Source organism: Seonamhaeicola sediminis, assembly GCF_004358095.2.
Taxonomy (GTDB): domain Bacteria; phylum Bacteroidota; class Bacteroidia; order Flavobacteriales; family Flavobacteriaceae; genus Seonamhaeicola; species Seonamhaeicola sediminis.
Map to the genome: position 1 here is coordinate 1 of NZ_SMZJ02000009.1, position 57,671 is coordinate 57,671.

Here is a 57,671-nt window from a genome sequence, read left to right on the forward strand (position 1 = left end):
TATTTTACTAAGCACTAATGCCTTATGACTTTTTACTATATATTTTAAAATCAACAGCTAAAGAGAACAAACTATTCTTTCCCTAAATATCTAAACCTATTAGTCGTCTTTCTCTAGAAAGGAGGTGTTCCAGCCGCACCTTCCGGTACGGCTACCTTGTTACGACTTAGCCCTAGTTACCGATTTTACCCTAGGCCGCTCCTTGCGGTGACGGACTTCAGGCACTCCCAGCTTCCATGGCTTGACGGGCGGTGTGTACAAGGCCCGGGAACGTATTCACCGGATCATGGCTGATATCCGATTACTAGCGATTCCAGCTTCACGGAGTCGAGTTGCAGACTCCGATCCGAACTGAGACCGGTTTTAAGGATTCGCTCCACCTCACGGTGTGGCTGCCCTCTGTACCGGCCATTGTAGCACGTGTGTAGCCCAGGACGTAAGGGCCGTGATGATTTGACGTCATCCCCACCTTCCTCACGGTTTGCACCGGCAGTCTTGTTAGAGTTCCCATCTTTACATGCTGGCAACTAACAACAGGGGTTGCGCTCGTTATAGGACTTAACCTGACACCTCACGGCACGAGCTGACGACAACCATGCAGCACCTTGTAAGCAGTCCGAAGAAAAGTCTATCTCTAAACTATGCAGCCTACATTTAAGCCCTGGTAAGGTTCCTCGCGTATCATCGAATTAAACCACATGCTCCACCGCTTGTGCGGGCCCCCGTCAATTCCTTTGAGTTTCATTCTTGCGAACGTACTCCCCAGGTGGGATACTTATCACTTTCGCTTAGCCACTCAGCCGAAGCCGAACAGCTAGTATCCATCGTTTACGGCGTGGACTACCGGGGTATCTAATCCCGTTCGCTCCCCACGCTTTCGTCCATCAGTGTCAGTACATTATTAGTGATCTGCCTTCGCAATTGGTATTCTATGTAATATCTATGCATTTCACCGCTACACTACATATTCTAACCACTTCATAATGACTCAAGACTAGCAGTATCAAAGGCAGTTCTACAGTTAAGCTGCAGGATTTCACCTCTGACTGACCAGTCCACCTACGGACCCTTTAAACCCAATGATTCCGGATAACGCTTGCATCCTCCGTATTACCGCGGCTGCTGGCACGGAGTTAGCCGATGCTTATTCTTACGGTACCGTCAAGCTCCTACACGTAGGAGTGTTTCTTCCCGTACAAAAGCAGTTTACAACCCATAGGGCAGTCTTCCTGCACGCGGCATGGCTGGATCAGGCTTCCGCCCATTGTCCAATATTCCTCACTGCTGCCTCCCGTAGGAGTCTGGTCCGTGTCTCAGTACCAGTGTGGGGGATCCCCCTCTCAGGGCCCCTACCTATCGTTGCCTTGGTATGCCGTTACCATACCAACTAGCTAATAGGACGCATGCCCATCTCTTACCGTAACCTTTAATCTAAAACTGATGCCAGTTCTAAATACTATGGGGTATTAATCTCCGTTTCCAGAGGCTATCCCCCAGTAAGAGGTAGGTTGCATACGCGTTACGCACCCGTGCGCCACTCGTCAGCAGAAAAGCAAGCTTTTCCCTGTTACCGTTCGACTTGCATGTGTTAGGCCTGCCGCTAGCGTTCATCCTGAGCCAGGATCAAACTCTTCATTGTTAAATTTTTAAGTCTCTTAAGACTTGTCTTTATTAACAACTAATAGAATATCAAGTTCTCAAAATGGTCTATTCTCTTGTCTGTAACAACCGTTTCCAATTGTTACTTACGCTGTCGATTTCAATATGTCTATGAACTTATTTTTTTCGCTCCTAAACGCGTTTCCTTGTTTAGCGGGTGCAAATATAAAACCCTTTTTTTTTACCCACAATACTTTTTAAATATTTTTTTTAGAAAATCTTTTTAACCGCATTTTCCTTAAACCAATACCTAATTGTGAACATCGCATAACTGAAAATTACTCCCCCGTTTTGCGGGTGCAAACATAATACCTATTTCCCATTATACAAGAACTTTTTTAACCTTTTTTTTGACGCTTTTCTCTCAAAATCCCTAAAACCTTATTATCAATTACTTACACCAATAAAAAAATTATATAATACAAAATACAACGCCTAAAAGTAAATAGTTTTGACAATGAAAATGATTAAAAATACACTCCTTCTTATTAATACTACACAAAATGCTTAAGGTTTAAGACTATTGATAAATGACTGTTGACCGATGTTTAAATAGTTTTACAAACCTGTATATTCAGATAACTATCAACTATCATAAATTAGAACCTACCCAAGTTATTGATCACAACGCTTCTACTTGGCTCAGAATAAACTTATTTTTTTGATATGCAAAAAGACTTTAAAAATTGGAAAAAATATCAACCCTATAAGATAGTGCAGTATGCGCGCTAAATTATCTATAAACCAACGTCATATTAAACTTTACATAAAGAAATTCCAAACGACCCCGAAACGAACCACAAAATCTCTATACGGGTAATTAGGAGCAGAATAATAATTGTAACCTGTAAATGCAGAATTGAAATGCTCTGCTTTCAAAAACAGACGAGTTTGCCTAATTTTAGCATTAATAAAAAAATCTAAGCGCGGGAAACCACCAAATTCTTCATCGTTCTGCACATAGAATTCTGCCAATAGAGGGTTATAGGCATTCATGTAATATTCTGTAAAATAATTAAGGGTAATACCTGTTTGCAAATACATGGCTTTTTTGAACAGGTGACTTGAAAAGTAAAATGTGTTTCTGGTAATGAGCTCTGGTACATTAATACTGTTGTTATCATCTTGTACATTTTGGTACATGATTGTGTTGTTTAGTGCAAATTTACCAACTCTAATTTCATTTTCTAACTTCGCCCTAAGGTATGTTATAGTTCCATTATTTTGAAAAGGTCTTATTTGATAAGGTTCAACGGTAGTTTGGTCTTCTGCGAAATACACATAATCGCTTATTGTATTTAGATCTACAGTAATATTAGCCAACTGCTTGTACCTTAACTGAAATGCGAGTTGCTGTGTTTCTGTATTATTAAAGTTATTCTGCCAGTTATAAAGCTTATAATTACTTTGATATAGTAAGGTATTATAATTTGGTGCTTTAGAACTGTGGTTTAAGGATGCCGAAGCTTCAATATCTTCGTTTAAATTAAAAGTAGCCTTAGCCTTAATAAAGTTTCCTTCAAAGTCGCCCGAAATATTTAAACCAAACTCACCGTCTAATTCAAAGCCTTTATATTGTTTTCGATATTTACCCCCTACCGAAAAAATATTTCCTTTTAACCTATTTGTTATAGTGGTATTATCTTCAAGAATAACCACTTGATTATAACCATAATTGTAATTGTTACTAATTACGTTAAATTGCAAGTCGCCTAAAATATTATTGCTATAATTTACATACACCTTATTATAAAAATTCTCTAAGGTGGCTCTGTCTTTTATTCTAGAGGTCACAAAAGCATCACCAAAGTAACTAGTTAAGCTTGAGGTTTGATCAAACTGGAAATATTTATCTTCAAAAGACAAAATATGTCCTAGTTTAATAGCATTTTTAGAAAGTGAGTCTTTTTTAATAAGCTGATAATCATGCTCTATATGAAATCGCTTTCCTAAGAGGATACTTTCTGCATTCTCAAAAGCTGGATTAAAAATAGACCTATCAATATATTCTGGTGCACCAGATTCAAAAAAATCTATTTCGGCATCTCTTAAACCTCCGTTTTCTTGATTCATCAAATCTTGAGTAACTATGTGCCCCTTGACATTATATTTGTTATTCTTTGTATGGTAATTTGATGTAAATCTAAAGTTACCTGTGCTTGTTAAAATATGTTGATATTTTCCTAAAGATCGCAACCCTTTATAAGCAATAGAAAAATTAAATTCTGGAGATGTATTAATGGTAATAAATGAATCTACTAATTGTCCCTGCTCAAAAGCCGTTTTAAAAAACAACTCTGTTAAGGGCGTTGGAACTCTATAGTAGTTAATATCTTCAATTTCGAAGTAATTAAAATGTCTAGCCCTAGCTCCAAAATTTGGCATTAAACCAGTATTTTGAAAATTAAAGGTTTGTTTATTGTAGGTTTGACCTAAGTTAGAAAATGGCATTAGTCCAAAATTATCCCTTCTTAGGTAATTGAATTTATACTCTTTTTGAATGGTTAAAGTGGTATCTACGTATGTGGTATCACTTTGATGAGAAAAAATCAAGTAATCTTTAATACTGGCTTTCTCTTCATTTTCACTTTCTTGAATTTGCTGTGACCTATTTGGGGTTGCCGTTTTATTTATTGGAGCCCCCACCCCTCCAGGAGTAACAAAACCACCCGGTTTTTTTTTTTGTGCGTTTGTAAAAGTAAATATACATATGAATAAACACGCCAAGACTCCTTTTATAATTTTGAGCCTTCTACTTTGTTGAAAAATTTTTGGCATGTTGCTCATATGGGATAATAAAGATTATTCTTTAAGTATTTGTTCTTTTTTCAAGTAGCAAAAGTAATTATTTGAACGTAAAGTGTCTCTAAATATTTTAAATAAAGAAAGCCAGCTTTGTAAGCTGGCTTTCTTTGTAAATATAAACAAGAATATTTACTTTGAGTTAGTCATGTACAAACATGATAATATTATTAATAAAATCCAAAAATTCTGATAAAAAACATAGAGAAAACTGATAACTAGCAGGTTTAAAATTTAAATAAATAATAAAAAAACACGCGATTTTAAACAAACACTTTGTGTTTTATCAAAAAAACCACAAGAGACTTAAATTAATCACAGAATTTAGATAAAAAAACAAAATTACTATGCTCACATAAAAAAACAAAAATTAAAAAATTATAGCTTTGTCCAATTAAGAATATAAATGTTACTTAATAATCATACAGATTTCCTATTGGAATGCGGCACCGATGAGGCTGGACGTGGGTGTCTTGCGGGTCCGGTTACAGCAGCTGCTGTTATTCTGCCAAAAGATTTTAAAAACACCCTTTTGAACGATTCCAAGCAATTAACTGAAAAGAAACGCCATTTACTTAAATCTGTTGTTGAATCTGACTGTATAACTTTTGGAGTTGCCCATGTTTTTCAAGAAAAAATTGACAGTATCAATATTTTAAATGCTTCAATTTTGGCTATGCATAAATCTATTGAAACATTGCAGATACAACCCGAATATATAATAGTGGATGGAAATAAATTTAAACCTTATAAAAAAATCCCTTTTCAAACTATAATCAAAGGTGATGGTAAATACTTGAGCATTGCCGCAGCTTCTGTATTAGCGAAGACCTATAGAGATGAATATATGAATAAAATTCATAAAGAATTCCCAATGTATAATTGGAAAAAAAATAAAGGCTACCCAACAAAAGAGCATAGAGAAGCCATTAAAAAATTTGGAATCACAAAATATCACCGGAAATCTTTCAAATTATTGCCCGAACAGCTAAAGCTGGATTTATAAGTTACCTTTAAATAAGTTATTTATCTTTACGGAAAATTAATCTATTAATGAAACCCTGTCTATTAACCCTCTTATTTTCACTTATCCTTTTTAGTTGCTCTAACCCCAAAACCAAACGCACCGAACTCATTGACTTTGCCCCCGAAAATGCATCGGTAATTGTAACAACTTCAAATTTTGAAAGTTTTAAAAATACCATAACCAATAACGATTTTTTAAAAAGACTTTCTAAGAGTTCAAATTACCAAAAATTGGAGCATATTTTAGAAAATACTTCGCTTATAAAACCACTAGATAATATTTTAATATGCTTTTCAAAAGACACAAAAGACAGTCTTCAATTTACCGTTATTACAAAATATTATTCTGAATTATTAAAAACAGATTCCTTAAAAAATTACAGTGAAGAGAGTTTAAATTACAAAAACCAAACCGTTTTAAAATCCACATTAAATAATCAACCGTTTTACAGTACGATTATTGACAGCACCTTTTTCGCTTCATCTTCAAAAGACATTTTAGATAACGTTTTTAATAAGAGTGAAATTAACACCGATTTAAAAAAAGCATACAGTACGTTTAACAAAAATAAAACGTGTTCTGTTATTATAAAATCAAATTCTCCTTTTATAAATAACATTACCAACCAGAAAAGCCTCAAACTAAACAATTTCACTGAATACATTGCCTTTGATGTTGAGGCTAACCAAAATGAAATTATATTAAATGGTATAACCAAAGCTACTGATTCACTTAGAAATGTTATTGATCTTTTTAAAAACACCATTCCACAAGAAAACAAAACACAATATATTACCCCTTCAAACAGCGATGGTTTTATAAGTTTTACTTTTGATAATTTTAAAACTTTAGCTAGTAACTTATTACCTTTTAATAAAAAAGACTCCACGTATATAAGCCCCAGTTTGTTTAATGATATCATTGAAATTGGAATTATATATCAAGACAGAGAACAGGCTATTGTTTTGAATTCTATTGACAACATTGCCACAAAAGACGCTCTAACAGGGAACGAAAACATTATGAGCTCTTATCGAGAAGTTGATATTTTTAATTTTGATGACCCCCTGATATTCTCTAAAACCTTTACACCTCTTGTATCATTCAACAATGCCAATTTGTACTGTGTTATTGACAGTTTTTTTGTGTTTGCAGATTCTATTGAATTACTTCAAAGCATAATTGCAAACTATCAAAATAAAACTACCCTGAGCGAGCGTTACTATTTTAAAAACATTAAAGAACATTTGAGTGATGAATCTTCAATGTTGTGTGTTTATAACCCTTCTTATTTGAATAAAATTATAAATGAAAACTTAGAAGATGATTTAGATTTTAAATTAGACAAGTACCACACTTCTGCGCTTCAATTTATTTACGACCATAATTTTGCCCATGTAAATGGTGTTATTAAAAAGAGTAAATCAAACGCCGTATCTAATTCAATTTCCGAAGAGTTCAGCATTAAACTAGATACCGATATTTTAAATCAACCTCAGTTTGTAACTAATCACATTACCAAACAAAAGGAAATAGTAGTACAAGACATAAATAACAACCTATATTTAATTTCCAACCAAGGAAAAATTATTTGGAAAAAGAAGCTTCAAGGGCCTGTTTTAGGTAATATTAATCAAATAGATATCTATAAAAACGGTAGGCTGCAATTATGCTTTGCAACATCAAACAGACTTTATGTAATTGATAGAAATGGAAAAGATGTAGCTCCTTTTCCAGGTAAATTTAATGATAAAATCACCCAACCTCTATCTGTTTTTGACTATGACAAAAAGAAGAATTACAGGCTATTAGTTACTCAAGGAAAAAACCTACTAATGTATGATGTAAGAGCAAAACTTGTTAACGGTTTTGTATTTAAATCTGCCAATGATTATATTATTTCACAACCAAAACATTTTAGAATAGGTAGTAAAGACTATTTAACTTTTAAGACTAAAAACAAGCTTTACATACTAGACAGAACAGGGCGATCTCGAGTAACACCTAGAACAAATGGAAACTTTTCAAGTCAGTCCGTTTTCCTTTATAATAACCAGTTTACAACCACAACAGCAGATGGTAATTTATATTCAGTTAAAACAAATGGCGATGTGTCATTAAAAAACATAGGGCTTACTGAAAACCATTATTTAACTACTACCAGTAAAACATTAGTAGCCTTAAACGAAAATAAACTTACTATTAAAACAAAGACTTCAGAACTTGATTTTGGTGATTACACAGAACCCTTAATTTTCTACATAAATGACAAAATCTATGTAACGGTAACTGATAAGCAATCTCATAAAGTTTATTTGTTTGATAGTTTATCTAAAATGATTCCTAATTTCCCAGTTTATGGAAATTCATTGATAGCATTAGATAACATTGACCAAGACCAAAACCTTGAGTTTGTAACCAAAGGCGAGAATAACTCTGTAATTTTATATCAGATTAACTAATCTTTTAAAGATATTTGTTTAAAAATAGTTGCGTTAAGAAAACTAATTTTTATCTTTAACCCAGCTATTAACCAGATATTTACAACTATTCATACCAAAAATTTTAATTTTTGGCTGCTTCATCTTTTTAGTAGCTTTTAAATATAAGTCATTTTAAAAATATATATAATCCCAAGTCCTCAAATCTCGAGCGTCAAAGCATTCTGCTTTGGCGCTTTTTTTATGGTTTTATTTATTGAAATTATTACTATTGTATAACCAAAACACACATTATGATATCAAAGAAAAATGCCTCAATCTCAAAATTTATCATCCATAAGGTTGGTAACAAATTTAACGATACAAAAAATGCGTTTTCTGAAAAAATAGTTGATTTTGATGAGGCCACTTATGACTTAATACTCTCCTTTTTACTAAGGCCTTTTAGTAGCGTGGTTCAAAGTTACAGGTTTAATCATCATGCCAACATAAACCTAAATGAAATAAATAGTTATAGTTCACAAATTTTTGATGATGATGAAGCTTTTGTTCAAGTTTCAAAACACATTGTTACTCATTTGTTTGAACAATCAACGTCTGCAAACATTAAAACTGGCGATGTTTTAGTGGTTCTTTTTGAAGGCATCGCGTTTAATGATATTACCACCAACGCTCTAGGCATTTTTAAAATTGAAAATAAGGTTAATTTCTTTCAAACATATCTAGAGAATAACAGTTACGATGTATTGGTTCAAAAAGGTATTAACTCTAAAAAGGTTGATAAAGGCTGTTTAATTTTAAACCAAACCGATACAGAGGGTAATATTATTTTTAGTGTAGACAATAATAATTACGATGCCCAATACTGGATAAGCCAATTTTTAAACATTAAATATGCCAATGATTCCAATAGCCACACTCAACAATATATTGAACTTTGTAAAGATTTTTCTTCAGACATTTTAAAAACCAGTTATGGCATTCAAAAACAAAATACGTTTTTAGCAAAAACCATAGACTTTTTTAAAGAAAACGAAGTAGTTAATATTGAACGGTTTAAAGACGAACTTTTTGAGGAAGACAAGCATAAAACAGAATTTGAACAATACAAGAAAAGTTTTGAAGCTGAACACAACCTTGTTATTAGAAATCAGTTTGATGTTGTAGAACGTGTATTAAACAAGGAGAAGAAAAAAATAAAAACCGACATTACGTTAGACACCAACATTCAAATAAAACTGGATATTGATGCCCCAGATGCTTCCGCTGAATATTTGGAGAGAGGTTATGATGAAACAAAGAAAATGCATTATTACAAAGTGTTTTTTAATGCAGAAAACTAAGTGTTTAGCAATTAAATAGTACATTTGAGTACATTAAACCTGTAAAATATGTCAAAAACCATCTCCACCAGAAAATACAATACCGCATTAAAAAAACTTCATACAGAGTTAGTTCATCTACAAGAATGGGTAAAAAAAGAAGGGTTAAAAGTTGTAATTGTTTTTGAAGGAAGAGATGCATCAGGTAAAGGAGGAACCATTAAACGTTTCACAGAACCTTTAAATCCTCGTATTTGTAAAGTGGTAGCCTTGGGAGTTCCTACAGAAAAAGAAAAAACTCAATGGTATTTTCAACGTTATATCTATCACTTGCCTCATGCCGGACAAATTGTTTTGTTTGACAGAAGCTGGTATAATAGAGCTGGTGTTGAAAAGGTGATGGGATTCTGCACCCAGGATGAATATGAAGAGTTTTTACGTTCATGTCCAGAGTTTGAACGTATGTTAGTACGCTCTGGAATTATTCTTTTAAAATATTGGTTTTCTGTAAGTGATGAAGAACAAGAAAAACGTTTTAAAAACCGCATAAATAACCCATTAAAACGTTGGAAGTTTAGCCCCATGGACTTAGAATCTCGCTCTAGATGGCTGGAATACTCCAAAGCTAAGGATGAAATGTTTGCCCATACTGACACCAAACAAGTGCCATGGTATGTTGTTAACTCTGACAATAAAAAGCGAGCACGTTTAAATTGTATCAGCCATGTTTTAAGTATGATTCCTTATAAAAAGATGGATATTGAACCTATTGAGCTACCTGAACTTTCTGACAAAGATGCTTATATACGCCCGCCCTTAGATTATCAAACGTTTATTCCTGAAAAGTATTAAGTTAATCCCTAATTAATGGCATAGTTGTACACCGAAGTAAGCCTTCTTGCTTACCTATTTCAGCATACGGAACCTCTTCAACGGTAAAACCTTGCTTACGCAACCAATTATTTAACCTAGTAAAGTTCTGCTCAGAAATAATAACATCCTCTGAAATTGAAAAAATATTACTATACATATCATACATTTCATCCTGAGTGATTTCAAACATATTTTCTTTACCAAAAAAGTTAACCAACCATTCATAATCACTTTCAATTAAAAAACCGTTTTTATGAATAATAGCTTTACCCTTTCCAATAGGTTGAAAGCAACAATCTAAATGCAATGCATTTTCTTTAGGATTCGTGTTAGATTTCCGTAATTCAAAGGCTTTTATCTTTTTATGAGGAAATAACTCTTGAATAGCATTAACTGCCTGTATATTGGTTCTTGCAGTAATTATGTTTGGGTAATCTTTACCTGTGTAGGTGCCTATAAAAATATAATCGTTCCATGGCATTACATCACCCCCTTCAACATGGCACTCCTTTGGCAAAATAATTCTGTTCTTTTTTTCTATCTTATTCCATACATATCTAATAGCTTCAATTTCTTTATCTCTATTAGGCAGTATGTTAGCTTTAATGACCTTATCCTCAATCACAAAAGCAATATCTCTAGAAAAAATCTGGTTACAATCTTTCAAAACATCAGGTCTGTAAACGGTAACATCGTATTTTTTAAAAACTTCAGCAACTGCTTCCATTTCTAAAATCATGTCTTCTTCTTTCGGATACGTTCCAGCTATTACATGTTGAATACTTTTAGGGTCATAACATTCTTCAACTTTAGGGGTTGGCCCACAACTTTTAGCTGTTCCTAAAACCACAGCTCTTAACCTAGATGTTTCATTTTGAATGTTAAGTTGCATATAAAGCTCAAAAAAAAAAAATTAGATTCTAAAGTTTCAAAACTAATGATAAAAAAGTTGACTTTTGGAATTTACATAAAAATAACTCGGTAAAAAGAAAAGCTTCATAGAAAAACTATGAAGCTTAATATTTATAAAAAAAATTAAATTTTATCTTTCCTCTATTGGCACAAAAGATCTTTTGGTTGCTCCTATATAAAGTTGTCTTGGTCTACCAATAGGCTCTTTACGTAAACGCATTTCTCGCCATTGAGCAATCCAACCAGGTAAACGCCCTATAGCAAACATTACCGTAAACATTTCAACAGGTATTTCCATAGCTCTGTAAATGATACCTGAATAAAAATCTACATTAGGATATAATTTTCTATCAACAAAATATTGATCTTCTAAGGCTTCTTTTTCTAAACCTTTAGCAATTTCTAAAATAGGATCTTCAATTCCTAAGTCATGTAATACTTGATCTGCTGCCTTTTTAATGATTCTAGCTCTGGGGTCGAAATTTTTATAAACTCGATGTCCAAATCCCATTAAACGGAATGGATCTGATTTATCTTTGGCTTTAGCCATGTATTTTTTTGTATCTCCGCCATCAGCTTCAATAGCCTTAAGCATTTCCAAAACTGCTTGGTTAGCTCCTCCATGTAGTGGTCCCCATAATGCAGAAATTCCAGCTGATATTGAAGCAAACAAACCTGCATGAGAGGATCCAACTATCCTAACAGTAGATGTTGAACAGTTTTGCTCATGGTCTGCGTGTAAAATTAATAACTTATCCATTGCATTCACTAGAACAGGGTTTTGAACGTAGCAGCTATTTGGTCTTGAAAACATCATTTTTAAAAGGTTTTCAACATACCCTAGGGAATTATCACCATAATCTAAGGGTAATCCTTGCTTTTTGCGCATAGTCCATGCTACTAATACAGGCATTTTCCCTAAAATGCGCACCACAGATTTATACATGTCTTCCTCTGAATTTACGTTAACCGAGGAGGGATTAAATGCTGTTAGTGCACTTGTTAAAGAAGAGATAACACCCATTGGATGCGCTGCCTTTGGGAAAGCATCTAGTATTTTCTTTACATCTTCATCTACTGCAGACTCTTTCTTGATATCATTATGAAACTTATCACTCTGTTCTTTGGTAGGCAACTCACCAAAAATCAATAAATATGCTACCTCTAAGAAATCTGCTTTTTCCGCTAATTCTTCAATTGCATAACCTCTGTATCTTAATATTCCCTTTTCACCATCCAGAAAAGTAATAGCACTTTCGCAAGATCCTGTATTTTTATACCCAGAATCTAAAGTGATATAACCATTTGTTGAAGTTCTAAGGTTTTTAATATCTATTGCAACTTCATTTTCCGTCCCTTCAACTAAAGGAAATTCATATTTTTTACCTTCTATTTCTAAGGTTGCAGTTTTTGCCATAAGTTCAAGTAAATTTATTTTGTTTAAGCGGAGCGCTAAATTACAAAAAAAGGCCTTATTATTAAAGTTTATCAATAATGATATTAGATAAATTAGGCATATTCAAAATTGATAGCAAATAAATAAAGTGATTATTAAAAAAATAATCACTTTATTGTTTATTCAAAAAAAACGGTAAATGTTAATTTGTACTTACAAACTCTTTAGTAGACCCAACCATTTTTTCTAACATATCTGTAGTTACAGATTTAGGCCTTTCTAAAGGGTAACCTAGTGCTCTATCCCAAATAATATTTGATAAAACACCAATTGATCTGCCAATGGCAAACAAAACTGTATAAAAGTCGTATTCTGTAATTCCATAATGCCATTGTACAACCCCTGATTGAGCATCAACATTTGGCCATGGGTTTTTTGCTTTACCTTGTTCTCGTAAAATATCTGGAACAACTTTGTATAAGGCATCCACGTACTTAAACAATTCATCATCAGGCATGTGTTTTAAACAAAATTCTCTTTGAACTGTATATCTGGGATCTGTTTTTCTTAAAACTGCATGGCCGTAACCTGGAATGACTTGCCCTCTGTTTAAGGTGTCCCATACGTATTGTTTCATTTCATCCTCATTAGGTAATTTACCATCCATTTGATTTCTCAACCCTTGCAACCATCTTAAAACTTCTTGGTTTGCCAATCCATGTAAAGGTCCGGCTAGACCATTAATCATTGCTGATATTGAATAGTACACATCAGATAAAGTACTAGCCACTAAATGCCCCGTATGAGCACTAACATTACCACTTTCATGATCTGCATGAATAATGAAATACATCCTAGATACATCATCATATGGTTTATCCTTACCCATCATATAAGCAAAATTTGCCCCTAAATCCATAGATGGATCAGGGTAACGATGGCCTTTTCCTTTTTGATATAATTTATTATAAATATAAGCACCTATTAAAGGCATTTTGGCTATTAAGTTAGTAGCATCTTCAAATGTACTATCCCAGTAATCCATTTTATTGAGTCCTTGCTTGTATTTTACATTAAAATGAGACTCCCTTTCCAAACTCATAACTGCCGCAGAAAGAATTGCCATAGGGTGACTTTCACTAGGAAAAGAGTCTATAACATCCCATACATAACGTGGTACAATTCGGCGATTCCTGAAGGTTACCATAAGCTCTTCAACTTCTTCTTTTGAAGGCATTTCTCCTGTCAACAACAAATAATAAAGTCCTTCTACATATGGCATTTCTGCGCCTTCAGCCTTTGGTAATTTACTCAATACTTCCTGAAGCGTATACCCCCTGTAACGAATACCTTCATAAGGATCTAAATATGATATATCAGTAACAAGGCTCTTTATACCTCTCATACCACCAATTATTTGAGATACTTTAACCTCATCTATAACTGTATCTCCACTTTCCTTTAAAAGTTTAGTTGTTCGTTTTCTATGATCGAGAATCTTTTGATATAGGGTATCTTTCAACTTACTCATGACATGTTATGATATTAGATTATTAAAAAGGGAGCTTTATAAAATTATCATACTTTTAACAATTAAAATATGATATTTATCACAAAATGAATTAGTTATTATTAATTATAAAAATTAAAACTCAAGTATCAAGAAAACAAAAAGGCCAAATTCAAATTTTGAATTTGGCCTTTCATTATTATTAAAACTAAGTTACTTCACTTTAAAAGCTTTTTCTTGTGGGAAATAAGCAACATCTCCTAACTCTTCTTCAATACGTAATAACTGATTGTATTTAGCCATACGATCTGAACGTGATGCAGACCCTGTTTTTATTTGTCCACAGTTAAGTGCAACAGCTAAATCTGCAATAGTGTTATCTTCAGTCTCTCCAGATCTGTGAGACATCACAGAGGTATATCCAGCATTTTTAGCCATATTGACCGCTGCAATGGTTTCTGTTAAGGAACCTATTTGGTTTACTTTAATTAAAATTGAATTTGCAATTCCGTTTTCAATTCCACGAGATAAACGCTCAACATTGGTTACATATAAATCATCACCTACTAATTGAACTTTGTCTCCGACTTTCTCGGTTAATGATTTCCAGCCATCCCAATCGTTTTCATCCATACCATCTTCAATAGAAATAATTGGGTATTTAGCACATAATTCTGCTAAGTATTCAGCTTGTTCCTCTGATGTTCTCACCATACCTTTTTCTCCTTCAAACAGGGTGTAATCGTATTTACCATCTTTATAGAACTCTGCTGATGCACAATCTAATGCAATTTTTACTTCGTCTCCAAATTTGTATCCTGCATTCTCAACGGCCTTCCCTATTGTTTCAATAGCATCTTCGGTACCATCTAAAGTTGGCGCAAACCCTCCTTCATCACCAACTGCTGTACTTAAACCTCTATCATGCAACACTTTTTTTAAATGATGAAAAATTTCAGTACCCATTTGCATAGCATGCGTAAATGTTTCCGCTTTTACTGGCATAATCATAAACTCTTGGAACGCTATTGGCGCATCACTATGAGATCCTCCATTTATAATATTCATCATTGGTACTGGCAATGTATTTGCCGAAACACCACCTACGTATCTATAAAGTGGCATATTCAATTCGTTGGCAGCAGCTTTTGCAACAGCTAAAGACACTCCTAAAATAGCGTTAGCTCCTAATTTAGATTTGTTAGGAGTACCATCTAAATCAATCATTATTTTATCAATAAGGTTTTGTTCAAAAACAGAAACTCCTATTAATTCTTCTGCAATTATAGTATTAACATTTTCAACTGCTTTTAAAACACCTTTCCCCATGTATGTATCTCCTCCATCACGTAACTCTACAGCTTCATGCTCACCAGTTGATGCTCCTGAAGGAACAGCAGCTCTTCCTAATATATTATTTTCAGTTACCACATCAACTTCAACGGTAGGGTTACCTCTTGAATCAAGAATTTGTCTTGCGTGGACATTAATTATTATACTCATAATTGGTTTATTTTTAAACTTTTAATACTTCAAATTTACGGCTAAATCTTGTTTTTTTTCAGATGTTTTAAAAGAATTTAGCAAAATAACATCTATAACGTTTTAGTAAAACTTAATCCTTAAAAAACAATTAGTTACAGGTTAAATACTAATGTTTTATTTTTTTATATTCTCAATAAATTGATCGAATAAATACGATGAATCATGAGGTCCTGGACTTGCTTCAGGATGATACTGAACAGAGAATACATTTTTATTCTTCATTGCTAATCCTGCCAAGGTATTATCATTTAAATGAACGTGTGTAACTTCTAGATCTGGATTAGCTTCTGCCTCTTCTCTGTTTACAGCAAACCCATGGTTTTGAGAAGTAATCTCGCCTTTACCTGTTATAAGATTTTTTACAGGATGATTAATACCTCTGTGTCCGTTATACATTTTATAAGTAGATACATTATTAGCAATAGCAATTACCTGGTGCCCTAAACAGATTCCAAACAGCGGTAAATTTCTTTTGATAACTTCTTTAGCAATTGCCTGTGCATCAACTAAAGGTTCTGGGTCTCCAGGTCCGTTTGACAAGAAATAACCATCTGGATTAAAAGCTTCTAAATCTTCAAACTTAGAGTTGTATGGAAACACCTTTATATAACAGTCTCTACTTGCAATATTTCTTAAAATATTTTTCTTTATACCAATGTCTAAAGCCGCTACTTTGTAAGTTGCATTTTCATCTCCAAAGTAGTAAGGCTCTTTTGTGGATACTTTTGATGCCAACTCCAAACCTTCCATACTAGGCACTTCTGCCAATTGCTTTTTTAAACCTTCAATATCTTCAACTTCGGTACTTATAACTGCATTCATTGCACCATGTTCTCTAATGTAACTTACAAGCGCTCTTGTATCAACATCAGAGACTGCAAATAAGTTGTTTTTGTTCAAAAAGTCTTCTAGAGAGCCATCAGCTGCATCACGTGAGTAATCATAGCTAAAGTTTTTAACAATTAGACCAGAAATTTTAATAGAATCTGATTCTACTTCATCTTCATTGGTTCCGTAATTACCAATATGTGCATTAGTAGCTACCATTAACTGCCCGAAATATGATGGATCAGTGAAAATCTCCTGATAACCTGTCATTCCGGTGTTAAAACATACTTCTCCAAATGCTGTTCCTTGTTTGTTACCTACTGCTTTTCCGTAAAAAATGGTGCCATCTGCTAAAATAACTACGGCATCTTTCTTTTTTTGATATTTCATCTTAATTTTTATGAGATTCCCCTAGAGGAAAAAGTTTTACAAAAATTCAAAAAAAAAGGATAAACTAAAAATAGTTTATCCTTATTATATTAAATGCTTATTAACATTTATTCTTCCTCTTCGTTAGTTGCTGTATTCTCAACTACAGGAGCCGCTGCAGCTGGTTTGCTACCTCCACGTCTACTACGTCTGGTAGTCTTTTTCTTAGGTGTATCTGCATTGTAGATTTCATTGTAATCTACCAACTCAATCATAGCCATATCAGCGTTGTCACCTAAACGGTTTCCTAACTTAATGATTCTTGTGTAACCACCTGGTCTGTCACCAACTTTTACTGCTACTTCTCTGAATAACTCAGTTACCGCATCTTTTTGTCTTAATTTACTAAAAACAATACGTCTGTTGTGCGTAGTGTCTTCTTTAGATTTAGTAACTAGTGGCTCAACAAATTGTTTTAAAGCTTTTGCTTTTGCAACCGTAGTATTAATACGCTTGTGTTCTATTAAAGAACAAGCCATATTAGCCAACATTGCCTTTCTGTGAGCAGTTTTTCTACCTAAATGGTTGATTTTTTTTCCGTGTCTCATGACATTTGTTTTAAACCTTTATCTTGCTACCACTCTTTTTGAGGAGCAAATTATAAAGGAGTTATTAATTTATTTAATCTTTATCTAATTTATACTTACTTAAGTCCATCCCAAAACTTAACCCTTTAACGTTTACAAGCTCTTCAAGCTCTGTTAAAGACTTTTTACCAAAGTTTCTGAATTTCATTAAATCATTTTTATTGAATGATACTAAATCTCCTAACGTATCTACTTCTGCTGCTTTTAAACAATTAAGTGCACGAACAGATAAATCCATATCTATCAGTTTTGTTTTAAGTAACTGACGCATGTGCAACGATTCTTCATCATATGTTTCAGTTTGTGCAATTTCATCAGCCTCCAATGTTATTCTCTCATCAGAGAACAACATAAAGTGATGTATTAATGTTTTTGCTGCCTCTGTTAAAGCATCTTGCGGAGTGATAGAACCATCGGTTAAAATTTCAAAAACCAATTTTTCGTAATCTGTTTTTTGCTCAACACGATAATTTTCAATGCTATATTTAACATTCTTTATTGGTGTATAAACAGAATCAGTAAAGATAGTTCCTACCGGTGCTGCAGCTTTTTTGTTTTCTTCTGCAGGCACATAACCTCTTCCTTTTTCAATAGTAATTTCTAGATTTAGATTTACTTTAGGATCTAAATTACAAATTACCAGCTCTGTATTTAAAACTTGAAAACCAGAAATAAACTTTTGGAAATCACCAGCGGTAATTCTCTCTTGACCAGAAATTGAAATTGAAACTGACTCGTTATCAATATCGTCTATCTGTCTTTTAAAACGTGCTTGTTTTAAATTTAAAATAATTTCTGTAACATCTTCAACTACACCAGGAATTGTAGAAAACTCGTGGTCTACACCTTCAATTCTTACAGAAGTAATTGCAAACCCTTCTAAAGAAGAAAGCAACACTCTTCTAAGCGCATTACCAACTGTTAATCCGTAACCAGGTTCTAAAGGACGAAATTCGAATTTCCCTTCAAAATCTGTGGAATCAATCATGATTACTTTGTCGGGCTTTTGAAAACTAAAAACTGCCATATTTTTTCTTCGTTTTAATTGTTATTTAGTTGCGCGGTCTATAAGTTTGAAGAAGAACAAATAGACCCTTTGGCTAAATACCAATATTGTTAATTTATTATTTAGAGTATAATTCGACGATGAATTGCTCGTTAATATTTTCTGGGATTTGAATTCTAGCAGGAACAGAAACATACGTTCCTTCTTTAGTTTCATTATTCCAAGTAATCCACTCATAAACTTGAGATGCGTTTGAAAGTGAATTTTGAATAACTTCTAAAGATTTAGATTTTTCTCTAACACCTACAACATCTCCAGCTTTTAATTGGTAAGAAGGGATGTTAACCACATCTCCATTTACAGTAATATGTCTGTGAGATACTAATTGACGTGCTCCGCTTCTTGAAGGTGCAACTCCCATTCTGTACACTACGTTATCTAAACGAGATTCACATAATTGTAATAACACTTCACCTGTAATACCTTGAGCGGCTCTTGCTTTTTTAAATAAACCTCTAAACTGACGCTCTAAAACACCATAAGTGTATTTTGCCTTTTGTTTTTCGGCTAATTGAATTGCATACTCAGACTTTTTGCCACGGCGTCTGTTATTTCCATGTTGACCTGGAGGATAATTTCTTTTTTCAAAAGACTTATCTTCTCCAAAAATAGCTTCACCAAATTTTCTAGCTATTTTAGTTTTAGGACCAGTATATCTTGCCATTTTAAATTATTTTAAGAGAGGTTATGAATTAAGGTCTTAATCTTATCCTTCGACAACCATATTATCTCTTGTTGATACTTGTTTTAATAAAAATTTTTCAGTTTGCAAATTTATGCAAAAAATTAATACCATCTGTTAATCAGATGATATTAATTTTTAACTTATAAAAATCACTTTTTAGTGATTAAACTCTTCTTCTTTTAGGAGGTCTACATCCATTATGTGGCAATGGCGTAACATCAATGATTTCAGTTACCTCAATACCTGCATTGTGAATAGAACGAATAGCAGACTCTCTACCATTACCAGGACCTTTTACATATACCTTTACTTTTTTCAACCCAGCTTCTTGTGCTACATTAGCAGCATCTTCAGCAGCCAATTGAGCCGCATAAGGTGTGTTTTTCTTAGATCCTCTAAAACCCATCTTACCAGCAGATGACCATGATATTACATCACCTTTTTTGTTGGTAAGAGACACAATAATGTTATTGAAAGAGGCTGTAATGTGTGCCTCTCCTATAGAGTCAACAATAACTTTACGTTTTTTTGTTTTTGTACTTGTTTTTGCCATATTTCTTTAGTTTCTAGCTGTTAGCTTTTAGTTGTTAGAATCCTAAACATTGCTATTTCAAACAGATTCATCTAACGTCTAAATACTAATATCTTGTTATTTATTATGCTTTTTTCTTATTAGCAACTGTTTTTCTTCTACCTTTTCTGGTTCTAGAGTTGTTTTTTGTACGTTGACCTCTTAATGGTAAACCAGCTCTATGACGAATACCTCTAAAACATCCAATATCCATTAAACGTTTAATGTTTAATTGAGTTTCAGAACGTAACTCACCTTCGATAGTGTAAGCCGCTATGGCTTCACGGATACCGCTAATTTGATCATCATTCCAATCTTGAACTTTGATGTCTTGATCAACTTTAGCAGTTTCTAAAATTTCTTGTGCTCTACTTTTACCTACTCCGTAGATATAAGTTAAAGCAATTACTCCTCTTTTGTGTTTTGGTATATCTACACCTGCAATTCTTGCCATATTGTTTTTAGTTTCTAGTTGTTAGCTTTTAGTTGTTAGAATCCTAAACATTGCTATTTCAAACAGATTCATCTAACGTATAAAAAACTAATGACTTATTTTTTTAACCTTGTCTTTGTTTAAATCTAGGATTCTTTTTGTTTATCACATAAAGCCTTCCTTTTCTACGCACAATTTTACAATCTGCGCTTCTTTTTTTAACTGATGCTCTTACTTTCATAATTCTATGATTTACGATTTACGATTTACGATTGAAAAACTTCTAAAATCGTAAATTCGTACGTCTAAAATTTTTAATATCTATAAGTTATACGAGCCTTAGTTAAATCATAAGGACTCATTTCTAATTTTACTTTATCTCCTGGTAACAGCTTTATATAATGCATACGCATCTTACCAGAAATATGTGCTGTCACAATGTGACCATTTTCTAATTCAACACGAAACATTGCATTTGATAATGCTTCTATAATAGTTCCGTCTTGCTCTATTGCCGCTTGTTTTGCCATAGTATAATAATTAAGCTATTGCTTTTCTATTTTTACCCGTTTTCATCAAGCCGTCGTAATGCCTATTCAGCAAGTAAGCATTTATTTGCTGCATAGTATCAATTGCAACTCCAACCATAATTAGTAGCGATGTTCCTCCAAAAAACAATGCCCAACCTTGACCAACATCCATTAGCTTAACAATAAATGCTGGAAACACAGCTATTAAAGCTAAGAAAACAGAACCTGGTAATGTTATTTGAGACATTATTTTATCTAAATACTCGGCTGTTTCAGAACCTGGACGAATTCCTGGAATAAAACCACCACTTCGTTTTAAATCATCAGCCATTTTATTAGTTGGCACTGTGATGGCAGTATAAAAGTAGGTGAATACTATAATTAACAGCGCAAATACTAAATTATACCAGAATCCGAAAATATCTGAAAAATTTGTTTGCAACCATGCTCCAGCTCCTGTATCTTTTAGCCATGAAGACCCTCCAATAACTCCTGGAACAAACATAATAGCTTGTGCAAATATAATTGGCATTACACCTGAAGCATTAAGCTTTAACGGTATATATTGTCTAGATCCGCCTGCTGCAGCTCTTTCATAACCTCCAGAAGCCGTTCTTCTAGCATATTGTACCGCAATCTTTCTAACAGCCATGACCAACATAATAGAAGCTAAAATGATTACAAACCAAATTACCAATTCAAAAAGGATAAGCATTACGTTGTTACCTTCCATTCTTGTTGCAGCATTTTGCACAAAAGATTGAGGTAAGGTAGCAATAATACCTACCATAATTAATAATGAAATACCATTACCTATTCCTTTATCAGTTATTTTTTCACCTAGCCACATAGCGAAAATACATCCTGTAACCAAAATACTTATTGATGAAAAATAGAAAACTGGTCCTGATAACAAATAAGCACTTTGAGGCACTCCTAAACTAGGTAAACTAGCTAAATATGCAGGTGATTGAAACAAACAAATAGCTATGGTTAACCAACGGGTAATTTGTGTGATTTTCTTTTGGCCACTAGCACCCTCTTTTTGCAGTTTTTGCAAATAAGGAATTGCAATACCCATTAATTGTACAACAATAGAAGCAGAAATGTATGGCATGATACCTAATGCAAATACCGAAGCTCTAGAAAGAGCTCCTCCTGTGAAGGCAGCAAGTAATCCTAAGATACCTTCATCGGTACTATCTGCCAATCCTTGTAATTGATCTGGATCAATACCAGGTAATGTAACAACAGTACCAAAACGATAAACTAACAACAAACCCAACGTTAAGATGATTCTGTTTCTTAGTTCCTCTATTTTCCAAACATTTTTTATTGATTCTATAAATTTCATACTGTTAATAAGGTCTTATAATGTTACGGCTTCTCCTCCAGCAGCTTCAATAGCAGCTTTTGCTGAAGCAGTAAACTTATGAGCAGATACTTTTAATTTAGCCTTTAATTCACCTCTACCTAAAATCTTAACTAAGTCGTTTTTACCAGCTAATCTGTTAGATAAGATTACGTCTAAATCTACTGTATCTTTAATCTTCTTATCGTCAACCAATTGTTGTAAAGTATCTAAATTGATACCTTGATATTCAACACGATTGATATTTTTAAAACCAAATTTAGGCACACGTCTTTGAAGTGGCATTTGACCACCTTCAAATCCTAACTTTTTAGAATAACCAGAACGTGACTTAGCTCCTTTGTGACCACGTGTAGCAGTACCACCTTTACCAGATCCTTGTCCGCGACCAACACGTTTTCCTTGGTTTTTTACTGAACCTTCTGCAGGTTGTAAATTACTTAAATCCATTTCAGTTTATATTTTTAAGCTTCTTCAACAGAAACTAAATGTGATACTTTAGCTACCATACCCAAAATGTTTGGTGTAGCTTCATGCTCTTTTACTTGACCAATCTTTTTGAGACCTAAAGACTCTAAAATTCTTTTTTGTCTTTGCGTACGATTGATTGCGCTTTTAACTTTTGTTACTTTAATCTTTGCCATTTCTGTCTATATTAAGCGTTAAAAACTTTTTCAAGTGAAATACCTCTATCTTTAGCAATAGTGTTAGCATCTCTTAATTGCAATAAAGCATCAAATGTAGCTTTTACAACATTGTGAGGGTTTGAAGATCCTTGAGATTTTGATAACACATCGTGTACTCCAACAGCTTCAAGAACAGTTCTTACCGCTCCACCTGCTATAACCCCTGTACCAGGAGCTGCAGGGATGATGTTTACTCTAGCTCCACCATATTTACCTTTTTGCTCATGTGGTAATGTTCCTTTTCTAATAGGAATACGTACTAGGTTTTTCTTAGCATCTTCAACGGCTTTAGCAATGGCGCTAGCAACGTCTTTAGATTTTCCTAACCCTTGACCTACAACACCAGCCTCATCACCAACTACAACGATAGCTGAGAAACCAAAAGCTCTACCACCTTTAGTTACTTTAGTAACCCTTTGCACACCAACTAAACGATCTTTAAGATCTAATCCACCTGGCTTTACTAATTCTGCGCTTTTATAATTTTGATACATAATTTCTTAAAATTTTAATCCAGCTTCTCTAGCACCTTCAGCTAATGATTTAACTCTACCGTGATATAAATATCCTCCTCTATCAAAAGCAATGTTCTCAACACCAGCTTTTAAAGCTTTTTCAGCAAGAGACTTACCTACCAATTTTGCAGCCTCAGTCTTGTTAACTTTAGCAGTATCTATATCTTTATCTCTAGAAGATGCAGCGCTAATAGTTTTACCCGAAACGTCATCTATAATTTGAGCGTAAATTTCTTTATTACTTCTAAAAACAGCTAATCTAGGTTTTACCTCTGTACCAGAAACCACCTTACGTATTCTGTTTTTTATTCTTTGTCTTCTTTGGTTCTTTGTTAATGCCATAACTTAATTATTAAGCTGATTTACCTGCTTTTCTTCTAATTTCTTCACCAACAAACTTGATACCCTTACCCTTATATGGTTCTGGTTTTCTAAAACCACGAATCTTTGCAGCTACTTGACCAACAAGTTGTTTATCATGAGAAGTTAACTTTACTATAGGGTTTTTACCTTTTTCACTTACGGTTTCAACCTTAACTTCAGGAGCTAAGTCTAAAATGATATTATGTGAAAATCCTAAAGCTAAATCAAGTTTTTGTCCTTGATTACTAGCTCTATAACCTACACCTACCAACTCTAATTCTTTACTAAATCCTTTAGAAACACCTTCTATCATGTTGTTTACAAGTGATCTATAAAGACCATGTTTTGCTTTAAAGTTTTTAGAATCAGCTGAACGCGATACTGTCACGTTACCTTCTTCAACTTTAACATCAATAGTATCAAACTCTTGAGTTAACTCTCCTAATTTACCTTTTACGGTAATTACGTTATCCTTTACTTCTACAGTAACTCCTTCTGGAATTGCTATTGGGTTATTTCCTATTCTACTCATTGCTATCTCCCTTTTTTAGTAAACGTAACACAATACTTCACCACCTACGTTATCTCTTTTGGCTTGTTTACCTGTCATTACTCCGTGTGAAGTAGAAACAATAGCAACACCAAGACCATTAAGGATTCTAGGTAATTCTTTAGCACCAGCATACTTACGTAAACCTGGTTTACTTATTCTTTGAATTTTCTTAATAACAGGCTCCTTAGTTACACTATTGTATTTAAGTGCAATTTTAATAGTACCCTGTGTTGTAGAATCATCAAATTTATAACTTAAAATATATCCTTGTTCGAATAATATTTTAGTTATGTCCTTCTTTAAATTAGAAGCAGGAATCTCAACCACTCTGTGGCCAGCACGTACTGCGTTTCTAATTCTTGTTAAATAATCCGCAATTGGATCTGTGTACATAATTAATTGATTTTGTGATTTTGGTTTTCAGTGTTGGTTACCGAACCTTAAATCTGATTACTTTAAATAATATTACCAACTAGCTTTTCTAACTCCAGGAATAAGACCTTGGTTAGCCATTTCTCTAAAAGTTACACGAGAAATTCCAAAATCTCTCATATATCCTTTAGGTCTTCCTGTTAATTTACATCTATTATGCATGCGAATAGGGGAAGCATTTTTTGGTAACTTTTGTAATGCTTCATAATCTCCAGCTTCTTTTAAAGCTTTACGTTTTGCAGCATACTTAGCTACTGTTTTAGCTCTTTTTACCTCGCGGGCTTTCATTGATTCTTTAGCCATAACTTAGTTCTTTTTAAAAGGTAACCCTAATTCAGTTAATAATGATTTTGCTTCTTTATCTGTTTCTGCAGAAGTTACAAATGTAATATCCATTCCAGAGATTTTATTTACTCTATCAATATTTATCTCTGGAAAAATGATTTGCTCTGTAACACCTAAATTGTAGTTACCTCTTCCGTCAAAACCAGTTGCTTTAATTCCGTTAAAATCTCTAACACGAGGAAGTGCTGAAGTCACTAATCTATCTAAGAACTCATACATTCTTTCTCCTCGCAAAGTAACTTTAGCTCCAATAGGCATACCTTTACGTAATTTAAAAGAAGCAACGTCTTTTTTAGATATGGTTGCTACCGCTTTTTGTCCGGATATAGTAGTTAACTCTTCCACAGCGTGGTCTATTAACTTTTTATCTGCAACAGCTGCCCCAACACCTTTAGATATTACTATCTTCTCTAGTTTAGGAACTTGCATTACATTTTTATATCCAAATTCATCTGTAAGAGCTGCAATTACTCTACTTTTATACTCTTGCTTAAGTCTTGGTGAATATGCCATAACTAAATTACTTCATTAGATTTTACTGAAAATCTCACTTTCTTATCGCCTTCAATTTTATAACCTACTCGTGTTGTCTCTCCATTAGCGGTTAACAACGATAAGTTTGAAATATGAATTGGCGCTTCTTTTTCAACGATTCCTCCTTGAGGGTTTTGTGCACTTGGTTTTGTGTGTTTTTTAACCATGTTAACACCCTCTACAATCGCTTTATTCTTGTCTATTAATACCTTTTGTACTTTACCTTCTGCTCCTTTGTGGTCTCCAGCAATTACTTTTACGGTATCTCCTGTTTTAATTTTAAGCTTTGTCATCTTAATAATGTATTAAAGCACCTCTGGTGCTAATGATACAATCTTCATGAATTGCTTATCACGAAGTTCTCTTGCAACAGGACCAAATACACGTGTACCTCTCATTTCTCCTTGCGGATTTAGTAATACACATGCATTGTCATCAAATCTTATATAAGATCCGTCTGGTCTTCTTACTTCCTTTACAGTACGAACAACAACAGCTGTTGAAACAGCTCCCTTTTTAATGTTACCGTTAGGAGTTGCATCTTTAACAGAAACCACTATTTTGTCTCCAACAGATGCATATCTTCTTTTAGTACCACCTAGAACACGAATAGTTAAAACTTCCTTTGCTCCGGTGTTATCTGCTACCTTAAGTCTTGATTCTTGTTGTACCATAATTACTTAGCTCTTTCAATTATTTCAACTAATCTCCAACATTTTGATTTACTCATAGGTCTTGTTTCCATGATCCTAACAGTATCTCCTTCGTTGCAGTCGTTTTTCTCATCGTGTGCAACGTACTTCTTCGTTTTTAAAACGAATTTTCCATACATAGGGTGCTTTACTTTTTTCACCTCAGAAACCACAATAGATTTCTGCATCTTGTTACTTGTAACAACCCCTATACGTTCTTTTCTTAAATTTCTTGTTTCCATCTTTCAGCAGAATTATTGTAAATCTCTTTTAGTTAACTCTGTTGCAATTCTGGCTACAGTACGTCTTACAGTACGTAACTGAATTGGATTCTCTAAAGGAGATATTGCATGAGCTAATTTTAGGTCTGAATAACTTTTTTTAGTCTCACTAAGTTTTTCTTGTAACTCAGCTGTAGATAATTCTTTAATTTCTGATTGTTTCATAATCTTAAATTATTATGCTTCGTAATCGCGAGCAATTATAAACTTAGTTTTTACTGGTAATTTTTGAGCTGCTAAACGTAATGCTTCTTTAGCTACGTCTAATGGTACTCCACCAATCTCAAATAAAACGCGTCCTGGTTTTACTACAGCTACCCAATATTCTACGGCACCTTTACCTTTACCCATACGTACTTCAAGAGGCTTTTTTGTAATAGGTTTGTCTGGAAATATTTTAATCCAAAGAGACCCTTCTCTTTTCATATAACGAGTAGCAGCAATACGAGCAGCTTCAATTTGACGAGCTGTTATAAACGTTGAGTCTAATGCTTTTATACCGAAAGTTCCGTTTGAAAGTTGGTGCCCTCTTTGAGAAAGCCCTTTCATGCGTCCTTTCTGTTGCTTACGAAATTTTGTTCTTTTAGGCTGTAACATGTTTCTTTACTTTAAAAAATTACTTTCTACGACGAGGGTTTTTGTTTCCACGTCCGCCACCTTTTCCTTGCTTCTTAGATAAACCAACAAGCGGAGAAAGCTCTCTTTTACCATATACTTCACCTTTCATTATCCATACTTTTACACCTAATCTACCATAGGTAGTGTGGGCTTCAACTAAAGCATAGTCAATATCGGCTCTAAATGTTGATAAAGGAATACGTCCTTCTTTATAGTGCTCAGAACGTGCCATTTCAGCTCCGTTTAAACGACCACTAATTTGAATTTTAATTCCTTCAGCATTCATACGCATTGTAGCAGCAATAGCCATTTTTATTGCACGACGGTAAGAAATTCTGTTTTCAATTTGTCTTGCAATACTTGATGCTACTAAAAATGCATCTAGTTCAGGTCTTTTAATTTCAAAAATGTTGATCTGAACTTCTTTTCCAGTAATCTTTTTAAGCTCTTCTTTTAACTTGTCTACCTCTTGACCACCTTTACCAATAATAATACCAGGTCTAGCAGTAGTGATAGTAACGGTTACAAGCTTAAGAGTTCTTTCAATAATTACTCTACTTACACTAGCTTTAGATAAACGCGCGTGAACGTATTTTCTAATCTTATCGTCTTCGGCTAACTTATCACCATAATCGTTTCCTCCATACCAGTTAGATTCCCATCCTCTGATAATTCCTAAGCGATTTCCGATTGGATTTGTTTTTTGTCCCATACTTCTATCTTAACTTTGTGTGTTATTGTTATCTCCAAGCACTAATGTTACATGGTTGGATCTTTTTCTAATTCTATGTGCACGACCCTGAGGTGCTGGACGTAATCTCTTTAACATAGACCCGCCATCAACTCTTATCTCTTTTACAAATAATTCAGCCGACTCGATATCTGCATCTTCATTTTTAGCTTGCCAGTTAGCAATTGCAGAAAGTAATAACTTCTCTAAACGGTTAGATGCTTCTTTTTGACTAAATTTTAAGATATTAAGTGCTTTTTCTACTTTTTCACCTCTTACTAAATCGGCTACTAAACGCATTTTTCTTGGTGACGTAGGACAGTTATTAAGTTTAGCAAAAGCCACTTGCTTTTTACTTTCCTTAATAGCGTCTGCCATTTGTTTTTTACGACTTCCCATAGCTCTTATTTTTTACCTTTATTTTTAGCACCTGCATGTCCTCGGAATGAACGTGTTGGTGAAAACTCTCCTAACTTATGACCAACCATGTTCTCTGTTACATAAACAGGTACAAATTGACGGCCATTATGTACTGCTATAGTTTGTCCAACAAAATCTGGAGTAATCATACTAGCTCTTGACCAAGTTTTGATTACTGTTTTTTTGTTAGCTTCAACGTTTGCAGCCACTTTTCTTTCTAATTTATAATGAACGTAAGGTCCTTTTTTTAGTGATCTTGCCATGTCTTATTTCTTTCTACGTTCTACAATATATTTGTTACTCGATTTTGTTTTAGAACGGGTTCTAAAACCTTTAGCAGGAATACCGTTTCTAGAACGTGGGTGACCACCTGAAGCACGCCCTTCACCACCACCCATTGGGTGATCTATTGGGTTCATTACTACTGGTCTTGTTCTTGGTCTTCTACCTAACCATCTTGTTCTACCCGCTTTACCTGATACTAACAACTGATGGTCTGAGTTAGAAACAACGCCTATAGTAGCCATACAAGTTGCTAGTATTAAACGTGTTTCACCAGAAGGTAATTTAATAGTAGCAAACTTACCATCTCTTGCCATTAACTGAGCAAAAGCACCAGCACTACGTGCCATAACAGCACCTTGACCTGGACGTAACTCAACACAAGAGATAATAGTTCCTAATGGAATCTCACTTAAAGGCATTGCATTTCCAATTTCAGGAGCAACTCCTTGTTCACCAGACACTACATTTTGCCCAACCTGTAAACCATTTTGAGCAATAATATATCTTTTCTCACCATCTTGATAGTTCAATAAAGCAATAAATGCAGATCTGTTTGGATCGTATTCTATTGTTTTAACCTCTGCTGGAATTCCAGTTTTGTTACGTTTAAAATCAATGACACGATACTTTCTCTTATGACCTCCACCTTTGTAGCGCATGGTCATTTTTCCTTGACTGTTTCTACCACCAGAACGTTTTTTCGGAGCTAATAAACTTTTCTCCGGCTTATCAGTAGTAATGGTGTCAAATCCATTTACTACTCTAAATCGCTGTCCTGGTGTGATTGGTTTTAATTTTCTTACTGACATTGTTGTCTAATTACATATTAGCATATAAATCAATCATTTCACCTTCCGCCAGTTGTACAATTGCCTTTTTAACAGCATTTGTTTTACCATGTTGAATACCAGTTTTTGTATACTTGGTACTACGATCTGGACGGACATTTATAGTACGAACTTTTTCAACAGAAACACCATAAGTAGCCTCTACAGCTTTTTTGATTTCCACCTTGTTCGCCTTTGTATTCACCGCGAAGGTATAGCAGTTATTTAACTCACTATCTGCAGTCGCTTTTTCTGTGATTATAGGTTTAATTAAGATACTCATACTGTGTCTTATTTACTTAAGTTAGATTCTATTCCTTCTAAAGCGCCTTCTAAAAACACTACTTGATTTGCATTTAAAATCTTGTAAGTACTTAATTCTGAGCTTGTTATAACCTCGGAACCTTTTAAATTGCGCGATGACAAATATACGTTATTATTTGACCCACCCAACACAAACAAAGACTTTTTGTTTTCCAAGTCTAACGCCTTTAAAACAGCGGTAAAGTTTTTAGTTTTTGGAGCCTCAAAATTGAAGTCTTCTAAAACCGTAATGGCCTTTTCTCCTGCTTTAATACTTAACGCAGATTTACGTGCTAAACGCTTTAAGTTTTTATTAAGTTTGAAACTGTAATTTCTTGGTCTAGGCCCAAACATACGTCCACCACCTTTAAATACACCAGACTTAATACTACCTGCTCTGGCAGTACCAGTTCCTTTTTGTTTCTTAATCTTGCGAGTACTTCCAACAATCTCACTTCTTTCTTTAGATTTGTGAGTACCTTGACGTTGATTAGCTAAAAACTGCTTAACGTCTAAATATACCGCATGATTATTAGGTTCAATAGCAAACACATCATTAGAAAGCTCTGCTTGTCTACCTGTGTCTTTTCCGTTTATATCTAAAACTGCTACTTTCATTACTTACGAATAATTACATAAGAGTTTTTATGTCCAGGCACACAACCTTTAACAACAAGTAAGTTCTTTTCAGCAACTACTTTTAAAACTCTTAAATTTTGAACTTTCACTTTTTCACCACCCATTCTTCCGGCCATTTTCATTCCTTTGAAAACTCTAGCAGGATATGAAGCAGCTCCAATAGAACCAGGCGCTCTTAAACGGTTATGCTGACCGTGAGTAGATTGACCCACACCACCAAATCCGTGACGCTTTACAACACCTTGAAATCCTTTTCCTTTAGATGTTCCAGAGATATCAACAAATTCTCCTTCAAGGAAATGCTCAACAGTAATGGCATCTCCTAACTTGTACTCCTCGTCAAAACCTTTAAATTCCACGACTTTGCGTTTTACAGAAGTACCTGCTTTCTTAGCATGACCTAAGTCTGCTTTAGTAGCACTTTTTTCTGTCGCGTCATCGAAACCTAATTGAACAGCCTTATAACCGTCAACCTCTTCAGTTCTGACTTGGGTAACGATACATGGTCCAGCTTCGATTACTGTACAAGGAATGTTCTTCCCGTTTTCATCAAAGATGCTGGTCATACCGATTTTTTTTCCAATTAACCCAGACATAATTTAATTATTAATTTATTTATTACTTATTTAAAAAATTTCAGGGACAAAATACGTTTCGTCCCTGAAATGTATTTATCCGTTTTTCCCGCGACCGCATCGGTGGGACATGTTAGATTCCGAAACCATGTTCGGAATGACAAACTATACTTTAATTTCTACTTCAACACCACTTGGTAATTCAAGCTTCATCAACGCATCAATAGTTTTTGATGACGACGAGTAAATATCCATTAATCTTTTGTAAGAAGATAATTGAAATTGCTCTCTTGATTTCTTATTTACGTGTGGAGAACGTAGTACAGTAAATATTTTCTTGTGTGTTGGCAATGGAATTGGTCCTGTTACCACCGCACCAGTACTTTTAACTGTTTTTACAATCTTATCAGCAGATTTATCTACTAAATTGTGATCGTAAGACTTTAATTTTATTCTGATTTTCTGACTCATGTTCTTAAAATTTTTAAGCTTCAACGCCTTTAGCTGCCTTAATTACTTCTTCAGATATATTTGAAGGTGTTTCTGCATAGTGATCAAATTCCATTGTTGATGTTGCACGACCTGATGATAAGGTACGTAATGCTGTTACATATCCAAACATTTCTGATAATGGCACAAAGGCTTTTACAACTTTAGCTCCTGCTCTATCACTCATATCGTTAACTTGTCCTCGACGACGGTTAAGGTCACCTACAATATCACCCATATTTTCTTCTGGAGTAATCACTTCTAGTTTCATGATAGGTTCCATGATTACGGCTTTTGCAGCTTTAGCAGCAGCTTTAAACCCTAATTTAGCAGCTAATTCGAATGATAATTGATCAGAATCCACATCGTGGTAAGAACCATCCGTTAAAGTTACCTTCATTGCGTCTACTTCATAACCAGCTAATGGTCCATTAACCATAGCCATTTTAAATCCTTTCTCAATAGAAGGGATAAATTCCTTTGGCACGTTACCACCCTTAATCTCAGAAATGAACTCAAGACCTTGCTTACCTTCTTCTGCAGGCTCAAGGGTAAATACAATATCTGCAAATTTACCACGTCCACCAGATTGTTTTTTGTAAACTTCTCTATGCTGCGCAACTTGAGTAATAGCTTCTTTGTATTCTACTTGAGGCTGACCTTGGTTTACTTCAACCTTAAATTCACGCCTTAAACGGTCTACAATAATATCTAAGTGAAGCTCACCCATTCCAGAAATGATGGTTTGTCCTGAAGCTTCATCAGTTCTAACGGTAAACGTTGGATCTTCTTCAGCTAACTTACCTAAAGCCATACCTAGTTTATCAACATCTGCTTTAGTTTTAGGCTCAACAGCAATACCAATTACTGGATCTGGGAAATCCATAGATTCTAATACAATAGGATGTTTTTCATCAGACATGGTATCACCAGTCTTAATGTCTTTAAATCCTACTGCCGCACCTATATCTCCTGCTTCTATATATTCGATAGCGTTTTGCTTATTGGAGTGCATTTGATAGATACGTGAGATACGCTCTTTTTTACCTGAACGGTTGTTCAAGATATAAGAACCAGCATCTAAACGTCCTGAATATGCACGGAAGAATGCTAAACGACCTACGAAGGGGTCGGTAGCGATTTTAAATGCCAAAGCTGAAAATGGCTCCTTAGCATCTGGCTTGCGAGATACTTCAGCTCCTGTATCTGGGTTGGTCCCTACAATATTGTCTCTATCTAGTGGAGACGGTAAGTAACGACAAACAGCATCTAATAAGAACTGAACACCTTTATTTTTAAATGAAGACCCACAAATCATTGGAATGATAGCCATATCCATAACAGCAGCTCTAAGTGCAGCATGCACTTCTTCTTCTGTAATGGAATCTTCATCTTCCATGAATTTTTCTAAAAGATTCTCATCGTAAGTAGCCACTTCTTCAATTAACAGCGCACGATACTTACGAGCTTCTTCTTTTAATTCTTCTGGAATATCAATCACATCAAAAGTAGCTCCTTGAGTTTCATCGTGCCATACAATAGCTCTGTTCTTAACAAGGTCTACAATACCTTTAAAGTCTACCTCATCACCAATATTCAATACAATTGGCACTGCGTTAGACTTTAACATATCCTTTACTTGCTGACAAACCGCTAAGAAGTTTGACCCTTGACGGTCCATTTTGTTAACGAAACCAATTCTAGGCACTTTGTAATTATCAGCTAATCTCCAGTTTGTTTCAGATTGTGGCTCAACACCATCAACCGCACTAAACAAGAATACCAAACCATCCAATACACGTAACGAACGGTTTACTTCAACCGTAAAGTCAACGTGACCTGGAGTATCAATGATATTAAAATGATAAGGTTTAGTTTCATCTATAGGTTGTCCATTTTGCAATGGAAAGTTCCATGTACAAGTGGTGGCAGCAGAAGTAATAGTAATACCTCTTTCTTGTTCTTGCTCCATCCAGTCCATAGTTGCTGCTCCGTCATGCACCTCACCTATTTTATGTGACACACCTGTATAATAAAGAATACGCTCAGTGGTTGTAGTTTTCCCTGCATCAATATGCGCAGCAATACCTATGTTTCTAGTATATTTTAAATCTCTTGCCATTTCCTAAAATCTAAAGTGAGAGAATGCTTTATTTGCTTCTGCCATTTTATGAGTATCAACTCTTTTCTTAACAGCTGCTCCTTCTTCTTTAGCTGCTGCTAAAATTTCTGAAGCTAATCTTTGTGCCATTGATTTTTCATTACGCTTACGCGCATAACTAATCAACCATTTCATAGCTGTTGAAATTTTACGGTCTGGACGAATTTGCATTGGAATTTGAAAGGTGGCACCACCAACACGACGACTACGCACTTCTACGTGAGGCATCACATTTGATAAAGCATCTTTCCATAGCTCTAAAGCTGTTTTCTCGTCATCTGTCTTTTTTGCATCTACAATATCAATGGCATCGTAGAATACTTTGAACGCTACTGACTTTTTACCGTCCCACATTAAGTTGTTCACAAAACGTGTTACCAATTGGTCGTTAAACCTTGGGTCTGGTAAAAGCGGTCTTTTTTTCGCTGCTCTTTTTCTCATGTCTTCTTCTTAAATAAAGATTAATTACTTTTTAGGGCGTTTAGCACCGTACTTAGATCTACGTTGGGTTCTTCCAGCAACACCTGCTGTATCTAAAGCCCCACGAACAACGTGATATCTAACACCTGGCAAATCTTTTACCCTTCCACCTCTAACCAATACTATCGAGTGCTCTTGAAGATTATGTCCTTCACCACCAATGTATGCATTAACCTCGTTTCCGTTTGTTAAACGAACCCTTGCTACCTTTCTCATTGCAGAGTTAGGTTTTTTAGGTGTTGTTGTATAAACACGAGTACATACACCACGTCTTTGTGGACAAGAATCTAAAGCAGCCGATTTACTCTTCTTGGTTATTTTGGCTCTTCCTGTTCTTACTAATTGCGAAATTGTTGGCATATATAAATTATATAAAATTTTAAATCCTCTTATTAGAGGGCTGCAAAGGTAGAAATTAAAATGAATAATTCAAACCCTAATTCATTAATTTTCAAGGGAATTTAAATTTATACTTAAAAGCTATATTATTACTGTGCTTTTTACGTTAGTTTTACAATAAAAAATCAGCCATTTCAAAGTGAACAAGACAGTTTTAAAACTCCTTACAATTCTTGTACTTTTTTCATCAGAGGTTTTTTGTCAAAATTTGAAGTTGAACATTAGTGGTAGCTCACCAAAAGAAACCCAAATAATCGACTCCTTAAATTATTTAAAAAACCACAAAGACATCCTCTCCATTAAAACTGAAATAAACGCTGTTCAAAAGCAACTTTACAGAAAAGGGTTTATCGAGAATAGGTTTGATTCAATTCAACAGACAAAAGACTCTGTTTTTAACGCTAAGTTTCAACTAAAAAAAAGATTTAACACCATACATATATATTATGAGAATGATGTGGTTTCAAAATCGGTTTTGAAACAAATTTCAAAAGATGTATTTAATGACTATTTTAAGTTAAAATTTACTGAAACTGAAAATGCATTAAATTTCATAAACTCTAAAATTTCAGAGCAAGGGTTTCCGTTTTCAAAAATAAAGTTGTCTAATATCAAAACAAAAGACCAAAATAAATTGAACGCTAAACTCATTATTGCAAATAATAGTAATAAAAGAACTATTAATAACATCATCGTAAAAGGCTATGAAAAATTTCCTGAAGCTTATCTAAAACACTTTTTAAAAATAAAACCGTCGCAAATTTTCGATTTAAACAAAATAAAAACAAAAACCGAGCAATTACAAAACTTAAGATTTGCTTCTGAAGTTAAACCACCCGAAATTTTGTTTTCTAATGATTCTACAACCTTATATCTTTACTTAAAAAAAAATCAAAGTAATTCTTTTGATGGGTTTCTAGGTTTTGGAACCAATGAAGAAACTAATAAAATTGAGTTTGATGGCTATTTAAATTTAAATCTAACCAACAATTTAAATTTTGGCGAATCATTCAGCTTACTTTACAAGAGCGATGAAAATGACCAAAAAACATTTCAAACCTCTTTAACGTTACCCTATTTATTTAAATCTCCTATTGGTTTAGACTTATCTCTTTACATTTTTAAAAAAGATTCGAGCTTTACAACCGTAAACCAATCGGTAAAATTACATTATCAAATAAATGCTAAACATAAAATTAGTTCTGGGGTTCTTTTTGAAGAGTCAAACAATCTTTTAAACAACAACTCATTTACAGCTATATCAGACTACAAAAAGAATTTCATTTCATTTAGCTACCAGTTTACAAAACCCCAAAACAATAACACACTATTTCCTATCAATTCCTATGTACATTTGGAAACAAACTTTGGAAACAGAAAAGAAACATCTCAAAAAGAAAAGCAATCATTATTTCAAATGAATGCTTTTAATATATTCAACCTAAATGACAAAAACAGCTTATACATTAGAACGAATGGAGCAGTTATATATTCAAATTCGTACTTTGAAAATGAGCTTTTGCGCTTTGGTGGTATAAATTCCATAAGGGGTTTTGAAGAAAACAGCCTTTTTGCATCCCTTTACGGATTGATAAATACAGAATACAGATTTCAACTAAATAACTCTATTTACTTACATTCTGTAATTGATGCCGCCTATTTTGAAAATAAAACATCCAACTTAAGTCAAAAACTTTTTAGCTATGGTTTTGGATTTGGTATTCTAACCAAGTCTGGGCTATTCAAGCTCAACTATGCTAACGGAAAAAGAGAAAACGAACAGTTCAAACTTTCCAACTCAAAAGTTCATATTAGCTTAACTACAATTTTCTAACTAAGAACCTGAAGAATTATAAATTTTCAAGCTTTAAAGCTATTTTTATTGAATTTTCTAGTCAAATTTCAAATTTTAACCATTATTTATTGCTTTATTAACTTTTTATTATGATTTTTGGCATTGACTAATTCAAATAATTATAAAATGAAAACAAAGTTTAGTGGAATTCTAACGCTAATACTAGCGTTTGTTGTGCATATCTCTTTTGCACAAGAAAAGACAATTTCAGGTACAGTTTCGGATAATAGCGGACTCCCTCTACCTGGAGCAACTGTCTTAGTTAAAGGTACTACTACAGGTACCTCAACCGATTTTGATGGCAATTACACAATCTCAGTAAATCAAGGTAGTGTGCTTGTTTTTAGTTTTGTTGGTTACACTACCCAAGAAATAATAGTTGGAGCGTCAAGCACCATCAATATTACATTGGTAGAGGATGCAACATCTCTTGAAGAAGTGGTTGTAACTGCTCAGGGGATTAAACGTGAGAAAAAGGCCCTAGGTTATGCAGTAACTACAATTGATTCTGATGCTATTGAAAGTAAACCTGAAACTGATGTTGCTAAGTTATTAACAGGTAAAGTTGCCGGTGTACAGGTAAACACAGCAGGTGGTTTCTTAGGGGTTACACCCAACGTAATCATTCGTTCTAAAAACTCCATTACTGGTAACAACCAGCCCCTGTATATTATTGATGGTATACCTATTGCTGGCGACCGTACTTTTGACCTTGACCCTAATAACATTGCTTCTACAAGTGTACTTAAAGGGCTTGCGGCCTCAACACTGTACGGAGAGGACGGTAGAAATGGTGTAATATTAATTCAAACGAAAACGGGTTCTTCAGCTACTAGAGATAAAAAATTTGAAATCGAGATATTACAAACTACTTCTCTATTATCGGTAGCCAACTTACCTGAATATCAAAATAAATACGGGCAAGGATCTGATAATGATATCAACACAACCTTCTTTGGTACTTGGGGAGCGGCCTTTGATGGTCAAATTGTTCCGCATCCACTAGCTATTGATGCTTATGCAGAGTCGTTTCCTCAATTCCAGGGTGCTACAGTAGAATATAAAGCAGCCCCTGACAACGTTGCAGATTTCTTTAATTCTGAATTAGCAACCAATACTTCCGTTTTGGTTTCTAAAAGAACTGAAGAAGCCTCTTTTGCTTTTAATGTGAGTTATGCAGATCAAAAAGGATTTGTTGAGTCGAATAGTTTAAAAAGGCTTAATTTATCTTTTGGTGGAGATATTAAATTGAGTAATAAATTTACGCTTAGTGCTAAGGCAGACTTTAGTGATACTGACACTAACAGACCTTCACTAGCTACTTTCCAATTACTTACTTGGATTCCTAGAAACTTAGATATTCATAATTTACCCTACGAAGACCCAAATACCGGTGCTAGTGTATATTATAGGACTACTATAACAAATCCTATCTGGAATATTAAAAATTCAGGATTTGGATTATTCACAGATCGTTTCATAGGTAGTACAAACTTAAAATATGATTTCTCAGAAAAAACGAGTTTAACCTACACCTATGGTTTAGACCTTTATAATGAACGTAATTTAAATTTCACAAATAAAGGAGGTAATGAAAACCCGCTTGGTTTCATGACAAGCTTTGACAATTATAATAAAGTACAAAACCACAGGTTTATATTTGCTTTTAATAGTATTGATTTGAATGATTCATTCTCTATGAATGGGCAATTAGGGTTTGAAACCAAAAATACCATCAGAGATGTATATGGTGTTACTGGTACAGACCAGGTTGTATTTGGAGTGCTTGATCTAGACAATTTTAGAGAACATGTACCAGTTACAAGATCCTCAACACTGGATGGATTTGCAATTACACCTTCAGAACAAAACAGAATAGGTCTTTTTGGAGCCGTTGATTTTGCTTATAAAAATTACCTATATTTAAATGTGCAAGCTAGAAATGACTGGGCGTCTACCGTTGAGAAAGAAAATCAGTCCGTATTTTACCCCAGTGTAGCTTTATCATTCATACCTTCGTCAGCATTTGAAGGGTTTGGTGGAGACTACTTGAAATTTAGAGCTAGTTACGGGTCTTCAGCTAGTTTCCCGTTGGCATATCAAACGCGTCCTACCCTAAATTCCCAAGCAAATGGATGGATTAATCCTTATGACAATTCAGTTGTAGCCTTTAATTCTGTTGATTCTTTTTTACCTAACCCAGATTTAGGACCAGAGTTCCTTAAAGAATATGAGGTGGGAGCTGAAGGTAGATTCTTTAATAATAGATTATCCTTTGATTTATCGTTATACCACAAAACGATTGAGGATCAGATTTTGTTTTCTAATTTACCAAATTCAACGGGATATGTTCTTACACAAATTAACGCAGGTGATGTAGAAACTAAAGGTATTGAGTTAGGGCTAACTATTACCCCTATACAAACCGATGATTTTACTTGGTCACTAAACAATAATTTCACTGCTTATGAATCTACCGTACAAAATCTCCCCGTTGATTTAGTTTCTATTGGTTCTGCAACTGGCGGTGATGGTAGTGTTTTAAATACTGCTATTAATGGTGAACCATTTGGTGTTTTTCGTGGAACTTATGCTGTTAAGGATGATAATGGGAACTTGTTAATAAACCCAACAACCGGTAAGATAATTTTCAGTGATGACGTTGGTTTAGATAATAAAATTATCGGAGATCCAAACGAAGATTTTAGATTTACCACTATCAATACCATTACCTATAAAAACATTAGTTTAAGTGCGCAATTAGAATATGTTTACGGTGGTGATATTTATTCAAATACAGCATCGAATTTATTAAGACGGGGGGTTACTATTGACACTCAAGACAGAGAGGGTTCATATATAATACCAGGCGTTTTAGGAGACCCTGCTACAGGTTTAGCACTAACTGATGGTAATGGAGACCCTATTCCAAATAATGTTCAAATTGGAGCTAATGATTTGTATTTTATCAACTTACAAGATGTTGATGAGAATGTAGTTTACGATGCCACTGTTATTCGTTTAAGAGATGTTTCTTTAAGTTATAAAATGCCGTCTAAACTGTTAGAAAAAACGCCGTTTGGCACCATGTCTTTTACATTATCAGGAAATAACTTATGGTTTGACACACCAAATTTACCAGAAGGTTTAAATCTTGACCCAGAGGTATTAGCTACGGGACAAGGAAATACCTTTGGTGTTGATTTTCAAAATGCACCTTCCTATAAGCAATACTCTTTTAGCGTCAAATTAACTTTTTAAAAAAAATACGCAATGAAAAAATATAAATTAATAACAATATTTTGTGTTTTATTAGGATTATCGATAGTAACCCTATTTAATTCTTGTGAAACTATAAATTTAGACTTACAAGATGACCCAAATGAACTTAGTCCCGAGTCTGCAAACCCAAGCTTTGTTTTAAACTCCATTATAGGTACATTTGGAATTCAACATTCTACTTTAGATGGTGTACTTGCTCCAATGGTAAGACATAACCATTTATTTGGAACTTATGCCAACAGTGCTGGTACTAGTACCATGAATTTTACTTGGCAGCAAACCTATGCTATTACTACTAACTTGAATTTTTTAAAGCCTATTGCTGAGGATAGAGATTTACCTCAACATGTTGGGGTGGGTCAAGTTATTCAAGCTTTTGCTTTTACTAACTTAGTAGATTTAATTGGAACCGCAGCTTTTAGCGAGGCTGTTAATCCTGAATTTGAAAACCCAAAACTAGATTCAGGAGAAAGTATCTATAATGCTGTATACGATATTTTAGATGAAGCTATTGTAAATTTGAGTAAAGAGAATTCAGTTCCGTTTGAAGACTTGTATTATAATGGCGATGCTGATAAATGGATTAAGTTAGCGAATACATTAAAAATAAGAATGTACGTTCAAAGCAAGTTAGTTGCTACACCTGCTATGGTTTCCAGTTTGAATGCCATAGTAGCTAGTGGAAATTTTATATCTGACCCAGTTGATGATTTTCAGGTTATTTTTGGAACCAATGAAAATAATCCTGATGTAAGACACCCTTATTTCCAACAACAATATGCCGATGGTACTAACGCTGGTAACGTATTTCAGAACAATGATTTTATGAATTTATTGTTGAATACAAAAATGGGAGGTGCGGACCCCAGAACACCTTATTACTTTTATAGACAAGATTTAAATGATCCTGTTGCTGAAGATTTTGATCATTGTATTGATGAAGATGGATTTGCTTACTGTTACCTAGGTGGTGGATATGATGGTAGAGACCATGGTGATGATGAAGGTATTGAAAATGATGGAGAGCAACGTGTTGCCTACGGCATTTATCCAGGCGGTGGTGCTTATGATAGTGCAGGAACTCAGGCTGAAGAAACTGAGATTGCCAATAATTCTTTTGTTTATGATCCTAATCTAGATACTGGAGGAGATGATGGTCTTACAGAAGAAGAGCAACTTGCACTTCACGTTAAAACACATTTAAGTACAGTTAACCCAAGTACGGTTAACAGCACTAATAATGGCGGTGCCGGTGTCGGTCCTTTTCTTACAGCCAGTTTTACTCATTTCTTACTTGCTGAGGCAGCCTTACCTGTTCCTCAGGGAATGGGAGCTTCTGGAGATAGTGCTGCTCTTCTTAAAAAGGGAATGGAATTAGCTTTTCAAAAGGTAGCGGATGTAAGTGGCATTCCATTTTCAACAGATACGGCAGCAGACTTTACAACTACAGAATATATAGACGAAGTTATGGCTGAATTTGATGCAGCAAGTGCCGAAGGGAAATTAGAAATAATAGCCCGTGAATTTTATATTGCCTGTTTTGGTAATAGTGTTGAAGCTTACAATCTATACAGAAGAACAGGTTATCCTGATTTTGAGCCTCATGTATTACCTAGTGGTGGTGATTTTCCTAGAAGTTTCTTTATACCTTCTTCTGAAATAGAAACTAATGCTAATTTAACAGAAGCTGATCAGAAAAAATTAACTGATCGTGTTTTTTGGGATACTAATCCCGCTGGATTTATAGATTAAAACAAAAATAATTATGAAAAATTTAAAATATATAATAGCATGTTTGGTTCTTTCTGTGATAAGTTTCTCTTGTACAGACCAAAGCACTTTTAGAAATCCTTCCCATTTCGAGTTAGAAAATGGTGCATATATAAGGTTTAAAACAATTCCTCCAACTTCATTTATTCCAGAAGATGCGGCATCGGTTTCTATTGCTGCCGAAATGTTTGATCCAAATGATAACGTCATCCAATATGATTTATCCATGATTGCAACAATTATTAGTACAGGACAAGTTTATAAAGTAGATGATTTTATTACCATCACTGACTTTCCCGCTACTTTAAATATTACAAGTCAAATGATTTCGGATGCAATCGGTGTACCCACTTCAGAGTTTGGAGCTGGCGATTTAATTCAATTTAAAGCAGTAACAACAAGAGATGATGGTGTCAAGTTTTATGGTATCCCTCCAACGTTTAATGATGACAATGGTACTGTTGGTATTGGTAATACAGAAAACAATTTATTGACCGCTGTAGCTTATAAAGATGCTATGGACTTTGAATACGTAATTGCTTGTCCGCTGGATGACACCAATACACTTTATACTGGTAAATATGAGTTGACAACCACTATACCAGGTGTTTTTGGCCCTATTTTTAACGATCAAGAGATTGAACTTGAAGCCATATCGGTTTATCAAAGAACATTTGAAGCTATTTATTTAGAGCCATTTGGCTTTGGTAATACTGCAACTTATACTATTAATTTTATTTGTGGTGAAGTAACTTTAGCGCCTGATCAAGGAACAGGACTTGGTTGTTCTGGAAGTTTAATTCTAACTTCTTCTACCATGCCTGGAGGATACAGTGAAACTGATGACTCAGAATTGATTGTTAACTTAATTGAAGACTCCGCAGGTTGTGGAGGTGGAGATACTGAAACAGCAATCGTTCTTAAGAAAATTTAATTAGGAAATAAAAATTAAAAAAAAATGAAAAAAATAATATATATATCATTATCTATATTAACTATTGGGCTTTTCTCCTGTAGTGATGATGACAGCTACTCTATTGCCTATGTAGATGATGAAGTTAAAACACCTTTAGTTGGCACCATTGAACTAAATAGAGCTGCAGCGGCACCAACAACTAAAATGATGGAAGCTACAGTTACAATTCCTCAAACTTTTGATGTAGAATCAATTGTTGAAGTAACTTCTGAGTCAAAATTTGGAAACTTTCTGGAAATCGAAACTTTTGTTGAAAAAAGTTATATAACAGTCCCTGCAGGTGCTACCTCAGGTGTAGGCCTAATTAGAACTGCTGGAGATGACGAAGCAGTATTAGATGACTTTAACGGTACTGCAAACTTCGCTTCTGCTTTTATAAGTGGTATTGCTCTTAAACAACCAGAAGAAGGGAGTATAGATGATCCATATACAATGACTTCTGATACTGTTTCAATAGCTGGTGTAGCTTACGATTCTTCAATGGATCCCGAAGAGGAGTCTTTGTCAATTAGTTTAGATTGGTTAGGTCCTTATAATGTAAATGATTTAGATCTTTACGTTTTTAATTCTAATTTCAGCTTTTTAATTGGAACAGAAACTGGCGACAGATTTGAAGGATTAATTTTTAATGACCCCGATGATGATATTCGCCCCGAGGATGGTAATGATTATACCGTTGAAATTGCTATTTGGGATCCTAATGGAAATGTAACATCTCCAATCCCTTACAGGCTTGTATTTACTCATCCTAATGGGGATACAGACATATATCTTGGCGAAGTAGACCCTGCTATTGGTTATATAGATCCTGTTAACATTTCAAAAACTACTACTATAGATGACGATGATAATGAAGTTATTACTTTTGTTACTTCATCAGCCATATAAAACTTAATTCTTACTAAAAAAACCACTTCATTAATGAGGTGGTTTTTTTATACCTTTACCCCATGCAAAACCAAACACAAATATTCGGTATTAGAGCCATTATTGAAGCTATTAACGCCGATAAAAGTATTGATAAAGTTTTTCTACAAAAGGGGTTAAGAGGTGAGCTGTTCACTGAACTGGAATCATTGTTAAGAAAACAAGGTATAAACACATCCTATGTTCCTGTTGAAAAGCTCAATCGGCTTACTAAAAAGAATCATCAAGGAGCAGTAGCTCAAATATCTCCTATTACATTTTATGATATAGAACACTTGGTTTTGAATGTTATTGAATCTGGAAAAACACCTTTGTTTTTACTCTTAGACCAACTTAGTGATGTTAGAAATTTTGGCGCCATTATTCGCACCGCTGAATGCACTGGCGTTGACGGCATTATTATTCAAAAAAAAGGAGGAGCACCAGTAAACGGTGATACTATAAAAACTAGTGCAGGTGCTGTTTATAAAATGCCCATCTGCAAAGTAGACCACATAAAAGATGCTGTTTTTTATATGCAGGCATCAGGTATTAAAGTAATTGCTGCTACCGAAAAAACAGATAATACATTATACGACGTTTCTTTTAAAGAACCTTGTGCTATTATCATGGGGTCTGAAGATAGAGGCATTAATCCATCAACACTCAAAATAGTTGATACTAAAGCAAAATTACCGCTCCTGGGTGATATACAATCTTTGAATGTTTCCGTTGCTTGTGGTGCCTTTCTATATGAAACAGTTAGGCAAAGATTGGCAATTGACAATTGACGATTGACGATTGACGATTGACGATTTACGATTTACGATTTACGATTTACTATTAAGTTATTCTTTTTTCTTCTTATAGGTATAATTTATTTTGATATCGTTCTTCTCTTCTTTGAGTTCAATGTTTTCAATAAAGTTTCCGTTTTCATCAAAATGTTTTAGAAAAGGATCATCTTCTTCTTTATAGTACTCCTGTTCCCATTCAAATTTTTTAGGTTTGGCTATTTGTCTCTTAAATAAAAATGCAAATGTAAGACCCGTTATCAACCCCGATAAATGCCCTTCCCAAGACACACCATCTTTAATTGGCATAACATACCAAACCATACTTCCATAAAGGAAAACTACCAATAACGACAATGCTATTAGCCGGTAATGTTTTGCTAAAACCCCTTTGAAAAATGTAAAGCTAACCAATACATAAATAAGACCGCTAGCACCAATATGATATGATGGCCTGCCAATACACCAGGTAAGAAATCCAGAAACGACAATTCCCCAAAGTATAACTTTCCAAGCAATGTGCCTATAAAAATAAAAAAGTGCCATGGTAAGCACCAACAAAGGCAATGTATTATGATATAAATGTTCAATACCACTGTGAATAAAAGGGCTTAAAAAAACTCCTCGTAATCCTTTTAACGTTAATGGATATATCCCGTATTCATTAAAATTGACATTAAAACGAACCTCAAACGAAAGTACAGACCAAATAATTAGCACTAAAAAAACGGGGTAAGCTATAACGCCTAAAGTGAATTTAAACTGTGTGTTTTGATTCATAAATTAAAGATAGCAAATAGTTATCCAAAATTAGGCTTTGTGTAAAATTGGCAGACTGTTATGTTAGAAGTTGTCGCAAGTTGCCCCGCGTAGCTGTAATAATGCAGACAGGCTTGTAACACAAAATAGAATCATCAAGAATTAAAGTGCCGCCTAACTATGTCTTTCTGAAAAAGTGAATAGTCTTTTCTAAAATTGTGGTACATGCAAAACCAAAAAATAGAGTAAATTTACAACTATGAATGAACCCTTAGCGGAACGATTACGCCCTAAAAGTTTAGAGGACTATGTAAGTCAAACCCATTTGATTGGAGAGCATGGTGCTTTAACTCAAAGTATCAAACAAGGATTGATTCCGTCAATGATTTTTTGGGGGCCACCAGGAACAGGTAAAACTACTTTAGCTAACATTATTGCAACAGAATCTGGTAGGCCTTTTTACACACTCAGTGCTATAAACTCTGGAGTAAAAGATGTGCGAGGTGTGATTGAAAAGGCAAAACAAAGTGGTGGTTTGTTCACAACCAAAAACCCTATTTTGTTTATAGATGAGATACATAGATTTAGTAAATCTCAGCAAGATTCTTTATTACAAGCGGTTGAAAAAGGTTGGATTACATTGATTGGTGCTACTACTGAAAATCCAAGTTTTGAGGTAATTTCAGCATTATTATCCCGTTGTCAGGTTTACATTTTAAATGCTTTTGATAAAAATGATTTAGAGACACTTTTAAAACGAGCCATTGAAAAAGACACTATCATCTCAAAGAAAAAGATAGAACTAAAGGAAACCAGCGCACTTCTTAGACTTTCAGGTGGTGATGCCAGAAAATTACTTAATATTTTTGAACTTATTGTAAATTCGGTTGATGGTGACGTTATTATTAATGACAACTTAGTTCTTGAAAAAGTTCAAAATAATACGGTACGTTATGATAAAACTGGCGAGCAACATTATGATATTATTTCGGCGTTTATAAAATCTATTCGTGGTAGTGACCCAAATGGTGCGGTGTATTGGTTAGCTCGTATGATTGAAGGTGGCGAAGACCTAAAATTTATAGCTAGAAGATTATTAATTTTAGCTAGCGAAGATATTGGTAATGCCAACCCAACAGCATTGGTAATTGCAAACAATACATTTCAAGCAGTATCAACTATTGGATATCCAGAATCTAGAATTATTTTAAGCCAGTGTGCTACTTATTTGGCATGTTCTGCTAAAAGTAATGCAGCTTATTCTGCTATTAACCTAGCTCAACAAAAAGTACGTGAAACTGGTGATTTAAGTGTTCCGTTAGAAATTCGAAATGCCCCCACTAAACTCATGAAAGAACTTGGTTATGGTGAAAATTATAAATATGCTCATAATTACGAGAACAATTTTACCGACCAAGAATTCCTACCAGACGAGATAAAAAACACTACTTTTTATAACCCTGGAAATAACCCCAGAGAACAGACTCAAAAAGACTTTTTAAAACAACGTTGGAAAAAAAAATATGGTTATTAGTATAGTTTATAGTTATTGCTAATAGTTACTGGAAACATTAAAACTTAATGTTTAAAGCTTCGGTTTTCATGGTATCTTCTACATAATACTCAATGACCCAGTTATTCCCTCTTTTGTAAACCAGAGCACTTTTCCCTTCTACCAAAAAAACATTATCAATTCCAGTTTTACTGATTTTATAAACTACTTTAGGAGAACTATCCACTAATTGAAAACCATTAGTAATTGGTTGTGCATACAACACATCTGATGAGTCTTTTTTATTTACTGGCTGAGTAATAACCTTTGATAGTTCTGGGGAAACTTCTCTATTATTTGGTTTAGAAACCACTGGTGATTCGTCGCTTTTTTCTTCAACTTTAGCAATTTCTTTAGCCTTTTTAAGATTTTCAATTTCGGCCTTTAACTCCTGAATTTCTTCAGAAACTTCATTTTTAACATCAAGTTGTTGAGACGTACTTGATGTTGAAGTCAAAGACGAAACATTCTCATTGGACACATATGCATAATTTAATTTTCCTAATTCTTCAAAAGCTTGTCTAAGCGCTATGTTATAAGCTTTTTCATATTCTTTCTCTCTACTTTCTCCCATAGGGGATGTGTAAATAATTTGGTCATTACAATCCATGAGTTCAATCTTTAGTTTGGTTTTAAACATACCTGACTCTGCAGAAACATTAGATCTTAACGCTAAACATCTATTTCTTTTTAAATCTTCAGGGTAATCTTCCCCTTCTAAAAAAGCATTAAAACCATGCTTTTCAAATAAAAATTTAGCTAAAGAGTTTAATTGATACTGATCTTTTTTCTTTAAAAAATCAAATCTATTTGGAACAATAACATATTTGTAATTACTCAAATTAGTTTGAGAAAAAGCAGAAAAAACTGTAAAAAAAGCAATAGTAATTAAAGTACATTTAATCTTCATCATTTGTAAATATATAATTAATGCCTAATTGTAAAGATAGGCTTTGCGCATTGTAAATATTTTTAAAGTTAAGAAAATTATCTGCCATTATATAAAAATTTACGCCTCCCAATTGGGCGGACATCCCTAACCCAATGTTTGTAAACGAATATGAATCTAAAGTATAAGCTGCTTTTACACTTAACCCATTTAATAATCTTCTGTAGTAATATGTCGTTAGTGCTACCTGCGGTAGCTTAGGTCTATTAATAGCATATAGTTGTATCCCTACTCTGTTTAAATATCCTGAATCATCAAATGTGCAATCACATTCTTTACTAACTTTTTTTCCAAACGCATAATTAAGAGAAGAATTGAGTTTTATAGGGCGCCACGTAGTATATTTTGTTCTCGTAGTATCTAAAGTAAAAAGATTACTAAACTCTTCCTCTATTGCTGTCCAATATTCATCAGCTGTTTGTCCTGAACCTACTTCTGGAAAAATTGGATTAATCCCTTCAAATACATAGTTCCCTTTTAACTCATAATTTTCAACATGTTTTCTATGCCTTATAAAACCAAAATCTAATAAACTTCCATCTAAATACCAATGTTTATCAATGTTGTAGGAGAATCCTAAATCGATACCCAGACCTAAGTTACTACCAAATAATAATTGTTTAGTAATGTCTTTCATTTCAAAATCTGAATCCATAGTTAAATTAACCAATCCAGACGTTTTAAGACTTAAATCTAAATCAAAAATATGATCATAAGCATTATTATCTCCATTTACAGTTATGAAAGTACCCGTATTACTCACTGAATTTACATTAGTAATACTAGAATACACCTTACCTCTAATACCGTAAGTAAATTTATCATTAACAACCTTGTTATATCCAATATGTAAAACGGATATTAATTCTGAAGTTCCATTTAAATGATCTAAGCGAAAAGGCCTATTAATATTGTTTTGATTCCCTTCATAAACTAATTTAGCGTAGTCTTTTGGAAAATATAAAATAGCATCTACTTCTTGATAAAGTCCAAAACTTATATATTCATTTTTATCATAGCTAGGTCCAAAAGCAAAACCTCCTGATAAAATTTCAAGTTGTTGATTAAATGTAAAAAAGTCTGTTGGTCTTAATCTGTAGACCACCTCTTCCAACTTTGTATTAAAGTCCTTTCCATCAACTGCAAATAAATCATAAACCGTTACTCCTGAGCTTCCTCCATTTGCATGAATATGAGATAGTAGTGGTATTCCAAAATACCAATCATTATGCGTTTTACCTCCAGGGTTTTGCAAAAGAGACTGAGGAATCTCAGTAAAACCATATAAGATTTGTTTGTTTTGAGCATAAGATACTGCCATTAACAGGAAAACAAACCAAGCACACTTTTTCATAGTGTGTTATCAATATTTAAAAAGAATATCCCTTTAGATTTCAATTTAATACTTCCAGGAGTATTTTCATTGATTACTGGACCTGGTTTCAAGTTTAAAGTGAAAAGTAATTTTCCGGTTTCAAAAAGGCTCTCAAGTGTATTATTTTCAAATACTTCAGTGTAATTAAATATTGTAGGTGTATTGGTAGAAGATGCTTCTACAGCAAATGAAAAGCTATGTAATTGAATATTAGAATCTGTAAGGAAATCAATCCTTAATTCAATACCTCTGTTGATACTATTTGTAGTTTCAAAAACAAATTCGGCTTTAACAAGATGTTCCTTTATAAACGCATCCTTAAAAATTTCAACTAGTACAGAATCCTGAACCGAAGATATTTCAACACCATCTTCTAAAAATTGATTTGCAGGCTCATCCAGAAATATAAGACTTGATTCAATTACTGGAGTAACTTCAAAATCATCAATCTGATTAAAATCAATATCTTTAGTACAAGCTATTGTAAAGGCACTTAATAAAACTGACAACAGTAGTACATTAAAAGTTTTCTTTTTCATTTCCTTGCAAGTTAAAACAATTAGATTCTATAACATTACAGGTATTTTTTTAATTCCATTAGCTTAGTAACTTGTTTAACACCGTTTTTATTGTCTCCATTAACACTCACCAAAATAACATCCATTCCAACATTTTGAGCACCTAGAATATCGGCTTCATAATTATCACCTATCATAACACTAGTCTCTACCGTAGTTTGAGCCTTTTCTAGAGCGTAATTAAAGATTTTTGGATTTGGTTTTTTAACCCCAACAATTTCAGAATTGGTAACCGTTTTAAAGAAATGATTGATATTAGATTTGATTAGTTTCCTGTTTTGAACTTCCTCAAAGCCATTGGTAATGATGTGTAAATTATAATTAATTTTTAAGTAGCTCAGTACTTCATGGGTGTTTTCAAACAGAAAATTATGGGTAGTGAGGTAAGTAATATAATCTTCTGAAAGTTTAAAAATTGTACCTTCATCAACTTTTTTTCCTACCTGTAAAAATGCATCATTTAGTCTACCAAAGCGTAATGATTGCTTATCAATTCTCTCCTCTCTATAAAGTTTCCAGTAGTGTAAATTAATGGGTTCATAGAATGAAAGGAAATCTTCTATATCTACATCAATATTATTTAGCTCAAAAATTTTAGTAAAAGTTAATGCCGAGTTTCTATCAAAATCCCAAAGTGTATGATCTAAATCAAAGAAAACATCAGTTACTCTGTTATTTATCATTAGCAGAATCTAAAATAATATTAAACAATTCTTTAAAGCCTTTCCATCTGCCTATATCTGTAAATGTGTAGTTATGAAATACTGGTACAAATTCTCCGTTTACTTGTTTCACTTCGTTAATAATTTCACTTAAAACCTTTTTTTTATCTAGTAAGGATTTGTTTTTTAAAAGCGCATAATCCATTAAGTGATATGAATTAATCAATAACGGGGTTTGCACTTCGTAATCTAGATCATAAAACAAAAATGATGTGCAAGAACCAGCTCTAAAACCAATTTTGTTTACATAGCCCATGGTATAATCTTCCCTAATTTCTAAATCGATTAAATTTCGATACGATTCTGGTAAATTTATCCTTGAAAAAGACTGTCTTGATGCCTGTAATGGAATGTTTAATATATCTTCCATTCGTCTTTTTTCTTTTTTAAGAATGGACGCATCATCTATGGCAAAATAAGAGGTTTTTAGGCCAACATTACAATAATCTGCTACATGTTTAATTAACGATACAAAGCTTTTTTTATTGGCATTAATACCTTTGTCATAGGTTGAATAATCACCAATTAAAAAGAAATACAAAAACTTAAAATTACTGGATTTTTGCCTATTAATAACGTACTTAAAGGTATCATGCGGATCATGCTGAAACCCCAAAATTACTGTAATACGCAGATACAAACTCCTAAATTTAAACTGAAACAGGTCTTTAAGCGTACCTCCAATGGTTCGCATTATACCCTTAAGTTTATATTTATATGGACTAGGTACATCTATAATTGGTTTAATACTATACTTCTTGATTGGAAATTCAAAATCAGGGAACTGTTTCTGTAAAGCCTTCTTAAATTTATAAGCCCAAATATCTACAACCGGTTGGTGTAAAAAATTGTGTTTGTAGCCCAAACTTTCTTTTGCTGTAAAACGCCCAAATTCATCTTTAACATGCGGTAAGTATTCTTCATAACGAGATAATAAATAGAAAGCAGCAGCAAAAATATCAAACGGAATAGTGCCTTTTTCCCCAATGTAAAAGAAGCATTTTGTTGTATCCCAATCATGAACATGTACCTCAACATCAGATAAACCTTGCTCGAACATGATATCATGACTTCTTACAAAAAATTCATTTCCAAGTTGCTGTTTGGTATACGACATTTTTAGACTGTCATGCGCAATAAAAGTCTCAATTTTAGTGGTAAAATCTACATCAACTCCCAAAACTCTAGTACAAATATGCTTAAAAACGTATTTGACTCTGGGTGAAATGTTATGGGTATATACTAGAAGCATTTATAAAATGGTTTCGTCTGCAAAACTAAAATATGCTTTTTCTGTTATTATTAAATGATCCAAAACTTTTATATCTAAACTTTGAGCTGCATTTTTAAGTTTAGCCGTAATTTGCTTATCAGCCTCACTGGGTTTTAAAGTTCCAGACGGGTGATTATGGGCTAAAATGAGACTGGTAGCACCAACTTGCAAGGCATTTTTTAAGACCAATCGCACATCCACTAACGTTCCTGTGATACCGCCCTTACTCAATTGGTTTTTCTGAATAACCTTATTAGAATTATTCAAATAGATTATCCAAAATTCTTCATGATGCAACTCGCCAATTATAGGCTGCATCAATTCAAAAACCGACATACTTGAGGTTATTTTCTTTTTTTCAAGTGCTTCTTCACCCCTTCTACGTCTTCCCAATTCTAGAGCAGCTGCAATGGTAATGGCTTTAGCTTCTCCTATACCTTTAAACTCCATAAGCTGCTTGATTGAGAGCTTACCAAGTTCACTCAAATTATTATCTACACTGGCTAAAATTCGTTTACATAAAGCAACAGCACTTTCATCTTTATTGCCTGAACCTATTAAGATGGCTACTAACTCTGCATCACTCAAAGCCGCTTTACCTTTATATAGAAGTTTCTCTCTGGGTTGATCGTCTTGAGACCAGTTTTTAATTGAAAATGAAGATGGTTTTTCTTGCATAAAATCAATAACCTTGATTCATAAAAACAAGGAATTGGTTTAAAATTAAATTTTAAAAGAAGATTGGTTTAAAAAACTAAAAATCTCACTCTGTGAGTAAAGATAAATATTGTAAATTTCAAGTGCAATTTAATTTTCTTAACATGAAATCATTGTTTGAAACTGAGGCTCACAAAGAAATACTTAATAGAATAAATAAATTAAAAGCTGATTCAAAACCACTGTGGGGCAAAATGAATGTAAGTCAAATGATAAAACATTGTCACGGCCCTATTGAAGTTGCTATGGGAACAAAACAACTAAATGTCAACCTTGGGTTTATGAAAAAGCTCATTTTCAAGTTATTTAAATCCAGTCTTTACAATGACAAACCTTGGAAAAAAGGCATCCCAACAGCTCCTGAGTATGTGGTTAGGGACGACCCTGAATTTAAAACAGAAAAAGGCAAACTAGTAGAGTTAATAAATGAATTTCATTCATTAAAAAATAAAACTAATTGGGTAACTCACCCTCTCTTTGGAGATTTTACTGCAGAACAATGGGGACAAGCACAATACAAACATTTAGACCATCATTTAAGACAGTTTGGAGTTTAAAAAATCAAGTTCTTCAAAACTGGTTTTTTAATTTACAGTGTTTAGGTTTATTCTTTTTAATTAACCTCCTATAATAGAAGGTTTTATTGTAACTTTAAAAACCTCATTTACCAGCTTACTTGTTCTTATAAAATCATTTATTATGAAGCCGCTAAAAAAAGAAGATATTAAGCAAGAGGTTTTTGACCTCTATGATGACTACGCCCATAACAAGTTAGACAGAAGACGCTTTATTGAAAAACTGTCGCTTTATGCTGTTGGGGGTATTACGGTATCGTCATTATTAAGCTTTATTTCACCTAATTACTTAGAAAATCTTGTAATAAAACCAGATGACCCACGTATTGATTCTGAATATATCTTTTATGATTCTCCCGAAGGTGGAGGTTCTATTAAAGGACTCTTATCCAAACCAAAAAAGACCTCAAAAAAGCACCCAGGTGTTATAGTAGTTCATGAAAACAGAGGGTTAAACCCATACATAGAAGATGTTGGCAGACGAACAGCCATTGAAGGGTTTATTAGTTTGGCTCCTGATGCTTTAACACCTCTTGGTGGCTACCCTGGAAATGATGACGATGGTAGAGTCTTGCAAAGGCAAAGAGACAGAAACGATATGCTGGAAGACTTTATTGCTGCTTACGACTATTTAAAAACCCATGAGAACTGCAATGGTAATATTGGTGTGGTTGGATTTTGCTTTGGTGGTTGGATATCTAACATGATGGCTGTAAAAATAGCAACTTTAAAAGCAGCTGTTCCATTTTATGGTGGGCAGCCTTCAGCAGAAGATACAGCCAAAATTAAGGCTCCTTTACTATTACAATTTGCAGAATTAGATACCCGAGTAAATGCGGGTTGGCCTGATTATGAAAAGGCTTTAAAATTAAATAACGTAGAATACACCGCCTATTTTTACCCAGGAGTTAATCATGGATTTCACAACAATAGCACTCCTAGATATGATGAACCAGCAGCTACTTTAGCTTGGGAACGCACTATTGCCTTTTTTAAGGAAAAGCTGAAGTAAACACATCTTAGACTTTTATCTTCATATAAATTTCTAAATAAATTTGTTTACCATCAGATATAAGTTATAAGAAAACGACGCATATTTATTAAAGTTAAACATTCACTACCCAATTAACTCTTTAACAGCATCAAAATCTAACCCGCCATAATTACCAGAACTCATAAGTAATAAGGCTTTATTATCAAAATTTTGTGAAAACAGGAACACTTTAAATTCGTCTGGGTTGGTATAAATAATTAAGTCATCTCGCTGAAAAGCCGCTGCTATTTGTTGATGAGAAACCGCATCAAGCTTTTTTATTTCAACAGCATGTGGTGAATAAAAAACCACCGCTATATCTGCAGCATCTAATGCGCCCTTGTATTCTTTTAAAAATTCAGCATTTAAACTGCTGTAGGTATGTAATTCTAAACACGCTACTAAGGTTCTGTTTTTGTACTGTTCCTTTACCGCCATGGTAGTGGCTTCTACTTTACTGGGGGAATGGGCAAAATCTTTATAAGCCACACTATTAGAACTTTCAGCTATTTTTTCAAGTCGCTTGCTAGCGCCTTTAAAGGTAGCAATAGCTTCGAAAAAATCATCTTCATCAATACCCATATGCTGGCAAATCCATTTAGCACCGGCTAAATTGTTAAGGTTGTGCTTACCAAATATTTCAATGGGTAATGGACCTTCGGGAGTTTCTAAAAGTGTTTCGCCATTTTCAACCGTATAATCTGGAGTCCAGTAAGGAATCTTTCTAATTGTATTTTCTGATGCCTCTACCACTCTTTTTACTTCTGGGTCTTCCTCATTGTAATTAATACTACCACCACTTACAATAGAATCTATAAAAATTCTAAACTGCTCTACATAATTTTCGTAGGTTGGAAATACATTGATATGGTCCCAAGCAATACCACTTAATAAGGCTATATTAGGTTTGTATAGGTGGAATTTTGGACGTCTATCAATTGGTGAACTCAAGTATTCATCACCTTCTAAAACTATGAAATCATTTGCTTCAGTGAGTTTTACCATAACATCAAAGCCTTCTAATTGTGCACCAACCATATAATCTACATCTTTATCATGGTAATGCATCACATGAAGAATCATAGAAGTTATAGTGGTTTTACCATGGCTCCCGCCAATTACCACACGGGTTTTGTGTTTAGACTGTTCATACAAAAACTCTGGATAGCTATATATTTTTAAACCTAATTCTTGTGCTTTTAATAGTTCAGGATTATCCTCTTTAGCGTGCATACCCAATACTATAGCATCTAAATCTTTTGTGATTTTTTTGGGATACCAGCCAAAAGTTTCTGGTAATAATCCTTTTGCTTCTAATCTGGATTTTGACGGTTCAAAAATAGTATCATCACTACCTGTTACTTTGTATCCTTTATTGTGTAATGCTAATGCCAAATTGTGCATAGCTGCACCCCCTATAGCTATAAAATGTACGTTCATGTAACAAATATCTACTACTTAGTTTAAAGTTCAAAGTTTAATACTTAAAAGTTTAGAGATTTTGCGTTAGGGATTGAAGCGAGTTACCTTGTAACGCGGAAAGCCCGACCCAACGGGTAACGCCCAAAAAATTATAGGGCTAATATTTTTGCTTTTTCTTCTTTGGCTTGAACAAAATTATTTTTTTCAATTAAGGCTTTGTCAATCCATTTAAGAGCACTGGATTTATCTAATTTGTTCTTGTAAATCTGGGCTAACCTGAAGTAAGCCCACTCTATGGGCACACCATCTTTTACTGAATGGTTTTCTATAAACATTTTTAAACAGCGCTCCCCTTTTTCTAATTGAATATTATAATCTGCACACACTTTACCTATTTGATAATGCATGGTATTCTTATTGTGCTTTTCATAAGCTTGTTCAATAGTTTTTATAGCTTTATCTGGTTGCTTTTGGTTTTCATAAAAGTTGGAGAGCTTTTCAAAACAATTGACTGAGCCACCAATGCTTAGTGCATTTTTATAAAATGCCTCGGCTTGTTCTGGCTCATCATCAACCTCGTGTATGTAACCTTTAGCTAAATAGCCATCAACTTTTGATAATTGTTCCATCTCATTGGCGTATTGTAGGGCTTTACTTTTACTACCACCAATAATTCCAGGTAATTGCATATACAATTCTACTAAAGCCCATCGTACATCAACATGTTCTGAGTCTAATTCTGCGGCCCTTAAAAAATGTGTTTTTGCATCACCTATTATGCTAACCGCTTTAAACTTATTAACTATAAGTGCTTTCATTCCCAAAGCACCCCCGTATTTATAATGATAATTAGCACTATAAGGATACTCTTCAACTAGACCTCTATAAATTTCAATACCTTTATCCCACTTTTTTTGATAGCATAAAACATCTCCCAAAAGTTCCAGTACTTTTACATCTTTGGGTTTATGATTTAAATAGTTATTTATAATAAACTCAGCTTTTTCATACTGTTTGTCTTTAATAAGTGTTTCTGCTTCTTTAATACTAGTTTGACAAAAAGCTAAGGCTGGAAAAAGTAAAGTGATGATAAGTTGTTTCATTAATTCTATGTCGGAAACGCAAAGTTAAACATTACAAATATCTTTAAAAATGAGTAACTTCACTCAATCATCATACCATTTTACTCATTTTGATTTTTGTGGTATAGCTTTTGAAAGTATTTTGGATGTAAACTTTTACATAATAATCTGATGAAAAACACACTACTGGTTTTATTTTTTACATTATTTATAAATTTCTGTTATACCCAAAATCAAGATTATAAAGATTTATGGCAGACTGTAGAGCAACATGAAATTGAGGGCTTACCTAAGTCTGCCTTAAAAATAGTTGAGGATATTTTGGTTAAAGCAAAAATAGAACATAATGAGCCACAATTAATAAAGGCTATGATTTTTAAAAGCAAATTTGCTTTGGTTATAGAGGAGGAGGCTCAACTTAATATTATAAATAACTTTAAAAATGAAATTGAAAAAAGTGCCTTCCCAACCAAAAACATATTAGAGAATATACTAGCGCAATTGTATTGGCAATATTTTCAACAAAATAGGTGGAAAATTTATAACAGGACCAAAACAACTAATAAAGTTGACCCCGTTGATTTTAGAACTTGGGATTTGGAGACCCTGTTTAATGAAATTCATGTACGGTTTCAAAATTCATTACAAAATGGTCTCATGCTTCAGCTTGAATTTTTAGAAAAATATGACGCTATTTTAAACACCCAAAAAGATTCTAAAACTTACAGACCCTCCTTGTTTGATTTCTTAAACCACAACGCCCTTGAGTTTTATGAAACCAATGAGACCCACATTACAAAACCAGCGTATAAATTTGAAATTGACAACCCAGAATATTTAGGAGATTCACAAACGTTTTCTACCTTAAACTTTGAATCTAAAGACACAACATCCTTACAATTACATGCTTTAAAAATCTATCAAGACTTAATTCAATTTCATTTAAAAGACCAGTCTCCCGAATCTTTGGTGAATGTTAACATTGAACGTTTAAGGTTTGTAAACCAACATGCCACTTTTAATGAAGCAGATGATATATTATTAAAAGCCTATAAAACGGAAAGTGACCATTATAAAACACATGAAGTTTCGGCGCTTTATGATTTTGAAATTGCTTCCATGCTCTACCAAGAAAGCAAAAATTACAACCCAAATACTAAAAAGGAATTTCGTTGGAAAGCTAAAGAGTCCATAGAATTATGCCAGAAAGTCATTAAAAAATTTCCAGAAAGCAAAGGCGCAGAAAAATGCAAGATTTTAAAGGAGCAAATTAAACAAAAGTCGCTAAACATTACCGCAGAAAACTTTTTACCCACTCAAAAACATGCAAGGGTTTTAGTGCGGTATAAAAATTTAGACACGCTTATGTTTAAGGCTTTCAAATTAAATGAAAGACAATTTGAAAAATTCAATAAAACCTATCAGAAAGAAGAAAAGTGGAAGTTAATTAGCACCTTGGACGTTAGTAAAACATGGGAGGGTAAACTAAGAAATGAAAACGATTACCATACTCACACCACTGAAGTATTAATACCGAAACTAAACAATGGTAGATACCTTATTGTAGCTACCACAGCAGAAAAGGAGGAAGATTTTTATGCCACTACACTCATTCAAGTAACCAATATAGCCTTAGCTGATATTGAAAATGACACCCATCAAATTTTTCAATTAATTAATAGAAATAATGGGGCTCCCATAGTTAATGCCTCGGTTGAGATATCTTACAACATTAG

The 57,671-nt window shown here is 33.8% G+C and carries 61 protein-coding genes and 1 rRNA gene (1 of these 62 running past the window's edge); 14 read left to right on the top strand and 48 right to left on the bottom strand.

Going from position 1 to position 57,671, the window contains the following annotated elements; all coding sequences use genetic code 11:
• Window positions 1–117: 117 nt before the first annotated feature.
• Both E1J38_RS12640 and E1J38_RS12645 read right to left on the bottom strand, forming a co-directional pair.
• Window positions 118–1,639, bottom strand: a 16S ribosomal RNA gene (locus E1J38_RS12640).
• 782 nt (window positions 1,640–2,421) lie between these two features.
• Window positions 2,422–4,386, bottom strand: coding sequence for a putative porin (locus tag E1J38_RS12645; RefSeq protein WP_255449890.1), 1,965 nt, complete (start codon window positions 4,384–4,386; stop codon window positions 2,422–2,424).
• A 481-nt stretch (window positions 4,387–4,867) separates the two neighbouring features.
• On the opposite strand from E1J38_RS12645, the gene rnhB reads away from it, so the two are divergent.
• The 4 genes from rnhB (at window position 4,868) to ppk2 (ending at window position 10,103) form a co-directional block, all read left to right on the top strand.
• Window positions 4,868–5,467 carry a ribonuclease HII gene (rnhB, locus tag E1J38_RS12650; protein WP_133357219.1) on the top strand — a complete coding sequence of 200 codons (600 nt, stop codon included), beginning with the start codon at window positions 4,868–4,870 and terminating at the stop codon, window positions 5,465–5,467.
• A gap of 47 nt (window positions 5,468–5,514) precedes the next feature.
• Window positions 5,515–7,950: a ribonuclease HII gene (locus E1J38_RS12655; RefSeq protein ID WP_133357220.1), complete on the top strand. Its 2,436-nt coding sequence runs from the start codon at window positions 5,515–5,517 to the stop codon at window positions 7,948–7,950.
• A gap of 272 nt (window positions 7,951–8,222) precedes the next feature.
• Window positions 8,223–9,272 (top strand): nucleoid-associated protein, encoded by a 1,050-nt coding sequence (locus E1J38_RS12660; protein WP_133357221.1) that lies wholly within the window; start codon window positions 8,223–8,225, stop codon window positions 9,270–9,272.
• A gap of 48 nt (window positions 9,273–9,320) precedes the next feature.
• The gene (ppk2, locus tag E1J38_RS12665; RefSeq protein ID WP_133357222.1) at window positions 9,321–10,103 is read left to right on the top strand and encodes a polyphosphate kinase 2; all 783 of its coding nucleotides are present in this window, start codon (window positions 9,321–9,323) and stop codon (window positions 10,101–10,103) included.
• Between the two features lies 1 nt (window position 10,104).
• On the opposite strand, the gene E1J38_RS12670 is transcribed toward ppk2, so the two are convergent.
• The 37 genes from E1J38_RS12670 to rpsL form a co-directional block, all read right to left on the bottom strand.
• Complete coding sequence (locus E1J38_RS12670; protein ID WP_133357223.1) at window positions 10,105–11,016, bottom strand: dimethylarginine dimethylaminohydrolase family protein; 912 nt, start codon at window positions 11,014–11,016, stop codon at window positions 10,105–10,107.
• Between the two features lie 150 nt (window positions 11,017–11,166).
• Complete coding sequence (locus E1J38_RS12675) at window positions 11,167–12,453, bottom strand: citrate synthase (protein WP_133357224.1); 1,287 nt, start codon at window positions 12,451–12,453, stop codon at window positions 11,167–11,169.
• Window positions 12,454–12,634: 181 nt separating this feature from the next.
• Complete coding sequence (locus E1J38_RS12680) at window positions 12,635–13,963, bottom strand: citrate (Si)-synthase (protein ID WP_133357225.1); 1,329 nt, start codon at window positions 13,961–13,963, stop codon at window positions 12,635–12,637.
• 192 nt (window positions 13,964–14,155) lie between these two features.
• On the bottom strand, window positions 14,156–15,445 hold the full coding sequence (eno, locus tag E1J38_RS12685) for a phosphopyruvate hydratase (RefSeq protein ID WP_133357226.1): 1,290 nt from the start codon (window positions 15,443–15,445) through the stop codon (window positions 14,156–14,158).
• Window positions 15,446–15,601: 156 nt separating this feature from the next.
• Window positions 15,602–16,705, bottom strand: a complete 1,104-nt coding sequence (gene carA, locus E1J38_RS12690) for a glutamine-hydrolyzing carbamoyl-phosphate synthase small subunit (RefSeq protein ID WP_133357227.1) — start codon at window positions 16,703–16,705, stop codon at window positions 15,602–15,604.
• A gap of 107 nt (window positions 16,706–16,812) precedes the next feature.
• On the bottom strand, window positions 16,813–17,292 hold the full coding sequence (rplQ, locus tag E1J38_RS12695; protein ID WP_133357228.1) for a 50S ribosomal protein L17: 480 nt from the start codon (window positions 17,290–17,292) through the stop codon (window positions 16,813–16,815).
• Window positions 17,293–17,365: 73 nt separating this feature from the next.
• Window positions 17,366–18,358, bottom strand: coding sequence for a DNA-directed RNA polymerase subunit alpha (locus E1J38_RS12700; RefSeq protein ID WP_133357229.1), 993 nt, complete (start codon window positions 18,356–18,358; stop codon window positions 17,366–17,368).
• A 97-nt stretch (window positions 18,359–18,455) separates the two neighbouring features.
• Window positions 18,456–19,061: a 30S ribosomal protein S4 gene (rpsD, locus tag E1J38_RS12705; RefSeq protein WP_133357230.1), complete on the bottom strand. Its 606-nt coding sequence runs from the start codon at window positions 19,059–19,061 to the stop codon at window positions 18,456–18,458.
• A gap of 184 nt (window positions 19,062–19,245) precedes the next feature.
• Window positions 19,246–19,635, bottom strand: coding sequence for a 30S ribosomal protein S11 (gene rpsK / locus E1J38_RS12710; RefSeq protein WP_133357231.1), 390 nt, complete (start codon window positions 19,633–19,635; stop codon window positions 19,246–19,248).
• A gap of 103 nt (window positions 19,636–19,738) precedes the next feature.
• The gene (gene rpsM / locus E1J38_RS12715; RefSeq protein ID WP_133357232.1) at window positions 19,739–20,107 is read right to left on the bottom strand and encodes a 30S ribosomal protein S13; all 369 of its coding nucleotides are present in this window, start codon (window positions 20,105–20,107) and stop codon (window positions 19,739–19,741) included.
• A gap of 103 nt (window positions 20,108–20,210) precedes the next feature.
• Window positions 20,211–20,327, bottom strand: coding sequence for a type B 50S ribosomal protein L36 (gene ykgO, locus E1J38_RS12720; RefSeq protein WP_013305171.1), 117 nt, complete (start codon window positions 20,325–20,327; stop codon window positions 20,211–20,213).
• A 73-nt stretch (window positions 20,328–20,400) separates the two neighbouring features.
• A complete protein-coding gene (infA, locus tag E1J38_RS12725) occupies window positions 20,401–20,616 on the bottom strand; it encodes a translation initiation factor IF-1 (RefSeq protein ID WP_007094967.1) in 216 nt (71 codons plus the stop codon).
• Window positions 20,617–20,626: 10 nt separating this feature from the next.
• Window positions 20,627–21,970: a preprotein translocase subunit SecY gene (secY, locus tag E1J38_RS12730; RefSeq protein ID WP_133357233.1), complete on the bottom strand. Its 1,344-nt coding sequence runs from the start codon at window positions 21,968–21,970 to the stop codon at window positions 20,627–20,629.
• Between the two features lie 15 nt (window positions 21,971–21,985).
• Window positions 21,986–22,438, bottom strand: a complete 453-nt coding sequence (gene rplO, locus E1J38_RS12735; RefSeq protein ID WP_116038975.1) for a 50S ribosomal protein L15 — start codon at window positions 22,436–22,438, stop codon at window positions 21,986–21,988.
• 14 nt (window positions 22,439–22,452) lie between these two features.
• Window positions 22,453–22,632, bottom strand: coding sequence for a 50S ribosomal protein L30 (gene rpmD / locus E1J38_RS12740; RefSeq protein ID WP_116038976.1), 180 nt, complete (start codon window positions 22,630–22,632; stop codon window positions 22,453–22,455).
• A gap of 11 nt (window positions 22,633–22,643) precedes the next feature.
• On the bottom strand, window positions 22,644–23,168 hold the full coding sequence (rpsE, locus tag E1J38_RS12745) for a 30S ribosomal protein S5 (protein ID WP_116038977.1): 525 nt from the start codon (window positions 23,166–23,168) through the stop codon (window positions 22,644–22,646).
• Window positions 23,169–23,174: 6 nt separating this feature from the next.
• On the bottom strand, window positions 23,175–23,531 hold the full coding sequence (gene rplR / locus E1J38_RS12750; RefSeq protein WP_133357234.1) for a 50S ribosomal protein L18: 357 nt from the start codon (window positions 23,529–23,531) through the stop codon (window positions 23,175–23,177).
• Between the two features lie 10 nt (window positions 23,532–23,541).
• Entirely contained in the window at window positions 23,542–24,084 is a 543-nt protein-coding gene (gene rplF / locus E1J38_RS12755) for a 50S ribosomal protein L6 (protein WP_133357235.1), read from the bottom strand.
• 15 nt (window positions 24,085–24,099) lie between these two features.
• Window positions 24,100–24,498, bottom strand: a complete 399-nt coding sequence (gene rpsH, locus E1J38_RS12760; RefSeq protein WP_133357236.1) for a 30S ribosomal protein S8 — start codon at window positions 24,496–24,498, stop codon at window positions 24,100–24,102.
• A gap of 72 nt (window positions 24,499–24,570) precedes the next feature.
• Window positions 24,571–24,840 (bottom strand): 30S ribosomal protein S14, encoded by a 270-nt coding sequence (gene rpsN / locus E1J38_RS12765; protein ID WP_116038981.1) that lies wholly within the window; start codon window positions 24,838–24,840, stop codon window positions 24,571–24,573.
• A 3-nt stretch (window positions 24,841–24,843) separates the two neighbouring features.
• Window positions 24,844–25,395, bottom strand: a complete 552-nt coding sequence (gene rplE / locus E1J38_RS12770; RefSeq protein WP_133357237.1) for a 50S ribosomal protein L5 — start codon at window positions 25,393–25,395, stop codon at window positions 24,844–24,846.
• A 2-nt stretch (window positions 25,396–25,397) separates the two neighbouring features.
• Entirely contained in the window at window positions 25,398–25,709 is a 312-nt protein-coding gene (rplX, locus tag E1J38_RS12775; RefSeq protein WP_133357238.1) for a 50S ribosomal protein L24, read from the bottom strand.
• Window positions 25,710–25,721: 12 nt separating this feature from the next.
• Window positions 25,722–26,090, bottom strand: coding sequence for a 50S ribosomal protein L14 (gene rplN / locus E1J38_RS12780; protein WP_116038984.1), 369 nt, complete (start codon window positions 26,088–26,090; stop codon window positions 25,722–25,724).
• Window positions 26,091–26,092: 2 nt separating this feature from the next.
• On the bottom strand, window positions 26,093–26,350 hold the full coding sequence (gene rpsQ / locus E1J38_RS12785; protein ID WP_042245209.1) for a 30S ribosomal protein S17: 258 nt from the start codon (window positions 26,348–26,350) through the stop codon (window positions 26,093–26,095).
• A 12-nt stretch (window positions 26,351–26,362) separates the two neighbouring features.
• Window positions 26,363–26,554: a 50S ribosomal protein L29 gene (rpmC, locus tag E1J38_RS12790; protein ID WP_116038985.1), complete on the bottom strand. Its 192-nt coding sequence runs from the start codon at window positions 26,552–26,554 to the stop codon at window positions 26,363–26,365.
• A gap of 12 nt (window positions 26,555–26,566) precedes the next feature.
• On the bottom strand, window positions 26,567–26,986 hold the full coding sequence (rplP, locus tag E1J38_RS12795; protein ID WP_133357239.1) for a 50S ribosomal protein L16: 420 nt from the start codon (window positions 26,984–26,986) through the stop codon (window positions 26,567–26,569).
• Window positions 26,987–27,005: 19 nt separating this feature from the next.
• Window positions 27,006–27,719: a 30S ribosomal protein S3 gene (rpsC, locus tag E1J38_RS12800; RefSeq protein ID WP_133357240.1), complete on the bottom strand. Its 714-nt coding sequence runs from the start codon at window positions 27,717–27,719 to the stop codon at window positions 27,006–27,008.
• 9 nt (window positions 27,720–27,728) lie between these two features.
• A complete protein-coding gene (rplV, locus tag E1J38_RS12805; RefSeq protein WP_116038988.1) occupies window positions 27,729–28,136 on the bottom strand; it encodes a 50S ribosomal protein L22 in 408 nt (135 codons plus the stop codon).
• A 5-nt stretch (window positions 28,137–28,141) separates the two neighbouring features.
• Window positions 28,142–28,420 carry a 30S ribosomal protein S19 gene (gene rpsS / locus E1J38_RS12810; protein WP_013869040.1) on the bottom strand — a complete coding sequence of 93 codons (279 nt, stop codon included), beginning with the start codon at window positions 28,418–28,420 and terminating at the stop codon, window positions 28,142–28,144.
• Between the two features lie 3 nt (window positions 28,421–28,423).
• Entirely contained in the window at window positions 28,424–29,251 is an 828-nt protein-coding gene (gene rplB, locus E1J38_RS12815) for a 50S ribosomal protein L2 (protein WP_133357241.1), read from the bottom strand.
• A gap of 10 nt (window positions 29,252–29,261) precedes the next feature.
• A complete protein-coding gene (rplW, locus tag E1J38_RS12820; RefSeq protein ID WP_116038990.1) occupies window positions 29,262–29,552 on the bottom strand; it encodes a 50S ribosomal protein L23 in 291 nt (96 codons plus the stop codon).
• A gap of 8 nt (window positions 29,553–29,560) precedes the next feature.
• Window positions 29,561–30,190, bottom strand: coding sequence for a 50S ribosomal protein L4 (gene rplD / locus E1J38_RS12825; RefSeq protein ID WP_133357242.1), 630 nt, complete (start codon window positions 30,188–30,190; stop codon window positions 29,561–29,563).
• Entirely contained in the window at window positions 30,190–30,807 is a 618-nt protein-coding gene (rplC, locus tag E1J38_RS12830; protein WP_133357243.1) for a 50S ribosomal protein L3, read from the bottom strand. The genes rplD and rplC overlap by 1 nt, the downstream gene beginning before the upstream one ends.
• Before the next feature lie 144 nt (window positions 30,808–30,951).
• A complete protein-coding gene (gene rpsJ, locus E1J38_RS12835) occupies window positions 30,952–31,257 on the bottom strand; it encodes a 30S ribosomal protein S10 (RefSeq protein WP_076698044.1) in 306 nt (101 codons plus the stop codon).
• A 13-nt stretch (window positions 31,258–31,270) separates the two neighbouring features.
• Window positions 31,271–33,397, bottom strand: coding sequence for an elongation factor G (fusA, locus tag E1J38_RS12840; protein WP_133357244.1), 2,127 nt, complete (start codon window positions 33,395–33,397; stop codon window positions 31,271–31,273).
• Window positions 33,398–33,400: 3 nt separating this feature from the next.
• On the bottom strand, window positions 33,401–33,877 hold the full coding sequence (rpsG, locus tag E1J38_RS12845) for a 30S ribosomal protein S7 (RefSeq protein WP_133357245.1): 477 nt from the start codon (window positions 33,875–33,877) through the stop codon (window positions 33,401–33,403).
• Window positions 33,878–33,901: 24 nt separating this feature from the next.
• Window positions 33,902–34,276, bottom strand: a complete 375-nt coding sequence (gene rpsL / locus E1J38_RS12850; RefSeq protein WP_133357246.1) for a 30S ribosomal protein S12 — start codon at window positions 34,274–34,276, stop codon at window positions 33,902–33,904.
• Between the two features lie 247 nt (window positions 34,277–34,523).
• Between rpsL and E1J38_RS12855 the strand changes: the two genes are divergently transcribed.
• The 6 genes from E1J38_RS12855 (at window position 34,524) to rlmB (ending at window position 43,895) form a co-directional block, all read left to right on the top strand.
• The gene (locus E1J38_RS12855) at window positions 34,524–36,149 is read left to right on the top strand and encodes a POTRA domain-containing protein (RefSeq protein ID WP_255449892.1); all 1,626 of its coding nucleotides are present in this window, start codon (window positions 34,524–34,526) and stop codon (window positions 36,147–36,149) included.
• Window positions 36,150–36,296: 147 nt separating this feature from the next.
• A complete protein-coding gene (locus E1J38_RS12860; RefSeq protein WP_133357248.1) occupies window positions 36,297–39,431 on the top strand; it encodes a SusC/RagA family TonB-linked outer membrane protein in 3,135 nt (1,044 codons plus the stop codon).
• Window positions 39,432–39,443: 12 nt separating this feature from the next.
• The gene (locus tag E1J38_RS12865; protein ID WP_133357249.1) at window positions 39,444–41,204 is read left to right on the top strand and encodes a SusD/RagB family nutrient-binding outer membrane lipoprotein; all 1,761 of its coding nucleotides are present in this window, start codon (window positions 39,444–39,446) and stop codon (window positions 41,202–41,204) included.
• Window positions 41,205–41,217: 13 nt separating this feature from the next.
• The gene (locus E1J38_RS12870) at window positions 41,218–42,156 is read left to right on the top strand and encodes a hypothetical protein (RefSeq protein WP_133357250.1); all 939 of its coding nucleotides are present in this window, start codon (window positions 41,218–41,220) and stop codon (window positions 42,154–42,156) included.
• A gap of 24 nt (window positions 42,157–42,180) precedes the next feature.
• Window positions 42,181–43,086 carry a hypothetical protein gene (locus E1J38_RS12875; RefSeq protein ID WP_133357251.1) on the top strand — a complete coding sequence of 302 codons (906 nt, stop codon included), beginning with the start codon at window positions 42,181–42,183 and terminating at the stop codon, window positions 43,084–43,086.
• A gap of 62 nt (window positions 43,087–43,148) precedes the next feature.
• Entirely contained in the window at window positions 43,149–43,895 is a 747-nt protein-coding gene (gene rlmB, locus E1J38_RS12880) for a 23S rRNA (guanosine(2251)-2'-O)-methyltransferase RlmB (RefSeq protein WP_133357252.1), read from the top strand.
• Window positions 43,896–43,952: 57 nt separating this feature from the next.
• On the opposite strand, the gene E1J38_RS12885 is transcribed toward rlmB, so the two are convergent.
• Window positions 43,953–44,678 (bottom strand): rhomboid family intramembrane serine protease, encoded by a 726-nt coding sequence (locus tag E1J38_RS12885; protein WP_133357253.1) that lies wholly within the window; start codon window positions 44,676–44,678, stop codon window positions 43,953–43,955.
• 238 nt (window positions 44,679–44,916) lie between these two features.
• Here E1J38_RS12885 and E1J38_RS12890 point away from each other — a divergent pair, with 238 nt between their 5' ends.
• Window positions 44,917–46,191 (top strand): replication-associated recombination protein A, encoded by a 1,275-nt coding sequence (locus E1J38_RS12890; RefSeq protein WP_133357254.1) that lies wholly within the window; start codon window positions 44,917–44,919, stop codon window positions 46,189–46,191.
• Between the two features lie 37 nt (window positions 46,192–46,228).
• On the opposite strand, the gene E1J38_RS12895 is transcribed toward E1J38_RS12890, so the two are convergent.
• Genes E1J38_RS12895 through radC form a run of 6 tightly spaced genes read right to left on the bottom strand, consistent with a single transcriptional unit; the run spans window position 46,229 to window position 51,784 of the window.
• Entirely contained in the window at window positions 46,229–47,122 is an 894-nt protein-coding gene (locus E1J38_RS12895) for a hypothetical protein (protein ID WP_133357255.1), read from the bottom strand.
• Window positions 47,109–48,512, bottom strand: coding sequence for a DUF5723 family protein (locus tag E1J38_RS12900; RefSeq protein ID WP_133357256.1), 1,404 nt, complete (start codon window positions 48,510–48,512; stop codon window positions 47,109–47,111). The genes E1J38_RS12895 and E1J38_RS12900 overlap by 14 nt, the downstream gene beginning before the upstream one ends.
• The gene (locus E1J38_RS12905) at window positions 48,509–49,072 is read right to left on the bottom strand and encodes a hypothetical protein (protein WP_133357257.1); all 564 of its coding nucleotides are present in this window, start codon (window positions 49,070–49,072) and stop codon (window positions 48,509–48,511) included. Before E1J38_RS12905 ends, E1J38_RS12900 begins: the two co-directional genes overlap by 4 nt.
• A 35-nt stretch (window positions 49,073–49,107) precedes the next feature.
• Window positions 49,108–49,794, bottom strand: coding sequence for a YjjG family noncanonical pyrimidine nucleotidase (locus tag E1J38_RS12910; protein ID WP_133357258.1), 687 nt, complete (start codon window positions 49,792–49,794; stop codon window positions 49,108–49,110).
• Entirely contained in the window at window positions 49,784–51,085 is a 1,302-nt protein-coding gene (locus E1J38_RS12915; protein WP_133357259.1) for a polysaccharide deacetylase family protein, read from the bottom strand. Before E1J38_RS12915 ends, E1J38_RS12910 begins: the two co-directional genes overlap by 11 nt.
• On the bottom strand, window positions 51,086–51,784 hold the full coding sequence (radC, locus tag E1J38_RS12920) for a RadC family protein (protein ID WP_133357260.1): 699 nt from the start codon (window positions 51,782–51,784) through the stop codon (window positions 51,086–51,088).
• Between the two features lie 143 nt (window positions 51,785–51,927).
• On the opposite strand from radC, the gene E1J38_RS12925 reads away from it, so the two are divergent.
• Both E1J38_RS12925 and E1J38_RS12930 read left to right on the top strand, forming a co-directional pair.
• Window positions 51,928–52,380, top strand: coding sequence for a DUF1569 domain-containing protein (locus E1J38_RS12925; protein WP_133357261.1), 453 nt, complete (start codon window positions 51,928–51,930; stop codon window positions 52,378–52,380).
• Window positions 52,381–52,522: 142 nt separating this feature from the next.
• A complete protein-coding gene (locus E1J38_RS12930) occupies window positions 52,523–53,410 on the top strand; it encodes a dienelactone hydrolase family protein (protein WP_133357262.1) in 888 nt (295 codons plus the stop codon).
• 105 nt (window positions 53,411–53,515) lie between these two features.
• Here E1J38_RS12930 and E1J38_RS12935 read toward each other — a convergent pair whose 3' ends face one another.
• Both E1J38_RS12935 and E1J38_RS12940 read right to left on the bottom strand, forming a co-directional pair.
• The gene (locus tag E1J38_RS12935; RefSeq protein ID WP_133357263.1) at window positions 53,516–54,871 is read right to left on the bottom strand and encodes a UDP-N-acetylmuramate--L-alanine ligase; all 1,356 of its coding nucleotides are present in this window, start codon (window positions 54,869–54,871) and stop codon (window positions 53,516–53,518) included.
• A gap of 131 nt (window positions 54,872–55,002) precedes the next feature.
• Window positions 55,003–55,956, bottom strand: a complete 954-nt coding sequence (locus E1J38_RS12940; RefSeq protein ID WP_133357264.1) for a tetratricopeptide repeat protein — start codon at window positions 55,954–55,956, stop codon at window positions 55,003–55,005.
• Between the two features lie 150 nt (window positions 55,957–56,106).
• Between E1J38_RS12940 and E1J38_RS12945 the strand changes: the two genes are divergently transcribed.
• On the top strand, window positions 56,107–57,671 hold the 5' end (the start) of the coding sequence (locus tag E1J38_RS12945; RefSeq protein ID WP_133357265.1) for an alpha-2-macroglobulin family protein. 4,960 nt of this gene lie beyond the right edge of the window; the window shows 1,565 of its 6,525 coding nt (coding positions 1–1,565); its start codon is at window positions 56,107–56,109; its stop codon lies off the right edge, out of view.

Excerpts from the sequence above, each read along its gene's own strand:
- rnhB (WP_133357219.1), top strand. The coding sequence starts at position 4,868 with ATGTTACTTAATAATCATACAGATTTCCTATTGGAATGCGGCACCGAT.
- E1J38_RS12655 (WP_133357220.1), top strand. The coding sequence starts at position 5,515 with ATGAAACCCTGTCTATTAACCCTCTTATTTTCACTTATCCTTTTTAGT.
- E1J38_RS12660 (WP_133357221.1), top strand. The coding sequence starts at position 8,223 with ATGATATCAAAGAAAAATGCCTCAATCTCAAAATTTATCATCCATAAG.
- ppk2 (WP_133357222.1), top strand. The coding sequence starts at position 9,321 with ATGTCAAAAACCATCTCCACCAGAAAATACAATACCGCATTAAAAAAA.
- E1J38_RS12670 (WP_133357223.1), bottom strand. The coding sequence starts at position 11,016 with ATGCAACTTAACATTCAAAATGAAACATCTAGGTTAAGAGCTGTGGTT.
- E1J38_RS12675 (WP_133357224.1), bottom strand. The coding sequence starts at position 12,453 with ATGGCAAAAACTGCAACCTTAGAAATAGAAGGTAAAAAATATGAATTT.
- E1J38_RS12680 (WP_133357225.1), bottom strand. The coding sequence starts at position 13,963 with ATGAGTAAGTTGAAAGATACCCTATATCAAAAGATTCTCGATCATAGA.
- eno (WP_133357226.1), bottom strand. The coding sequence starts at position 15,445 with ATGAGTATAATAATTAATGTCCACGCAAGACAAATTCTTGATTCAAGA.
- carA (WP_133357227.1), bottom strand. The coding sequence starts at position 16,705 with ATGAAATATCAAAAAAAGAAAGATGCCGTAGTTATTTTAGCAGATGGC.
- rplQ (WP_133357228.1), bottom strand. The coding sequence starts at position 17,292 with ATGAGACACGGAAAAAAAATCAACCATTTAGGTAGAAAAACTGCTCAC.
- E1J38_RS12700 (WP_133357229.1), bottom strand. The coding sequence starts at position 18,358 with ATGGCAGTTTTTAGTTTTCAAAAGCCCGACAAAGTAATCATGATTGAT.
- rpsD (WP_133357230.1), bottom strand. The coding sequence starts at position 19,061 with ATGGCAAGATATACTGGTCCTAAAACTAAAATAGCTAGAAAATTTGGT.
- rpsK (WP_133357231.1), bottom strand. The coding sequence starts at position 19,635 with ATGGCAAAAACAAGTACAAAAACAAAAAAACGTAAAGTTATTGTTGAC.
- rpsM (WP_133357232.1), bottom strand. The coding sequence starts at position 20,107 with ATGGCAAGAATTGCAGGTGTAGATATACCAAAACACAAAAGAGGAGTA.
- ykgO (WP_013305171.1), bottom strand. The coding sequence starts at position 20,327 with ATGAAAGTAAGAGCATCAGTTAAAAAAAGAAGCGCAGATTGTAAAATT.
- infA (WP_007094967.1), bottom strand. The coding sequence starts at position 20,616 with ATGGCAAAACAAGCGGCAATAGAGCAAGACGGAACTATTATAGAAGCA.
- secY (WP_133357233.1), bottom strand. The coding sequence starts at position 21,970 with ATGAAATTTATAGAATCAATAAAAAATGTTTGGAAAATAGAGGAACTA.
- rplO (WP_116038975.1), bottom strand. The coding sequence starts at position 22,438 with ATGGATTTAAGTAATTTACAACCTGCAGAAGGTTCAGTAAAAAACCAA.
- rpmD (WP_116038976.1), bottom strand. The coding sequence starts at position 22,632 with ATGGCAAAGATTAAAGTAACAAAAGTTAAAAGCGCAATCAATCGTACG.
- rpsE (WP_116038977.1), bottom strand. The coding sequence starts at position 23,168 with ATGTATCAAAATTATAAAAGCGCAGAATTAGTAAAGCCAGGTGGATTA.
- rplR (WP_133357234.1), bottom strand. The coding sequence starts at position 23,531 with ATGGCATTAACAAAGAACCAAAGAAGACAAAGAATAAAAAACAGAATA.
- rplF (WP_133357235.1), bottom strand. The coding sequence starts at position 24,084 with ATGAGTAGAATAGGAAATAACCCAATAGCAATTCCAGAAGGAGTTACT.
- rpsH (WP_133357236.1), bottom strand. The coding sequence starts at position 24,498 with ATGTACACAGATCCAATTGCGGATTATTTAACAAGAATTAGAAACGCA.
- rpsN (WP_116038981.1), bottom strand. The coding sequence starts at position 24,840 with ATGGCTAAAGAATCAATGAAAGCCCGCGAGGTAAAAAGAGCTAAAACA.
- rplE (WP_133357237.1), bottom strand. The coding sequence starts at position 25,395 with ATGGCATATTCACCAAGACTTAAGCAAGAGTATAAAAGTAGAGTAATT.
- rplX (WP_133357238.1), bottom strand. The coding sequence starts at position 25,709 with ATGACAAAGCTTAAAATTAAAACAGGAGATACCGTAAAAGTAATTGCT.
- rplN (WP_116038984.1), bottom strand. The coding sequence starts at position 26,090 with ATGGTACAACAAGAATCAAGACTTAAGGTAGCAGATAACACCGGAGCA.
- rpsQ (WP_042245209.1), bottom strand. The coding sequence starts at position 26,350 with ATGGAAACAAGAAATTTAAGAAAAGAACGTATAGGGGTTGTTACAAGT.
- rpmC (WP_116038985.1), bottom strand. The coding sequence starts at position 26,554 with ATGAAACAATCAGAAATTAAAGAATTATCTACAGCTGAGTTACAAGAA.
- rplP (WP_133357239.1), bottom strand. The coding sequence starts at position 26,986 with ATGTTACAGCCTAAAAGAACAAAATTTCGTAAGCAACAGAAAGGACGC.
- rpsC (WP_133357240.1), bottom strand. The coding sequence starts at position 27,719 with ATGGGACAAAAAACAAATCCAATCGGAAATCGCTTAGGAATTATCAGA.
- rplV (WP_116038988.1), bottom strand. The coding sequence starts at position 28,136 with ATGGGAAGTCGTAAAAAACAAATGGCAGACGCTATTAAGGAAAGTAAA.
- rpsS (WP_013869040.1), bottom strand. The coding sequence starts at position 28,420 with ATGGCAAGATCACTAAAAAAAGGACCTTACGTTCATTATAAATTAGAA.
- rplB (WP_133357241.1), bottom strand. The coding sequence starts at position 29,251 with ATGTCAGTAAGAAAATTAAAACCAATCACACCAGGACAGCGATTTAGA.
- rplW (WP_116038990.1), bottom strand. The coding sequence starts at position 29,552 with ATGAGTATCTTAATTAAACCTATAATCACAGAAAAAGCGACTGCAGAT.
- rplD (WP_133357242.1), bottom strand. The coding sequence starts at position 30,190 with ATGAAAGTAGCAGTTTTAGATATAAACGGAAAAGACACAGGTAGACAA.
- rplC (WP_133357243.1), bottom strand. The coding sequence starts at position 30,807 with ATGTCTGGGTTAATTGGAAAAAAAATCGGTATGACCAGCATCTTTGAT.
- rpsJ (WP_076698044.1), bottom strand. The coding sequence starts at position 31,257 with ATGAGTCAGAAAATCAGAATAAAATTAAAGTCTTACGATCACAATTTA.
- fusA (WP_133357244.1), bottom strand. The coding sequence starts at position 33,397 with ATGGCAAGAGATTTAAAATATACTAGAAACATAGGTATTGCTGCGCAT.
- rpsG (WP_133357245.1), bottom strand. The coding sequence starts at position 33,877 with ATGAGAAAAAGAGCAGCGAAAAAAAGACCGCTTTTACCAGACCCAAGG.
- rpsL (WP_133357246.1), bottom strand. The coding sequence starts at position 34,276 with ATGCCAACAATTTCGCAATTAGTAAGAACAGGAAGAGCCAAAATAACC.
- E1J38_RS12860 (WP_133357248.1), top strand. The coding sequence starts at position 36,297 with ATGAAAACAAAGTTTAGTGGAATTCTAACGCTAATACTAGCGTTTGTT.
- E1J38_RS12865 (WP_133357249.1), top strand. The coding sequence starts at position 39,444 with ATGAAAAAATATAAATTAATAACAATATTTTGTGTTTTATTAGGATTA.
- E1J38_RS12870 (WP_133357250.1), top strand. The coding sequence starts at position 41,218 with ATGAAAAATTTAAAATATATAATAGCATGTTTGGTTCTTTCTGTGATA.
- E1J38_RS12875 (WP_133357251.1), top strand. The coding sequence starts at position 42,181 with ATGAAAAAAATAATATATATATCATTATCTATATTAACTATTGGGCTT.
- rlmB (WP_133357252.1), top strand. The coding sequence starts at position 43,149 with ATGCAAAACCAAACACAAATATTCGGTATTAGAGCCATTATTGAAGCT.
- E1J38_RS12885 (WP_133357253.1), bottom strand. The coding sequence starts at position 44,678 with ATGAATCAAAACACACAGTTTAAATTCACTTTAGGCGTTATAGCTTAC.
- E1J38_RS12890 (WP_133357254.1), top strand. The coding sequence starts at position 44,917 with ATGAATGAACCCTTAGCGGAACGATTACGCCCTAAAAGTTTAGAGGAC.
- E1J38_RS12895 (WP_133357255.1), bottom strand. The coding sequence starts at position 47,122 with ATGATGAAGATTAAATGTACTTTAATTACTATTGCTTTTTTTACAGTT.
- E1J38_RS12900 (WP_133357256.1), bottom strand. The coding sequence starts at position 48,512 with ATGAAAAAGTGTGCTTGGTTTGTTTTCCTGTTAATGGCAGTATCTTAT.
- E1J38_RS12905 (WP_133357257.1), bottom strand. The coding sequence starts at position 49,072 with ATGAAAAAGAAAACTTTTAATGTACTACTGTTGTCAGTTTTATTAAGT.
- E1J38_RS12910 (WP_133357258.1), bottom strand. The coding sequence starts at position 49,794 with ATGATAAATAACAGAGTAACTGATGTTTTCTTTGATTTAGATCATACA.
- E1J38_RS12915 (WP_133357259.1), bottom strand. The coding sequence starts at position 51,085 with ATGCTTCTAGTATATACCCATAACATTTCACCCAGAGTCAAATACGTT.
- radC (WP_133357260.1), bottom strand. The coding sequence starts at position 51,784 with ATGCAAGAAAAACCATCTTCATTTTCAATTAAAAACTGGTCTCAAGAC.
- E1J38_RS12925 (WP_133357261.1), top strand. The coding sequence starts at position 51,928 with ATGAAATCATTGTTTGAAACTGAGGCTCACAAAGAAATACTTAATAGA.
- E1J38_RS12930 (WP_133357262.1), top strand. The coding sequence starts at position 52,523 with ATGAAGCCGCTAAAAAAAGAAGATATTAAGCAAGAGGTTTTTGACCTC.
- E1J38_RS12935 (WP_133357263.1), bottom strand. The coding sequence starts at position 54,871 with ATGAACGTACATTTTATAGCTATAGGGGGTGCAGCTATGCACAATTTG.
- E1J38_RS12940 (WP_133357264.1), bottom strand. The coding sequence starts at position 55,956 with ATGAAACAACTTATCATCACTTTACTTTTTCCAGCCTTAGCTTTTTGT.